The organism is Devosia sp. (assembly GCF_024707125.1).
Taxonomy (GTDB): domain Bacteria; phylum Pseudomonadota; class Alphaproteobacteria; order Rhizobiales; family Devosiaceae; genus Devosia.
This window is the reverse complement of sequence record NZ_JANQAH010000003.1, coordinates 342,151-398,728: the sequence shown is the minus strand read 5'-3', so window position 1 is coordinate 398,728 and position 56,578 is coordinate 342,151. Positions and strand designations below refer to the sequence as shown.

Sequence of the window (56,578 nt, the reverse complement as noted above, 5' to 3'; positions counted from 1 at the left end):
TGCACGCGATTCTGGCTCGAAGCCTTCGACGAACCCGACAGCAGTTGCAGGTAGTCGACAATGAGCAGGTCGAGCCCCTTCTGCCGCTTCAGGCGCCGGGCACGCGCAGCAAGCTGCGCCACACTGAGACCACCCGTATCGTCGATATAGAGCGGCACCTTGCTCATCATGTTCGATACATCGACGAGCTTGGAAAACTGGCTGTCGTGAATACGCCCGCGGCGAATGTCGGAAGACGAGACTTCCGCCTGCTCGGCGAGAATACGGGTCGCCAGCTGTTCCGAACTCATTTCGAGGCTGAAGAAGCCGACGACACCGCCATTGACCGTCTTGTTGTGCCCGTCCGGCGTCACCTCGCCGCGCCAGTTCTTGGCGACATTGTAGGCGATATTGGTCACGAGCGAGGTCTTGCCCATGGCGGGACGACCGGCGAGCACGATCAAGTCCGAGCGCTGCAAGCCGCCCATCTGCCGATCGAGATCATGCAGATCCGTCGCCACGCCCGAAAGGCCGCCGTCACGCTGAAATGCCTCGCCCGCCATGCGGATGGAGGCGCTGAGCGCGGTACCAAAGCTGAGGAAGCCGCCATCGTAGCGACCCTTTTCGGCAAGCTGGAACAGCTCGCCTTCCACCTTTTCGATCTGCCGGTTCGGGGTCATTTCGACCTCCGACTCATAGGCAACCGAAACCATCTCCTCGCCCACGAGAATCAGGCTGCGGCGAATGGCGAGGTCATAGATGGCCTGCCCATAGTCGCCGGCATTGATAACGGTGGTTGCCTCCGCCGCCAGACGCGCCAGATACTGCGCCATGGTCATTTCAGGCAGCAGCTGGTCGGGCAGGTGGGTCTTGATTGTCGTGGGATCAGCCGATTTGCCGGCGCGGATCACCTTGCTGGTGATCTCATAAATGTCCCGGTGCACGGGCTCATAAAAGTGTTCCGGCTCAAGGAAATCCGAGACCCGGTAAAAGGCTTCGTTGTTGATCAGGATAGCGCCCAAAAGGGCTTGTTCGGCCTCCACATTGTGGGGGGCGACGCGAAACGACTTGTCTTCGGCCGGGTGAAGCCGTGCGATCTCAGCCATCGTGATCCTCGGGGGGTGTTAACCTTTCTAACCACGGGGGAGTGGTCGGAGTCCCACCGGCCTATCCCCCAAGGGGTTAAGATTCTTTTCGAGGTGTGAACTCTGTGAACAACGGGGATAGTGACCATCGTGTGTTGCACGGCACGAAGGCATCAGCATGGCGATCATGAGTCGGTCTGGAAGGTCTATTTGAAGCCCCAGGGACGGGCCTCGGGGTCCGCAGTCGCCCAGACCACCCGTTCGACGCGCCAGCTTCCGTCGCTGAGTTTTATCGTCGAAATGATCACGACCGCCGGTTCACCCTTAGCCTCGACCATGTATCTGGCCTGATCGTCATGCTCGAATGTCGCGCTCGAAAAGGCGCCGGGCTCGAGATCGAACGGCAGCAGCCCTTCGGCCTTGGCGTGCACCATGGTGCGATCGAAGAGGAGCGCGCCTTCGAGGTTGACCTCCTTGAGGATGTCGAGACCAATTTCATCGGTGGTCTGTCGCCCCAAGGCGCCGGTGCCGGCTTCCATGCCGGGGAAGAGCTGAGCCTCGTTGAACTCGAAGAGCTTGTTGGAGAAGGCCGTCTTTGCCTCCGGGCTCAGCAATATCCAGGCCCGGTAGTAGTCTTCGGCAGCATAGGCCTCGACAAAACCGCGCAGCACCGCCTCGCTGCTGCTCCTGTCGATGCTCTCGATATAGGTGCGCGGCAGCTGCGGCGCCTTGGTCTTGCCCGCCTCCTGCGCCGTCGCGGGCAGGGCGAGCGCGGCCAGAGCCAGCATCAATGCAAGGAACACACGCATAAGAGCCATCCCCGACATGTTGTGCCGGGCAGCATGGCGCAAAAGAAAGGCCGGACAATCTGTCCGGCCTTTCTGGCATCTTGGCAGTCCGAAGAGACTATTCTTCGAAACGGTCGTCCGCAGCAGCGTCCTTCTGGCCGGCGGCGAAATCGCCGTCGTCATCAGCTTCGAAGGTGTGGACGGTGACGTCTTCACCCTGAGCCTGGCGGGTCGCTTCGTCAGCCGAACGGGCGACGTTGACGGTGATGGTCACGGCGACTTCGGCATGCAGGATCAGCGGCACGGTGTGGACACCGACCGACTTGATCGGGTCTGCAAGGTCGACCTGGTTGCGCTGGACAATGTAACCATCGTTGGCCAGGGCTTCCACGACGTCGCGGGCAGCGACCGAACCATAGAGCTGGCCGGTTTCGCCAGCCTGACGGATGATCACCACGGTGCGGCCATTGAGGCCTTCGGCGATACCGGCAGCGGCGTTACGACGCTCTTCGTTGCGCTGTTCGATGTGAGCGCGTTCGTTTTCGAAACGCTTGCGGTTGGCTTCGGTGGCGCGAAGAGCCTTGCCCTGGGGCAGGAGGAAGTTACGGGCAAAGCCGTCCTTCACATTGACTTCGTCGCCGATGGTGCCGGTGCGACCGATACGCTCGAGCAGAATGACTTTCATGTCTTTATTCCTTTGGCTGTCCCGTTCTTTCGAACGGTTAGGAGCCGCGGACCATCCGCGACCCCAGCGGGTATTTCTTTGGAAGTGAAGCCGAAGCTTACTTCACAGCGTAGGGCATGATGCCGATGAAGCGAGCACGCTTGATCGCACGGGCCAGTTCGCGCTGCTTCTTGGCCGAAACGGCCGTGATGCGGCTCGGGACGATCTTGCCGCGCTCGGAAACGTAGCGCGAGAGCAGGCGGACGTCCTTGTAGTCGATCTTCGGTGCGCCTTCGCCCGAGAACGGGCAGGTCTTGCGACGGCGCTGGAACGGACGACGGGCCTGGGAAGTGGTGAGGTCTTTAATAGCCATGGCTATGCGTTCCTTATCTTAGAAGCGGCGGGGACGACGGTCGCCCGAGGGGGCACCACGTTCGCCACGGCCACCACCATCACGGTCATCGCGATCGCGCTTCTGCATCATCGCGGACGGGCCTTCTTCCAGCTCGTCGACACGCACGGTCATGAAGCGCAGGATGTCTTCATTGATGCGCATCTGGCGTTCCATTTCGGCAACGGCCGGAGCCGATGCTTCGATGTTCAGCAGGGTGTAGTGAGCCTTGCGGTTCTTGCGGATGCGGTAGGAGAGACCCTTGAGGCCCCAGTATTCGTTCTTGGTGACCTTGCCGCCGCCCTGGGACAGCACTTCGGTCAGCGCAGCGGTCAGTTCTTCAACCTGCTGCTGCGAAACGTCCTGGCGAGCCAGGAAGATGTGTTCGTAAAGGGCCATTGAGTGCGCCTTCCTTTCAGTTGTCATACGCATATCGCTGGCGCGGAGCCCCTTCGAAGCCGGAAAGGCGTCAAAGCAGTCTTGCAAAGAGCGGGAACACGGGAGGCCGGACCTAGTATCAGTCCTGTTTCTCCAAAAGGAAAAACCCTCCGTTCAGCCCCCGGCCAAACGAATTGCTGCGGCGGCTATAGAGGAGAAGGGGCCTCAACGCAAGCGCCACGCCTAGAAGCTGGGCATTTGGGCCGCCTTGCCTCCAAAAAATCGCACTGCCGCGGGAGTCTTTCCCAGAATCATCAGGCAGATTGCTTGACTCCTCTATCTACACTCGGCAAACGCCTCGCAATGTCCGCAACCTCGGAGACGTCGTCATGACCAGCAGAGCTTTCACCTTCCCCGGCCAGGGCAGTCAGGCCGTCGGCATGGGCAAGGAACTGGCCGATGCCTTCCCCGAAGCGCGCGCTGTCTTCGACGAAGTCGATGACGCGCTGGGCGAAAAGCTTTCCCAGACCATGTTCGAAGGCCCGGAAGACGTTCTGCGTCTCACCGAGAACGCCCAGCCCGCCCTGATGGCCTCGAGCATTGCCGTGCTCCGCGTCGTCGAAAGCCGCGGCGTCAGCCTTTCCCAGCACGCAAAGTTCGTCGCTGGCCACTCGCTGGGCGAATATTCCGCCCTTTGCGCCGCTGGCACCTTCTCTCTTTCCGATACGGCCCGTCTCCTCCGCACCCGCGGCCAGGCCATGCAGAAGGCCGTGCCTGTCGGTCACGGCGCCATGGCTGCGCTCCTCGGTCTCGACCTCGACACCGCCCGCGCTGTTGCTGAAGAAGCCGCGCAAGGCGAAGTCTGCCAGGTTGCGAATGACAATGCGCCCGGCCAGGTCGTCATCTCCGGTGCTCTCGCCGCCATCGAACGCGCCGTCGAAATCGCCAAGGCCAAGGGCTCCAAGCGCGCCCTGCTGCTACCCGTGAGCGCGCCGTTCCACTGCTCGCTAATGCAGCCCGCCGCTGAAGCCATGGCCGCTGCGCTCGCCGAAGTGCAGATGAACGCGCCCGTCGTGCCGCTCGTCGCCAACGTGCTGGCCGCCCCGATCACCGATCCCGCCGAAATCCGCCAGCGCCTCGTTGAGCAGGTCACCGGCGTCGTCCGCTGGACCGAAAGCGTCACTTGGCTCGCAGGGCAGGGCGGTGTCACCGAACTCGTCGAACTCGGCACCGGCCGCGTCCTCACCGGCCTTGCCAAGCGCATTGCTCCCGATCTCGCCACCCAGGCCGTCGGTGGTCCCGCAGACATCGACGCCTTCGTCGCCTCTGTCACGGCCTGAAACAAAACAATAAAGTCATCTCCAAAGGGAGAGAAAACATGTTCGATTTGACCGGTAAGCGCGCCTTGGTCACCGGCGCCAGCGGCGGCATTGGCCGCGAGATCGCCAAGGCCCTGGCCGCAGCCGGCGCCACCGTTGCCCTCTCGGGCACCCGCGTCGGCGCTCTCGAAGAAACTGCCCAGCAGATCGGCAAGGAATGCCCGATCCTGCCGTGCAACCTCTCCAAGATGGACGATGTCGACACCCTCGTGCCCGACGCCGAAGCCGTCATGGGCGGTGTGGATATCCTCATCAACAATGCCGGCATGACCCGCGACAATCTCTTCATGCGCATGAAGAATGAAGAGTGGGACGAAGTCATCGCGGTCAACCTCACCGCCGCCTTCCACCTCAACCGCGCCGTGCTGCGTGGCATGATGAAGCAGCGCTGGGGCCGGATCATCGGCATCTCTTCCGTTGTTGGCGTCATGGGTAACCCCGGCCAGGGCAACTACGCCGCGTCCAAGGCCGGCCTGATCGGCATGAACAAGGCGCTGGCCTATGAAGTGGCGAGCCGCAACATTACGGTCAATTCCATCGCCCCGGGCTTTATTGCCTCGGCCATGACCGATGAACTCAACGATAAGCAGCGCGAGTCCATCCTCTCGACCATTCCCGCCAATCGCCTCGGCACCCCCAGGAAGTCGCCGCCTGCGCCGTCTTCCTCTCGAGCGATGCCGCTGCCTACGTCACGGGCCACACGCTGAACGTCAACGGCGGCATGGCGATGATCTGAGGCAGGGCTTGCTTCCCCGCTCTGGGGGCATCCCTTTCCGTCCGGCGTCATTCCCGCGAAAGCGGGAATCTCTTCGACAGGCAAGGGATTCCCGCTTTCGCGGGAATGACGCGGTGATGGGCTTGCGCTCCGTACCCCGTTAATAAAGCCTTAAACCCTTGGAAACCACGCCTCTCGCTGCTGGCAAACCTCAGGGAAACATGCTACTCGCGCCCCGTTAACCCTTGCCGGTCCGCCTTGCGAGCGCCGAAAAGGCCGCTTACATTGCCTCTGTGCAAGTCAAAACCGAGCTTGATGAATTGGCTTCGCGCCAATAAGAAGCGAAACGAAACTTCGATTTCTAAAAAGGGAAGTCAAATATGAGCGATGTCGCTGATCGGGTCCGCAAGATCGTTGTGGAACACCTCAATGTGGACGCCGAGAAGGTCGTTGAAAAGGCCAGCTTCATCGACGATCTGGGCGCTGACTCGCTCGATCAGGTCGAGCTGGTTATGGCTTTCGAGGAAGAATTTTCGGTCGAAATCCCCGACGATGCTGCCGAGTCGATCCAGACCTTCGGAGACGCTGTCTCCTTCCTGACCAAGGCCACCAGCTAAGCTGGACGGGCAGTAGACATGGAACTTCGCCGAGTCGTCGTCACCGGAATGGGGCTTGTCACGCCCCTTGGTTGCGGAGTGGAAGCCACTTGGGCCAACATTCTTGCAGGCAAGAGTGGAGCCAAGCGTATCGACGAATTCCAGGTCGACGATATTGCCTGCCAGATCGCCCATCGCATTCCGCTGGGTGATTATGCCGATGGTAAGTACAATCCCGACGAGTGGATGGAATCCAAGGAACAGCGCAAGGTCGACGATTTCATCGTCTACGCCATGGCCGCTGCCACCCAGGCCATCCAGGATGCCGGGGTCGAACCCAAGACGCAGGAAGAGCAGGAACGCACCGGCGTTCTGATCGGCTCGGGTATCGGCGGGATTGGTGGCATCTATGATGCCTCCATTACCCTCCATGAAAAAGGCCCGCGCCGTATCAGCCCCTTCTTTATCCCGGGTCGTCTGATCAACCTGGCCTCCGGCCACGTTTCCATCCGTTTCGGTCTCAAGGGGCCGAACCACTCCGTCGTCACCGCCTGCTCGACCGGTGCGCACGCCATTGGCGATGCGGCCCGCCTGATCGCACTGGGCGATGCCGATGTGATGGTTGCGGGTGGTGCGGAAAGCTGCGTCAACCGCATCTCGCTGGCCGGCTTTGCCGCAGCGCGTGCGCTCTCGACCGGTTTCAACGACAACCCGACCGCCGCTTCCCGTCCTTACGACAAGGACCGTGATGGCTTCGTCATGGGCGAAGGCGCCGGCATTGTCGTGCTCGAAGACTATGAGCGCGCCAAGGCACGCGGCGCCAAGATTTATGGCGAAGTGATCGGTTATGGCCTTTCGGGCGATGCCTATCACATCACCGCACCCGCGCCCGATGGCGATGGTGGCTTCCGTGCCATGAGCGCGGCGGTCAAGCGTGCGGGCATTTCGCCCTCCGATATCGACTACATCAACGCCCACGGGACTTCGACGCCGCTTGGCGACGAAATCGAACTGGGTGCGGTTTCCCGCGTTCTCGGCGCTGCTGCCGAAGGCCGCGTGATGAGCTCGACCAAGTCGGCCATTGGTCACCTCCTCGGTGCCGCTGGTTCCGTCGAAGCGATTTTCTGCCTTCTCGCCATGCGCGATGGCATCGCTCCGCCGACGCTCAACCTCGACAATCCTTCCATCGAGACGCCGATCAATCTGGTGCCCAAGGTGGCACTTAAGAAGGAAATCAACGTGGCTCTGTCCAATAGCTTCGGCTTTGGCGGTACCAATGCCACGCTGGTCATGCGCAAGGTCGCCTGACTTTTTTGCTTTGCAAGAGGGGCACGTCGCTCGACCAAGCGACGTGCCCCTTGTTTTTATTCAAATCCATTGCAAACAATGCCGCCGCCCTGCCGCTTTATAACAACAAGATCGGCATACCCGCTGACTGGCCATGAGGTGATTCCTTAGATGAACGACCGCCGTAAACGCCGCCGCCGCTCGTCCAATGGCCTTGTCGATGTGCTCAACGCCCTGCTTACCCTGCTCGTCATCGGCCTCGTCGTGGTCGGCGGCGGCTTCCTCTTTGTGGCGCAGCAATACTATAGCGATGGTCCATCCACCGAAGAGCGCGTCTTCCGCGTCGAAAGCGGCAATACGCTGAGCACCACGGCGAGCCGTCTCGAAGAGCAGGGTTTTATCACCAATTCGCTGATCTTCCGGCAGTTCGGCGCGCGCGTCGAAGAAAACACCACGGTCAAGGCAGGCGATTTCACCATCCCCGCCCATGCCAGCATGTCCGAAATTCTGCGCGAGCTGACCACCGGCACGCCGATCCGCTACGCCGTCACCATTCCCGAAGGCTGGACCTCCTGGCAGGTCGTGCAGCGCGTCAATGCCGATGATCGCCTGACCGGCACCATCGACAACCTGCCGCCCGAAGGCTCCATCCTGCCGGGTAGCTACGACTATCTGCCGGGCGATACCCGCCAGTCGGTCATCGACCGCATGCAGGCCGCCATGACCACGGCGCTTGCCGAAACCTGGGAAGGCCGCCAGGCCGATCTGCCACTGGCTAGCCCCGCCGAGCTCCTGATCCTCGCCTCCGTCGTCGAGCGCGAAACTGGCGTTGCCGAAGAGCGTCCGCAGGTCGCCGCCGTCTTCGTCAACCGCCTTAAGGAAGGCATGCGCCTTCAGTCCGACCCGACGATCATCTACGGCATCACATTGGGCCAATCGACGCTCGAGCGTGGCCTCCGCCGTTCGGAGATCGAGGAAAAGACCGCCTACAACACCTATCAGATCGACGGTCTGCCCCCGACGCCCATCGCCAATCCCGGCATTGAGTCGCTGCGCGCCGTCGCCAATCCCGACAGCCACAACTACCTCTACTTCGTCGCCAAGGGCGCCTCGCCGCGCGATGGCCACGTCTTCGCCGAGACCTATGCCGAGCATCAGCAGAACGTCGCCCGCTATCGCGAGATCGAGCGCGAAGCGGCCGAACAGGCGGCAACCGATGCCGAAGCTGCGCGCCAGGCGCTCGAAGCCGAAGAAGCCAATGGCACGGAAGGCTCCAGCCAGTGACCTCCCGCCTCGCCAGCATGACCGGCTATGCCCGGGCCGACGCCATGTTCGGCCCGGCGCGTCTCCGCGTCGAACTGAAATCGGTCAATGGTCGTGGCCTCGATATTCGCACGCGCCTCGCCTCCGGCCTCGACGCCTTCGATATCCCGATCCGTCAGGCGCTGAGCCAGGCCCTCTCCCGCGGCTCGGTCAATGCCACCGTGTCGCTCGACCGCCAGGGCGCTACCGGCGCCGTTTCGGTCAATCCCGCAGCGCTTGAAACCATCCTCGCCGCCATCGCGGCGCTCTCGACCGCGTCGATGCCCGTCGCCCCAGCCTTGACGGCATCCTGGCTCTGCCGGGCGTGCTCGTGGTCGAGGAAGGCAGCGACATCGACGAGGAGGGTCTTGAGCCCATCCTGATGGCCGCTGTCCGTCAGGCCATCGCCGCGCTGCAGCAATCGCGACGGGAGGAGGGCGCTCGCATCGCCGAAATCCTCTCCCGCCAGCTCGATGCCATCGCCGAACTCGTCGAGCGCGCCGATGCCCATCCCGGCCGTTCGCGTGAAGCCATTTCCGCACGCCTCGCCCAGCAGGTTCAGTCCCTGCGCCAGGAAGCCGACATTTCGCCCGAGCGCCTTGCCCAGGAAGCTCTGGTGCTGGCCACCAAGGCCGACATCCAGGAAGAGATCGATAGGCTCCGCGCCCACATTGCCGGCGCCCGCGCGCTTCTCTCCGGCTCCGGTGCTGTCGGCCGACGCCTCGATTTCCTCGCCCAGGAATTCAACCGCGAAGCCAATACGCTCTGCTCCAAATCGAACGCCGTGGAACTCACTGCCATCGGTCTTGACCTCAAGGCGGTGATCGATCAACTACGCGAGCAAGTCCAGAACATCGAATAGAGTGCCTCAAAGATGGATTTTCAGCGCCGCGGCGTCATGCTCGTCCTCGCCTCTCCCTCAGGCGCCGGCAAATCCTCCATTTCGCGCGCGCTCTTCGGTGCCGATCCCAATATCAAGCTGTCGGTCTCGGTGACCACGCGCGGCCGCCGCACCGACGAAGTCGACGGCAAGCACTATCACTTCATCGACGTGCCGACCTTCGAGCAGATGCGTAGGGATGGTGGCCTCCTCGAATCCGCCGAGGTCCATGGCAATTTCTACGGCACCCCGCGTGCCCTCGTCGAAGAACAGCTGTCCTCGGGCAACGACATCCTCTTCGACATCGACTACCAGGGCACCCTGCAGCTTTATGAAAAATGCCGTGCCGACATGGTCACGGTCTTCATCCTGCCGCCCTCGATCAAGGAACTGCGCGCCCGCCTCGAACGCCGCGCCCAGGACAGCGTCGGCACCATCGAAAAGCGCCTCAGGAACGCGCGCAACGAGATGGACCACTACGACGAATACGACTACGTCCTCGTCAACGAAGACCTTGAACTCTCGGTCGCCCGCGTCCGCGCCATCCTCGCTTCTGCCCGTCTCGACCGCAAGCGCCAGATCAATCTCGATAACTTCGTGCGCGACCTGCAGAACCAGATCGGTCCGGCCTGACAGATCTCCCCACCCACCGCGTCATTCCCGCGAAAGCGGGAATCTCTGTTTCTGCGCAATCAGATTCCCGCTTTCGCGGGAATGACGCAGTGACTGGAATGATTGCGGCGCCTACCTCAACCCCGGCAGCGCCCGCGCCATGGCCAAAAAGGCCTCAATGGGAAGATCCTCGGCCCGTTCGTCGCCCTTGAGCTCCGCTGCCGCCAGCAGCCCTTCCACCGGCACACCCAGCGACTTCAGCGATTGCCGCACCATCTTGCGCCGCTGCCCAAAGGCCGCCTTGGTCACTTGCTCGACATGCTTGACCGACAAGCCTGCTTCCACCGGTTTTGGCACCAGATGCACCACGGCCGACGTCACATTGGGCGGCGGCACAAAAGCCTGTCGCCCGACATTGAAGGCAATCCGCGCGTCGCTGCGCCATCCGGCCAATACGCCCAGCCGCCCATAGGGGTCTTCGCCGGGCCTGGCGCAGATCCGCTCTGCCACCTCGCGCTGAAACATCAGCGTCATACTCTCGAAAAACGGCGGCCAAGGTTCCTGCGTCAGCCAGCCCGTAAGCAGCGGCGTGCCGATATTGTAGGGCAGGTTGGCGATGATCCGCGTCGGGCCATCGGCAAGCTGCCGATAGTCCATTTCCATCGCGTCGCCCGATATCACCGTGAGGCGTCCCGGATAGGCATCGGCGATTTGCGCCAGCGCCGGCAGAGCCCGCGCATCGCGCTCGATGGCGATCACTTCCCGCGCGCCTTCCGCGAGCAGGGCCCGCGTCAGCCCGCCGGGTCCCGGACCCACCTCGATCACGCGCACGCCTTCGAGCGAACCGCCGACGCGCGCAATGCGCGCTGTAAGGTTCAGGTCGAGCAGAAAATTCTGCCCCAGCTCTTTCTTCGCCTGCAGCCCATGCGTGGCAATAACCTCGCGCAGCGGCGGAAGCGTATCGATCTGGCTCATGAAGGCTCGGTCGTCATCTTGTCTGCCATGGCTATGGCCGCCAAAAAGCTCGATGTCGAGGCTTTTCCGGTGCCTGCCAGGTCAAACGCCGTCCCATGATCGGGCGATGTCCGCACGATCGGTAGCCCCAGTGTCACATTTACCCCAGCGTCAAACGCCACCGTCTTGATCGGGATCAGCGCCTGATCGTGATACATGGCCAATACCGCATCATACTGCCGCCAGTGGCGCGGGAAAAACAGCGTATCGCCGGGCAGGGGGCCGATAGCGGCAATCCCCTCCGCCCGTGCCTTCTCCAGCGCCGGAATGATGATCTCGATCTCTTCTCGCCCGATGGCTCCGCCTTCGCCCGCATGCGGATTGAGCCCCGCCACGGCAATCCGCGGTGCCGCAATTCCGAACCGGCTCTTAAGGTCCCGCGCCATAACCCGCAGCGTCTCGACAATCAGTTCTTCCGAGATAAGTTCCGGAACATCCTTGATCGGCACATGGATAGTCAGCGGCACCGTCCGCAACTCTTCATGCGCCAGCATCATCACCGGCAGCGGCTCTTTCCCGTTCTCGACACAAAGCGCCGCCAAAAACTCCGTATGCCCCGGATGCGCAAACCCCACGTGATAGAGCGCGCCCTTGTGGATCGGCGCCGTCACCAGCGCCCGGCATTCTCCCGCCCGGACGCTTGCCACGGCCTCTTCGATTGCCGCAATCACCACCCGCGCTGACCCTGGATACGCTTGCCCCGGCTGGTCCGGCACCACCCCCGCAATATCGACCACTGGCAGCGCCCGCGAAAACACCTCGCCGGCATCGGCAGGCGATGTCGCTAAAACCTCGATATCGAGCCCCAGCCGCCTGGCTCGCTCAGCCAGAAACCCCGCATGCCCGAACACGACGAATGCCGGCAACCCAAGCGCCTGTCGCTGCGCAAAAAGTGAGAGAAGAATATCCGGGCCGATCCCCGCAGGTTCGCCCATGCTGATCGCCAGCGGCTTCATTTGCGCCCATTTCCACCGAGAGTCATTTCACCCTCGGTGTCATCCCCGCGAAAGCGGGGATCTCTGTTTGGGCGCTGAAACAGGGATTCCCGCTTTCGCGGGAATGACGCCGGGCGGATGGTATCGCCCGGCTCGTTGTCTTAGTTGTAGATGATCTTGGCGTTCTTGCGCAGGTTATCGAGATAGGCCGCGGCTTCCTTTTCCATATTGCCGCTACCAACTTCGGCGCGCACTTCATCCTTCATGAAGGTGAGATCCTGCGCCTGGGTCTTTTCGCAAATGGCAAGCATGGAAACGCCAGCTTCGACCACGCGCGGCTTGGTAATCCCGCCGACATTCATCCCGGCTAGTTCCTTGGCCATGGCCTCGGGCAGCTGGGTGGCATGGCGGCGGCCAATATCGACCGCGGCGGCGTCGGTATAGGCGAGAGAGAGCTGCACGGCGCTGTCGCAGCCGGCAAAGCTCGAACGATACTTGTTGGCCTGCGCCGTGCGCCCGCTGGCGCCGGCACCCACAAAGACGATCTCTTTGAGGATGTAGTCAAAACCCTGGTAGTCGGCGAGACGCGCGGCCGCCTGCTGGTCGAGTTCGAGATCGGAAATCTGCACATTGGGAACCACAGCCTGCTCGGCAATGGCGTTCCAGGCGATGGCAGCGCGCAGGCGATCCTTGAGCGTGTCCGCGCTCACGCCACCCTGACCAAGCATTTCGATCAGCCGGTCCTGGCTCACCTTGAGATTGCGCGCAATCTGCAGCAGCGCTTCATCGACCTGCGCATTGGAAACATTGATGCCAAGCCGCTTGGCTTCGGTCATCTGGATGGCTTCGGTGATGAGCTGATCGGTCGCGCCCTTGCGGCCGGTCTTGTTGCCTTCCATGTTGAACAGGCGCAGCCGCTGGTCGACCTGCACGTCGCTGATGGCGGTGCCGTTCACCGTTACAATGGTTGCCGCGAAGCTGGGCAGGGCCGATGCCGTCGCCAGCACGAGGCCGAGGATCATGGCGCTGGTGGCGCGCCGCATAAATGCAAAGGTCATCGTCAGGTCCGCATTGTAAAGTTTGCCGCATCAATGCGGCTCGAAACATGTGCTGTCAATTGCCCAAACAATACGGCCAAAATCCGAATGCGGCCGATCAGAAGTTCGGGGCCGGCACCGCACCGCTATAGCCAAGGTTCAACCCCGCCGGCGCCTTGATGGCAAAAGTGGCGAGCACACTGGTCGAATTTGGCGAAGTATGGGTGGGCCCGTTCCGCTGCGCATTGGCGCCAAGGGTCAGGTAGCCGTCGTCATAGACCAAGCCGCCGCCAACCTGCAGCCAGCTATTGGCGCTGAGGTCCCATGCTGCGCTACCCTTGAGGCTCCAGTAGTCCGCCACCGGAATGGTCAGGCCACCGACGATCTCGTGCTGGTCGAGCAATTGCCCCAGGCTCGGATTGGCCCCGATAAAGCGATAGTCGAGCGTTGCTCCATAGCCGTCGGCGCTGTAGCTCGCGCCAGCCCCAAACCGCGCCAGTTTCCAGGCCGATGTATCGAGCTGTGTCTTGGCGCCAAAGGTCAGGCCCGGCGTGAACGAACCATAGGCGCCCAGCACCGTATAGGATGCGTCATTGCCCAAACCACCGCCCGCGCCGGTATTGGCGTGGTCCACGGTCGAGAAGGCATTGGCCCCGGCCAGCTGGAACGATTGCCCGCCGATCAGTTCGAGATAGCTGCCATTGTCGAAATTGGCCTGGTAGCGCCCGCCGATATTGGCGCGCAGCCCAGTCTCCTGCCTGTCATAGCCGGAGAAGCGGTTGTAGCTGAAAAGGTTCGTGTCATCGAAAACGAAGCTCTGCGCATCGTCATTGGTTATGCCGAGCATGGTCGTGTTCGAGCCACGATAAACCAGCTGCGCAATCGGCTCGATGATATGCACATCCGCGCCATTGCTCGATATCAGCGGATAGCGCACATCGATCGCGGCAATCGGCGTGGCGCTCAAGAGGCTCGCTTCGCCCGGCAGCAGCACGCTCTTGCCGTCATAATAGGAAAAGTCCGCGCGTGCGCCGACATAGGGCGTGAAGACGAAACCGCCGCCACCAATGATCTGCTTCTGCCAGCTCGCCTGCAGGGTCGCATGCGTCTTGGTGCCCTGATAGCCATAGACGTAGTTCACGCCATTGACTGATGTCTTGCTGTCCGCATTGCGCACCACATTGCGCAGATGCCCCTCAAAGGCCAGCCGGCCCATATCGTCTTCGAGGTCAATGATATGCTCGAAGCGGGTCACCGGCAGGTTGGCGCCCTGCGCGTCCTGGCTCGCCTGGGTCACATTGCCGAGCTGATTGAACTGCTGCAGGCGAATGTCGAAATAGGTCTGCTCGCTGACATGGGTCGCATAGACCTGATTGGTCGAGGATTTTGCCGTCGTCAGCTCATAGTCGCCGAGATAGGCTGCGTCGGTAAAGGCCGTATAGGACCAGCCGACCTCCCAGGTCTCGATCGGGGTGAACGAGCCCGAAGTCTGGATCGCCCCGCGCCAGTCACGGTTGCCAACGCCGGGAGCTTCCGAAAACGCTGAAGGATCCCACTGGTTGAGGCCAGAAGCCTTGACCTGGAACGAACCATTCTCGAACCGCTGCACCCATTCGGCACCCAGCAGAAAACCCTGCCGAGAGAAAAACTTCGGGCTCAGCCAGACATCGGTCCACCTATTGCCATAGACATTGACCGACACGCCGACACCTACGCCGGTCTTCTCGCCATAGCTCAAAGTCGGACGCGGCGCCCGCGACAGCGCGGATTCGCTCAGGTCCGGCAGCCACAGATAGGGCACCCAGGCGACCGGAACGCCGAGCAGGTAAAGCGTCGAATTTTCGAGCGTGACGGAGTTATCTTCCGAATTGTGCACGATCCGGCTGGCATTGACCGACCAGCCGATACGGCGGCCCTTGTTGTCAACGCACTCGCCGCAGGGCGCATAGCTCGCATTGTTGTAGATGCTCTGCAGCACGGAATCGTAGTCGGCGCTATCGGCGGTGATCCGCGATCCGTCATAGGCCGTGATCGTCAGGGCATTGAAGAAGGCCTGTTTCAGCCCGCCGGTGATGTCGAGATCGGTCGTCTCCATCACGTTGCCCGATGGGTCCGTCACCGTCACGGCGCCGCTCATCTTCACCGAATTTGCATTGCGGTCGTAGGTCAGCGTTTCGCCGGTCACGATGTAGCCGCTTGATTTCAGCACCACACCGCCCGAAGCCTGGATCGTATTGGTCCTGGCGTCAAAGGTCAGCACGTTAGCCTCGACCCCGGTAGGGGAGGCCGGATCGATCGGGGCATTGAAGAAGTCAGCGGGAACAAGACCCTGCGCCCCAGCAGGCAAGGCAAAAAGGCACAGAGACGCACCAACGAGCAATGCGCGCAAAAAGCCCTTTCGATGTCCCTGGCTTCGCGTCACGTCCGTCCGTCTTCCTTGTGCAGTAGCACTGTTACACCAATCACAATGGCTACCAATGCCGGTCCGACTGCCGCGAAAGTTGGATCGAGAACGCCAGTCGACCCCGCGCGGTCGGCCATCTCGGTAATCACGAACACGACAAATCCGAGCACGATGCCATAGAGGACCGCGGGACCTAGACTAGTGCCCCTTCGATAACCTGCGGTAAACGCAAAGGCAATGAACAGCGAACCGCTAAGCACAAGTGGAAGCGAGAGAAGTTTGTAGAGCCGCATCGTCGCCGCCGATTTGACCAGCGGGTCGGCCACGCCCTTGCTCAACAGGTCGACAATGTCGAAGAAGGTCATGTCCTCGACGGAGGCCAGTTTCAGGCTGATCTCGGCCGCGGTGGAAGCGGTGGGCACTTCATAGTTGTAGATCGTATAGGGCGGCTTTTCCGGCGTTCGCGCCGTGGCCACCGGCATACGCCACACGCCGTTTTCGAGCAGCGCCTGCGCGGCCTCGATCCGGGGTATGTCGGTCCTTGCCATGTGGAAGAGCGTCACATCGTTGAGCTCGGCGCCACCTGGCGCCATGGAGCGCGCCATAATGACGTATTTGACCCCTTCGCCCTCCTGTTCGAGCCAGATTTCACCCGGCGGCGTCAGCAGTGCGGCCAGGCCCGGCGGGGTAGGGTAGAGCCCGCGATTGATCTGCGTGCTGACCGTCTCCGCCCCGATGGAAATGACGAAACTGACCAGCAGCAGGACCGCGGTGGGAGCGCGCACGGCCCGCCAGATGGAAATGCCGCTGGCCTTGATCACCGTCAGCTCATGCCGCGCCTTGAGGTCCGCAAGCCCCAGAATCGCCCCCATCAGCACCGTCACCGGCAGCGTCTTGATGGTCCAGCGCACCGCGCTCATCGCCACCATCACGATGGCCATCGGCAGGCCGTCCCGTTCAGAAACGACGTTAAAACGCCAGGTGTCGAGAGATTCGACCAGTGCAATGAGGCCGTAGAAGATGAAGACCGTCATCCCGATGCGGCTCGCGAGGCGCTTCAGCACCAGCCAATCGATTCTGGTCATGCGCTCACCAGCGCAACCGGTCGCCGCGGCCAAAGCCGCCAGGCCAATACCAACCCCGAAAAGATGATGAGCACGACCGATCCAGTGCCAATGCCGAGCGGACTATAGGTGCCAATGCCGCGCTCTGCGAAGGCAACCAGCAGCACCATGGCCTCAATGGGCATAGGTACTCTGGCGCGCGCACCGCTTGGAAAGGCCCCGATGGCGAGAGTAAAGAGCCCGATGGCGATCACCCGCAGCGCCTCGGCCGAGCGGTCGAGCAGCCGATTGCCTGCCTCCTGCGACAGGAACCCGGTACTTATCGCCTCGCTGATGAGGTCGACACTGTTCCGCTCAGCCATCGAGTCGCCGCCGGCAATGGCCTGCGAAATGCTGGCGACACTGAGATCGTAGCGGCTGAAGCGCACTTCCGAGTAGCGCCCGTCATCCTGCACATATTGCAGCATGCCATCGCGCAGCTCGAGCACGTAGTTTTCTCCGTCGCTCGAAACCCGCGCACTCTCGGCGATATACGTCCGGCGGGAATCGGGCAGGCGGCGGTCATCGGCAAAGAAGTCGGTGATCTCCCCACCTGCCTCGCGCCCGCCGATAAGAAGGATAACCCCCGGCGTCACCTGGGTGAACCGCCCGGGCCGCAGGGTCGAACTCACAAGGTCCGCCGCCACGCTCGCCGCCAGTTCCGTGTATTTGCGATTGGCCCAGGGTTCGAGCCAGTGCGAAAGCAGCATGACGACGACGATCCCGCCCATGATCACCGTGGCCGCACCGCGCCAGATGCCGCTCGTCGATCCGGTGGCGTGGATGATGTGCAGCTCACGGCTCAGTTGCAGCGCGCTCAGCGCCCGGATCATGCCGATACCGACGCAGATATAGAAAAAGGCCATGGCCAATGGCGGCATCGTATAGAGCGCCTGGATGGCCAGCGTGCCGAATCCCTGACCCTTTACGGAGATGAGTTCGAACTGCCTCAGGCAGTTCACCAGCCACAACAGCACACACAGGATCGCGGTGAGGATCAACGCATCCGTGGCGAAAAGCCGTGCCAGATAGGTAGTCAGGCGTCTCATGCCGTTACGCTAGAATCCTTTTGCGGCGCACATTTGGCCGCGTTTTCTCGGACAATGGGCCAAACCCTGCTTCGATACAATTGCGCGGATTGTGCACATCTCAGTTCGTGCAGGCCTGTTGCCCGCTTGCCGCGCTGGCGCTCCTCGCGGCGCCCGGATAATGTGCCGCCATGGCCGAAGTCCTCTTCTACCACCTCGAAGTCCGTCCCCTGGAATCGGTCCTGCCGCAGCTTCTCGAAAAGACGCTGGAGCGGGGCTGGCGCGCTGTCGTCGAATCCGGATCGCGTGAACGCGCCGAAGTCCTCGATTCGCTCCTCTGGACGTTTCGCGACGATTCTTTCCTGCCCCACGGCCTAGCCGGCGAACCCAGTGATCCGCACCAGCCGATCCTTCTTACAACCGAAACCGACAATCCCAACGGCGCCGTGGTCCGCTTCTTCGTCGATCGCGCCGTGCCCAAGTCCGCCGACGGCTACAAGCGCATCGTCTACATGTTTTCCGGCCACGATCCCGATGCCGTAACCGAAGCCCGCCAGGCCTGGCGAGCCCTGCGCGATGGCAATGAGGTCACCTATTGGCAGCAGGAATCCGATGGCCGCTGGATGAAAAAGGCATGACCTCCGACCTTGCGGCGCCAAGCCGGCACACCTTGCCCGAAGACCTCTTTGCCATGCTCATCGGCACCATGCTGGTCTCGCTCGGCATCGCTTTCTATTCGGAAGTACAACTCGCGACCGGCAGCACCGCGGGCCTCGCGCTGCTCCTCCAATACGCCACCGGCATTCCCTTCGGCTGGCTGTTCTTTTGCATCAACCTGCCGTTCTACGCCCTGGCATTCCTGCGCATGGGCTGGCCCTTCGCGGTAAAAACCATGATCTGCGTCGGGCTCGTATCCTATTTTTCGAGCCAGATCCCCGGCTGGATCGGCATCAGCGATATCCACCCGCTCTTTGCCTCGCTGGTCGGTGGCGGTCTCATTGGCCTGGGTATTCTCTCGCTCTTCCGTCACAAGGCGAGCGTTGGCGGCATCAATATCCTGGCGCTTTACCTCCAGGAAAATTTCGGCCTTCGCGCCGGCTATTTCCAGCTCGCCGTTGACGCCGCCATTCTGTTCGCTGCCTTCTTCATCCTGCCGCTCGACAGGGTGCTCTATTCCATCCTCGGCGCGCTGGTCCTCAATTTCATCGTCGCTTTGAACCACAAGCCCGGCCGCTACGTCGGATTTAGCTGATCCCGACTACTCCGCCGTGTCGCTCCAGCCCACGATGTCATAGAGGTGGAGATAGAACATGTGCTCGGCCAGCTCGTAGCAATAGGTGATCTCGCGCTCGGCCGGATAGAAATAGGCATTGGCCTCGCCACACTGCGTCGCCCGGAACGTCACGGTTTCGGGTAGCACATACCAGTCCATCACCAGCTTGGCCGCGTGTTCGAGAATGCCGCGGGCCTTCATCTCCTCGGCAAAGACCTCGTAGTCGCCCGCGTCCTCATAGACGATCTCGATTTCTGCGCCCTGTTCCCCATCGACCAGATGCGGTTCGAGCAGGGCATCCCATGACGTCACCGCCTGCTCATAGGTGTAGGCGCAGGCCTCCTGCTGCTCCGCGTCGATCTCGTAATTGTCCGCCGTCTCGCCGAACACGTCGGGCTCCGCGCCCACCATCATGCAGACCATGGCATAGGCGCGCTGGATATCGAGGCTATGGTCGTCATAATAGGAGAAGTCTTCGACGCCCGAGCCGGTCGATTGCACCGCGTTGAAATACCAGCCATCGGCAGCGTCGATCAGCGCGTTCCAGCTATCGTCATCGGTCTCGTCGGTCAGCAGCCAGATCGTCGCCAGCGCGTCCGCCGCGTCCTCTTCCTTGCCCAGCACCGGCAGTTCAAGCTCGCCCACCAGCATGTGGCCGACCTCGTGATACATGGTGTAGAGCGCGTCATGCATGGCAAAGTCCATGGACTCGGCAAGCACCTGGTCCTCGTCCTGCGCCATTGCCGGCGCGGCGAGGAGAGCAAGGCACACGGAAACGGCCGCCGTCTTGCGCAGCGAAATCATGGGAGAGAACTCCGAAAGGGGTTTGACGCTTCGGTCCGCTTCCGGACCGGCAAGGCGGATAACACGCTTCCGGTTAAGAACGCGACAAAATGGTAGGACCGATCGACAGCTCAGGCTGAGGCGAAAATGGCGGTTTTTAAGAACCGGAGCGGAGCGTACGTTTGGGTACGTGAGCACCGGAAGCGCAGAAAACTGCCATTTGCAGATCAGCATCAGCTGAATGGCGATAGGTCTTAGTTCGAGCCGCCCTTGTCCTTGCCGGCGCCCGAAGGCCTCGGGGCAGGGTCGACAGTATCGGGCAGCTCCGCCGCATAGAGCTCCATGAAATCCTTCATCAGCTCGTAGCAGAAGATGATTTCGATCGTGTCCGGATCATAATAGGCATTCGCCTCGCCGCAGCGCCGCGCATTGAATTTCACCGGCCGGCGCAGGTGATATTTCTCGCGCACCTCTTCGGCGACCTCGTCGAAAACCCCGCTCGAACGGAAGGCATCGGCGGCAAATTTCAGCCGCCCGCCGGCGTCGTGATAGGTCACGTTGACCTTGGCGTTCCCGGCACCGGCCGTGTGCTCTTCAAGCACGCCCTTGAGGCTCCGGTCCACCAGCTCATATTCCCAATAGCAGGAATCCTGCCGGTCCCGGCCGATGGCATATTGATTGGCAATGGGCCGGAACGCCGTATCGTCGCTCCCCACCATCAGGCACACGATCTGATAGGCCCGCTGCTTGTCGAGGCTATGCGCGGCCGCAAAATCCTCTTCATACTTGCCGCTGCCATAGGCAACGCCCGTAAGAAGCCAGCCCTCGGCGGCATCCGCCAGCGCCTTGTCCGATTCCGGCGAGCGCTTGTTGAGCAGCGTCCATGTGGCCATGTTGTCGGCCGCATCTTCCTCGCGCCCGAGCACGGGCAGCCGGAGCTGGTCCACCAACAGGTGCGCCATCTCGTGGTAGAGCACAAACAGGCTGTTATTGGCGGCGAAACGGATGATTTCGGCGCGCTGCTGCTTGGAAAAGCCCGCCATATCCTGTGCCTGGGCTCCACCCGTCAGCAGGGCGGCAAGGGCCAGCAGGATCGGAACGAACAAGCGACGCATGAACTGCCTTTCGGCTCACTGATACCAGTCACAAGATGCCAATGCCGCGTCACTGTCAACGCGGCAGCGCCGAAGTCCTTAACGCCCCGGCGCCCAGTCTTTGGCGGCCATTTCAAAGCCGGAGAACTGGAAACCCGGCGCCACGGTGCAGCCGACCAGCGTCCAATCTCCCAGCGATTTCGCCGATTGCCAGACGTCGCGCGGCACCACCACCTGCGGCCTCTGCCCCGCCGCAAGATCTGATCCCAGCACCTTGCGATCGACCGAAATCCCCTCCGACAGGTTCAATTCTATCGGCGCCCCGGCGTAATAGTGCCACACCTCGACCGCATCGACCCGGTGCCAGTGCGACAGCTCGCCCGCTTCGAGCAGATAGTAGATCGCGGTGGAATGCGCCCGCCCGGTCTCGCTGTCGATGTCGACAAACGTCTCGGCATACCAGCCCCCTTCAGGGTGGCGTTCCATGCCGAGCGTATAGATGACGTCCCTGGCGGCGAGCCTGTTCATGCGCGCTCCGCTTCCTCCAGCTCGGCGCTCAGCGCCAGCCATGTTTCTTCGGTAGTTTCGAGGTCGGCGCCAAACCGCGCCTTGTCCTTGCCGAGTGCGATGAGCTTGTCGGCGGGCCCGTTGTAGACCTTGGGGTCGGCCAGTTGCGCCTCGATCTTCTCGATTTCCACCTTCAAACGGGAAATCTTGGTTTCCGCATCCTTAATGGAGTTCTTGAGGGGCGCCAGTTCGGCTCGACGCGCCGCGGCCTCTTGCTTGGAAAGCTTGCGCGCGCCGGTGCTGCCACCGCCGCCGTTCTTGCCTTCCTTGGTGGAGGTAATGCTGCGCTGGTAGCTGTCGAGATCCTCGTCCAGTTCCTTGATCGTGCCGCCTTCGGCGATCCACAGCGTGTCGCAGGTCGCCTCGATCAGATGGCGATCGTGGCTGATGATCAGCACCGCGCCCTCATATTCGTTGAGCGCATGCACCAGCGCATCGCGGCTATCGATATCGAGGTGGTTGGTCGGCTCGTCGAGGATCATCATCCCCGGCCCGCCAAAGGTGATGAGACCCATAAGAAGGCGCGCGCGCTCGCCACCCGAAAGGTTCTTCGCCTTGGTGTCCATGCGCGATTTGGTCAGCCCCATCTGGCTCAACCGGCTGCGACGCTTGGCTTCGCTGTCGGTCGGCATCATGTCGACCACATGCTCGAATGGCGTCCATTCGGGCTTGAGCTTGTCCATCTGGTGCTGCGCAAAGTGCGCAATCTCCAGCTTCTTGCCTTTTCGCAATTGCCCGCCCATCGGCTGGATGTCGCCGGCCAGGAGCTTTGCGAAAGTCGACTTGCCGTTGCCGTTGACGCCAATCAGCGCAATCCGGTCATCGGGGTCGATCCGCATATTGATATTGCGCAGAATGGTCTTGTCGCCATAGCCGGCCGAAACCCCGTCCAGCGTCAGCATCGGCGTGGCGGCTTCCGCCTTGGGCTGCTGGAAGGTGAATGGTGCCGAGAATTCATCGAACAGCGCCGCCGGTGGCCGCAGCTTTTCGATCATCTTCATGCGCGATTGCGCCTGCTTGGCCTTGGTCGCCTTGGCCTTGAAGCGATCGACAAACTTCTGCAGGTGCGCCACCTGATCAAGCGCCTTGTCGCGGCTCTTGTTGTGCAGCTCCATCTGCATGCGGCGCGTATTTTCGAACGTGTCGTAATTGCCCTTGTAGAAGGTCAGTTTCCGATGCTCGAGATGCACGATCGAATTGACCGACTTATTGAGCAGGTCACGGTCGTGGCTGATCATGAAGACGGTATAGGGATAGGTGGCGAGATACTTTTCCAGCCACAGCGTGCCTTCAAGATCGAGATAGTTGGTCGGTTCGTCGAGCAGCAGCAGGTCGGGCTGCGAAAACAGCACCGCCGCCAGCGCCACGCGCATGCGCCAACCACCCGAGAGTTCGCGCGTCGGCCCATTCTGCCGATCCTGCTCAAACCCCAGACCCTTCAGGATCGACGAAGCCCGCGCCTCAGCCGAATAGGCATCGATATCGGCCAGCCGCGTGTAAACCTCGGCAATCCGATGCGCGTCCGTCGCGGTCTCGGCTTCAGCAAGCAGCGCGGTGCGCTCCTTGTCGGCGGCCAACACCACATCGAGCACGCTTTCCTCGCCGGCCGGCGCTTCCTGCGCCACGCCGCCAATGCGTGCCTTCTTGTTCAGCTCGATCGTTCCTGAATCGAGGTGGATATGGCCCTGGATCAGGTGAAACAGCGTCGTCTTGCCCGTGCCGTTCTTGCCGACAAAGCCGGTCTTCGAACCCGTCGGAATGACCACGGAGGCCTCTTCGAACAGCTCGCGGCCTTCGATGCGATAGGTGAGATTGGAAATGGTCAACATGGCGGGAAAATCATTCGCAAGGAAAAGTGCGCCGACAATGGCGTCCCGCAAAGGGCAGGGGGCGGCGACAAAGTGTTGGCTGCTGGATAAAGCCAATAGCCCATCAAAGCAACTCCAAGCCCCCATCGCGCCCCTTGCCAATCACCCAATTGGGTGACGTGCGCTCGGTGCTTTCTCCTTAGGCAATGTGACGGGACGAGAGGATGGAGCCTTCCTTCGCTCTTGCGGCCCACCTCGGACAACGCTCCGTGGCCGATCTAAACTTGGGGATTTGAATGACCAAACTGCTGACTCTGTCCGCTGCAGTCCTGCTCGCTGCCGCCATCAGCCTGACACCCGCCATCGCGGCCGAATCGCCGCAAGGCCTGACGTGCCCCACCAAGACGATGGACGGCAAATGGGTGAAGGGAACCAATGTTAACAAGGATTGCGTCGCACAGTCGATTTATGGCTGATCGGCTGCGTCTACAATAATACTGCGATGTAGTGGTTTCCCCTATGTCGCAGTATAACCTTGTTTATATATACATTTCTGTTTCTTTAATTCTGGTGTTATTGCGCCGGGGGGATTCTTGAACAGGAGCGTACGGCATGGGCTTGTCGAGCGCGGTCTGGATGCGCTTTTCGACGCCGCCGTGGGCATGGAAAGCTGGGAGAAAGGTCTTTCCAGCATCGCGGCTGGCTTTGGTGCCACCGCTGCAGCAATGGTTCCCGAATCCAAGCTGGTCATTCCAATGGGCATTCCTACGTCAGGGAACGCATCCGCCGCTTTTTCGGAGTTTGTCTCGGGTGGCTGGTATGTCAATGACATACGAGCGAGGCGCACATGGTCGCCTGCCAAATCCGGCAAGTTCATTTTCTACGAACAGCAATTGACGACACCGCAGGAGCGGTCGAGCGAACCCTACTATCAGGAGTTTTTCTGCACGTTCGATATGGAGTGGCTCGTTGCCACGACATTTTCCGTCCGGGGGAGGGATGGTCTTTTTGCCTCTTTCGGGGAGGTGCGCAGGAGGCTTTCGAGTCTGCGGAAGGGCAGGCGCTTACCAAGCTGCGAGCCAACCTCTCGCGCGTCGTGCGCATGGCTTATGCATTTCGCGCGCCCGAAAATTCGGCCCTTACGGCAATACTGGATCGCGCGCACATCCCGATGGTGGGATTCGATACATCGGGACAGATATCAGTTTTGAGCCAAAGGGCCATTGATGCCTTGGCGCCTTACTACCGTTTCAAGGGCAATAGGCTCCATGCGGTGGATCCGGCCGTAGACAGGCGCCTGCAGACGGCGGTTCGAGAAGCCACAACTTCTGCGTCCTCCGCGGCGCAGCGTGAGCCCAGTGCCGTCGTCACCTACGAGGCCGGCCGTCCGGTCCATGTGCTCGAACTGATGACGATGCCGCGTAATTTCATGAGCGCTTTCAGCGGCTTCGTCGTGGTTGGACTCATACGGAACGTCAAAAGCACTCGGCAATCCCAGGCGCCAAAGAGTGTCGATGCTCTCCAGCAGGCCTTTGGATTGACCGTCGCAGAGGCGAGGGTTGCCTCTGTGGTTGGCACTGGTCTCGGGCTGCCTGAAACAGCCCGAAATCTATCCATAGGCTACGAGACAGCACGGACACATCTGGCAAAAGTATTCGGAAAGCTTGGCATTTCCCGACAAGCGGAACTTGTTGAGATCATCGCTTTGATCGATGCCACTAGCCGATAAGGCGCCTCGCGCAAAAGGAGGGATTTTCGGATCCACGGTATAAGGTCAATCTGTCGCCCGATTTTACGCATCCAATGTCAGAAGCAGACATTTCTGCATCAGTCATCGAGCCAAAAGGACGCCCACATGTTTGACGCCCGCCTCGCTTTTGCCCTCATCGCCACTATCGGTCTCGCCGCTCCTGCGCTGGCACAGGACAATGGGCAACCGCTCGACGACCTCGACGCCACCCGCATCAACCCCTACCAAATTCTGATCGACTTCGAACTAGACGGCGGCGCCTGCGACGCTATTGGCCGCGCCGAACTCGGTGACCTCGTCGATGGCACCCTCACGGTGAATTTCCCCGTCAGCTCCACGGCCGAAGTCTGCACCATGCAGATCGTCGAGCATGACGTAAAATACGCCATCGACACCGAAGACGAAGCGATCACCCGCATCGACGTCACCGTAACCGCCGCCGATGGCCGCGTTGTTGGCACGGGCTCGACGGATGTCGAGCGCGATTAGTCGGTTAGGCCGCACCCGCACCCCCACCGACCGTCATCCTCGGGCTTGACCCGAGGACACTGCACTTGAATGCCGCGAGAGAATACAACCCCCTCGGGTCAAGCCCGAGGGTGACGCAGTGGAGTTACGTCGGGACCTCAAACCCCATCCGGCACCCGCACCACCATCTCAACCTCGATCAGCAGCCCCGGCGCCGCCAGCGCAGCGACGCCGATCCCCGTCAAACTCGGCTGTGCGCCGTTGAGAAACTTCCCGATCGCCGCCATCCCGATCCCCATGCTTTCGGGGCCGAGTTCCACGGCATAAATCCGCATCTGCGCGATGTCCTCTGTCGTTGCTTTCAGCGCGGTGAGGGCCGCCGACAGGTTCTCCGTCACGATCACCATCTGCTCGGCCAGCGTCCCCGGCACCGCACCCCCATCTCGCCGCCAGGGCACTTGCCCCGAAACGAAAGCCAGCCGCCCCGGCTCGACAATCGAAATCTGCGAATACCCCGCTTGCCCCGCATTGGGCAGGGTTTCAGGATTGAGGCGCGTGATCGATTGGGTCATGGCAGTTCTCCTGTTGATGGAAGCACCATCCCCAACCGTAACGTCTGATCGTGTCAGTATGGCCAAACCCAGCCGCCACCACCCGCTTCGCCTCCTCCACCACATGGTGGTAGAAGCCGAGAGAATAAACCCGAGAAAACACCCCGTCTTGCCTCCGTCAAACTCTCCCGCTAAAAGGCGCCACCTTTCCAAACCCAATCAGGATTTTCTCGCCATGGCGATTGAACGCACCTTCTCCATCATCAAGCCCGATGCCGTCCGTCGTAACCTCATCGGCAAGATCCTGACCAAGTTCGAAGAAGCCGGTCTGCGTCCGATCGCCCTCAAGAAGATCCACATGACCCGCGCACAGGCCGAAGGCTTTTACGCTGTTCACAAGGAACGCCCCTTCTTCGGCGAACTCGTCGAGCAGATGATCGCTTCCCCGGTTGTCGTCCAGGTCCTCGAAGGCGAAGGCGCAATCCTCAAGAACCGCGAAATCATGGGCGCCACCAACCCGGCCAACGCTGCTGACGGCACCATCCGCAAGGAATTCGCCCTCTCCGTCGGCGAAAACTCGGTCCACGGTTCGGATGCTCCCGAAACCGCAGCCCAGGAAATCAAGTACTTCTTCAGCGACGAAGAACTGGTCGGCTAACATGCCCTACGTCAATGTCCGCATCCTCGACGACGGTGTCACTGCCGAACAAAAGGCCGAAGTGATCGCGGGCATTACGGAGATTATGGTCCGCGTGCTCAACAAGAAACCCGAGAGCACTTTCGTCGTCATCGACGAAGTGCCGCTTGAAAACTGGGGTTTCAAGGGCAAGCCGGTCTCCGAGCTGCGCAAGCAGCCGAAGGAATAGTCAGCCTCGGGCTTAGCCCGATCGCGCTGCTACGGCCGAGCCATGCTTAGGGGCCTTGCCCCTCATGCAGTCCCGAGCATTGCGCGGGAAGGGCCCGGACGATAGACAGCACCAAAATCAGGCCGCCCAGCCGGGCGGCCTTTTTGCTTGTTTGTGCTAGAATGCACAGACAAGACCGACGACGCTCCCCGAAATGGTGGGGAACCCGGCGCCACAAAAGCCCTTCTGCCAGCGAAGATGCCCCGCCTCTTGGGAATGGACATCGCGCTCACCGGGGCTATTCCGCTTTACGAAAGCCCCTTTATGTCCCTGCCTGAAAACATCTTTGCCCCGATCGCCGCGACCCTCGCAGCCAAGGGCTATGAAAACCTCACCCCGGTTCAGTCCGCCGTCATCGAAGACGAAGCCGACGGCCGCGATCTGCTGGTCTCCGCCCAGACCGGCTCGGGCAAGACCGTCGCCTTCGGCATGGCCATCGCGCCAACCATTCTCGGCGGCGCTGAAATTCTCCCCCGCGCCGAAGTGCCGCTGGCCCTCGTCATCGCCCCGACCCGCGAACTCGCCATGCAGGTGCAGCGCGAACTCGAATGGCTCTATGCCCAGATGGGCGCCCGCATCGTCTCCTGCGTCGGCGGCATGGACGCGCGCACCGAGCGCCGCGCCCTCCAGCACGGCGCCCACATCGTCGTCGGCACCCCAGGTCGCCTCCGCGATCACATCACCCGCGGCGCCCTCGACATGTCCTCGCTCCGCGCCGTCGTCCTCGACGAAGCCGACGAAATGCTCGATCTCGGCTTCCGCGAAGATCTCGAATTCATCCTCGAAACCGCCCCCGAGGAACGCCGCACCCTGCTGTTCTCGGCAACCGTTGCCAAGCCCATCGCGAAGCTCGCCGAGACCTTCCAGCGCAATGCCCTGCGCATCACCGCCACCTCTTCGGGCGAGCAGCACGCCGACATCGAATACAAGTTGATGACCGTGCCGGCCGACGAGCGTGAAAACGCCGTCATCAATACGCTCCTCTGGTACGAAAGCACCAATACCATTGTTTTCGCCTCGACCCGCGAAGCGGTAAAGCATCTCTCTGCCCGCCTCCAAAACCGCGGCTTCGACGTCGTCACCCTCTCGGGCGAACTCAGCCAGGCCGAGCGCACCAATGCCCTCCAGGCCATGCGCGATGGCCGCGCCCGCATCTGCGTCGCCACCGACGTCGCCGCCCGCGGCATCGATCTGCCCAATCTCGACCTCGTCATCCATGCCGAACTGCCGATGAATGCCGAGACCCTTCTCCACCGTTCCGGCCGTACCGGTCGCGCCGGTCGCAAGGGCACCTGCGTCGTCATCTCCCCGACCCATCGCCGTCGTGTCGCCCAGTCGATCCTGCGCACCGCGAAAATCGAAGCCGAAAACATCGCGCCGCCGACCGCCGAGGCCATCGACGCGCGCTACCGCGAGTCGATTCTCACCAATTCGCTTTTGAGTGACGTAATCACCGATGATGAGCGTCCAAGTGTGGACAGTCTGCTAGCCAAATGGGAACCGGAAGCCCTGGCTGCGGCCTACCTCCGCCTGCAGCTCACCGCCCGTCCGATCCCCGAGGATATCTCGGCAACGCTCGTCACCGATTTCGACAAGCGCGAACCGCGCACCCGCGAAGCCTTTGCCGGCGGCACCTGGTTCAAGGTCACGGTCGGCCGCAAGCAAAGAGCCGAGCCACGCTGGCTTTTGCCCATGATCTGCAAGGCCGGCGGCGTCACCAAGGGCGCCATCGGTTCCATCCGCATTTTCGACACCGAAACCATCTTCGAAGTCGCCGCGGATAAGGTGGATAGTTTCCTCAAGAGCGTCGGCAAGAACGGCACCGGCGAAAAGGGCGTCTACATCTCCGCCATCGACAGTCCGACCGAGCAAAAGCCGCAGTCCAAGCGCCGTCCGCCCGGCCCGCCGGTTGCCTATGATCCCAGCGCGCCCCGCCCGGAACGCGCCGATCGCAAGCAGCGCTATGGCTCCGGAAATCTCCGCCCGGATGATTTTACCGTCTCGGCAGACGTGTCTGTTCGCCCTGCTAAGTCCTTCAAACCAAAGGAAGGCAAGCCCTTCGACAAGAACAAGGGTAAGCCAAAATGGTCCAAGGCGGCCGGTGAGGGTGCACCCAAGCCCAAGTCCAAGGATCACAAGAAGCCGCGCGCTCACGACTGACAGCGCAAAAATCTATCCCCGCCTTCGGGCGGGGATCTACACTCTGGTCAAAAACGCTATCCGGCCTGCTCGACCTGCCGCAGTTCGCCCAAGCGCGACATATTCCCAAATGCCATGATCGCGGCGCCGGCAACGGAAACCCCTGCCGCCACCATCAGCGCAAAGCGATAGTTCCCGCCCGATGTCAGCAAGCCAAAGGCCGTCGCACCCAAAAGGTTGGCGGCAATCGCCACGACATCCATGAGCGAGGTGGAAAGCCCCACCCGTCCTTTGATGGCATCCTGCAGATAGGGGATGTTGACGCTCATCAGCGCCGCCGTACCGAGCCCGTTGAGAATGAGCAACCAGTAAAGTGCTGTCATGCTTGTTAAAATACTGGCGAGCCCGATGAAGATAGCCATGACGATCCCCGCCGCAGCCAGCAGCGTTTCCTTGCTCAATTTGGTCGTGAGATAGGCCAGCAGCAGCATGCAAGGCGCTTCGACGGCCGCGGTGATCCCGGCATAAAAGCCCACATCGGTAACAGTCCCGCCAAGATCGGTGACGATGAACAGCGACACCGTAAAGGTGAGGATGCGCATCGCGGCTGTCATCACGATGAGGCCCAGTAATCCCGCCAGCGTGCCGAGGGGCAGGGCGAAAGTCGAGAGCAGTGACGCACCTTCCGCTCGCACCGGCGTCGGCATCTGCACGGCCGTCGCCTTGTCCGAAATCAGCAGCGCAAAAATACCGCCCATTACGGCATAGCTCAGCGACGACATCAGGAAGACGTTGAAAATGCTGAACTTTGCCGCCACCCAACCGGCAACGGGCGGCACGATGATCCAGGCCAGCGTGAACACGGTGCGCAATGCCGTCACCATGAAATCGGCCCGCGCCGGCATGTGCCGCACATAGTAGACGCGGACATAGGCAAAGCACTGCCCGTAGCAGGCGCCGGCCAAAGGCATCACCACGGCCATGGCCAGCATGAAGCTCAACTGCGTCGGCCAGAGATAGATCATCCCATGGCCGATAACGCCCGCAAGAGCCGTGATCAGCACCAGCAAACGCCGGTCGGGCAGCTTGTCCGAAATATAGCCCAGCCCCAGCGAGACAAAAGTGCCCAGCACCGCGCCCACGCTCATCACCGAGGCAAACCAGCCCGGCGACATGCCCAGCGTGTCGACGCCCACCAGCGAGGCATAGGGCATGGTGGCGGCATAGGTGACGCCCGAAAAGAACATGTTCGTTCCGAGCAGTGCCGTCACCGGCAGGCGTGGTCTCGCAGTCATAGTCCCCTCCCAGAGAGCGGCAAGACCTAACGCCAGCGCCGCAATCCGTCCATCGAAATCGATTTCGATAGCCTGAAATCCGCTGTGATAGGCCCTTTCAGAGGAGTAGAATGAAAACTCCGCGTCAGGTCCCGTGGGCTTGGGCGGCCAACATGGGAGGCCCTCGATGACGGCCTATAATATCGTGCGTGTCCGGGTAAAACCCGGTTCCGAAGACGCCCTGATTGCCCATCATGACGCCTTGCTGCAATCGGTCGGAGAAGAGTTCAAGGCCGCCGGCATGCGCCGCTTCAGTCTCATCAAGACCGGGGACCGCGCCTTCTGCATCGTCGGCGAGTGGGATGCCTTTGACAGCATCGTCAAGGCGCGCCCCGCGATGATCAAGTCGCTCGACGGCATGCGATCCATGCTCGAGGATCTTGGCGGCGATCTCGGCGTCACCGACCCGGTTTCCGGCGAGGCCGTGGCCGAATACAACGTGCAGACGCACTAGCTGGTCCTGACAACCTAGTTCCTCAGGCCGGCTCCGTCTGCGTTCCCGCCCGCGCGATCCCCTCGGCCAGCGCCGCGATTTCGGCTGCGTGCTTTTCCGAGGCCGGATCGATGCCGTCCATCCAGGTGCCAAAACGCTTGAGCAGCGGTACGAAGGCAGCCAGGTCCGCTGCGCTCCATTCGGAGAGAAAATCGCCCATGATCAGGAATTTGTAGGCGCGCACGGCCTCGATCACCGCCCGGCCACGCTCGGTCAGTTCGAGAATGGTGCGCCGCGCATCCGCCTGGCTCACGGCACGGCGGGCATAGCCCTGGTCCACCAGGTCGCCCACCACTCGGCTGGCCCGGGAAGGGTCGATATTGAGCCGCTCGGCGACGGTGGCGACCATGGTCTCGCCCTTGCTTTCGCCGGGCTCCGTCGGGCCCTCGATGGCAATGAGCACGTCGAACTGCGCCAGATCGAGCGCGATCTTGAGATGCGCCAGAGCCCTTGTGCCCAGCTCGCGCTTCTGCGCCCGCCGGCGCCATTTCTGCATCAGCATGTCGATTTCCAGCATGGCCTCGGCCGTGTCGGGGTCGAGTCCGGCTCGCAAAATCACGGCATTCATCTCGCTCTTGTCGCTCAGTGGCATGGCAGCCCCCGCAGTTTTGCATGCTTCAGGCAATTACATGCTATTGACATGTAATTGCGTCCAGCACATTTATGCCTTCAGAATTCATTTCGCAAGGGCCGACGCCGGGCGCCGGTCCTCTCTATTTTGAGGATTGCCCCAATGTCACAACCCATTCAACCGGCCGAAGCGCCGCAGGATCAGTCCGTCAAGCTGATCATCGGTGCCGTCGCCGTCACGCTTCTCCTGGCCTCCCTTGGCCAAACCATCGTTTCTGCAGCCCTTCCCACCATTGTCGGCCAGCTCGGCGGCCTCGACCACCTGACCTGGGTGGTCATCGCCTATCTCCTCAGTTCTACCGTCGTCGCGCCCATTTATGGGAAGCTGGGCGATCTTTTCGGCCGCAAGATCGTGCTGCAGGCTGCCATCATCATCTTTGTCTGCGGCTCCATCCTGTCGGCCATGGCCAATTCCATGACCATGCTCATCGTCGCGCGCGCCGTGCAGGGGCTTGGCGGTGGCGGTCTCATGGTCGTCGCCATGACCGTGGTGGCCGACGTCATTCCGCCGCGCCAGCGCGGCAAGATTCAGGGCATTTTCAGCGCCGTGTTTGGTGTGTCCACCATTGCCGGCCCGCTTCTCGGCGGCGTCATCGTCGAGCACTTTTCCTGGCAGTGGATTTTCCTCATCAACCTGCCCGTCGGCCTCGTCGCGCTCGCTGTCATCACCTTCGTGCTGAAGCCGCGTGCCGAACGTGTCGCCCACAGCATCGACTATCTCGGCTTCGTGTTGCTCTCGGCTAGCCTCACCTCGATCGTGCTGGCCACCTCGCTCGGCGGCAACACCTGGGCCTGGATGTCCGTGGAGATCATCGGCCTCGCCGTTCTCGCCATCGCGGCACTCGGCGCCTTCCTCTATGTCGAAAGCCGCGCCGCCGAGCCCGTGCTGCCGCTGACCCTGTTCCGCAACAACACCTTTGCCGTGTTCAATTCTATCGGCTTCCTGGTTGGCATCGCCATGTTCGGGTCGATCACCTTCATCCCGATGTATCTGCAGCTCGCCAAGGGCGTTTCGCCCACTGATTCCGCCATGCAGCTCGTCCCCATGATGATCGGCATGATCGGCGCTTCCATGCTCTCGGGCTTTGCCATGACGCGCATGGGCAAGTACCGCATCCTGCCGCGCCTCTCGACCTTCGTGCTGACCATCGGTCTCCTGCTGCTCGCCTTCATGCAACTCGATACGCCGTCCTGGCAGATCGCGATCTATATGTTCCTCGTCGGCGTCGGCATCGGCCCGGTCAATAGCGTCAGCGTCACCGCCACGCAGAATGCCGTGCCGCGCAATCTGGTCGGCGTCGCCACGGCGGGCACGACCTTGTTCCGGCAGATCGGCGGCTCCATCGGCATTTCGGTGTTTGGCGCGATCTTCTCCTCGGGCCTCGCGTCGCGCCTCGGCAGCCTCCTTCCAGAAGGTCAGGCCGCCCACGGTGTGTCGCCGACAATGGCGGCGAGCCTTCCCGAAAATCTGCGTGGCCCGGTGCTCGAAGCCTTCGCGTCCTCATTGCACCCGATCTTCTTTGCCGCCGCTGCCGCCGCCTTCGTTGCTTTCGCCCTGACCTTCATCGTCGAAGAACTGCCCCTGGCAAATTCGTTGCGTCAGGAACCCAAGGCCGAAATCGACGCGGAGGAGGCCGCTCTGGCAGCCGTCGCTGCCGCCCCGGCCAGCGTTACGCGCTAAGCAAGCCGGAGTGGCCCTCGCAGTGGTGCTCGTTCAGGATGCGAGGCCGATCATTCTGGCGGCACTCCTGTAGGCGGCCTGCGCGTCGCCATCGAAGCGGAAGGTGTCGAGAAAATGCTCGACGTCATATCCGGGGCTCTGTTGCCGGATCCGCGCAGCATGTGCACGCGCGTCTTCCAGCCGCCCGGCCAGCGCCAGACAATGGGCAGCGATGGCGAGGATATGCACATGCGCATTGGGGCGGGCCGCGGCCTTGAGGCTCCAGTCCGATGCTTCCTCGTACCGGCCGAGCCGCACTAGAGCCAGCGCGCGGGAGCCGAGCATCCCGAAGAGCAGCGGGTCGCATGGACTGAGCAGACGCGAATGGTCGGATGCGGCGATGGCCATTTCAGGGTCACCCGACTGCGATTGGACAAATGCCATGGCGTAGTGCCCCAGCGCGAAATTGGGGCTGAGATGTATCGATTCCTGCAAAGCCCGCGTCGCCTCGTCGGCATCGCCGGAGAGCCACAGGGCGCGGCCCATGGCCCAATGGGCGGCGGGGTTCTGGCTGTCCCCCAAAAGGCTGCGTCCTGCCGCCTCCAGCGCATGCCGGGTCTCGACGTCGCGATCCTCCCAGCGCTGAAAGGCGCTCTGCCAGTGCGTGAACGAAAGGCCGGCCCAGGATCGTGAGAAGGTCGGGTCGAGGCGGATCGACTGCTGGAAAAAGTCTGCCGCCCGAGCGTTCTCCTCCGCCGTGAAATTGTACATATGCCAGAGGCCGCGATGATAGCATTCCCAGGCGTCGAGCGAGTCAGCCGGCTTCAGCATCGCGCGGTTGCGCTCCGCGTTCTCGATCTCCGCGGCGATGGAGGAAACGATCCCGTCGCAGACATCGTCGAGCAACGGCATGCGGGCAATGGCGGCCGCCTCCAGCGTATCGGTCCAGAGAATATGTGAGGTCGCCGCTTCAGCGACCTCCACGGCCACCGACAGCGTGTCGCCATGGCGTTCCAGGTGCCCGGTCGCCACATAGTCGACGGCTAGCCGCGCGCCGATTTCGCGCAGGCCGAGTTCCTCTTGCGCAATGGCGAACACCGAGCCCCGGGCAATCACGAACAGGCTGCGCAATCGGGCGAGTTGGCTGATGATATCATGCGTCAATGCGTTGCCCAGCTCGCCACGACCGGTCTGGCCGCGGCGGCCTTCGGTAAAAGGCATGACGGCGACCGAGGCTCGTCGCGTCGGCGCCTGTTGCGCCAGGCCCGACGATGGGCCGTGCGGTCCGGCTTCCACGACTGCCGCGAAGGCTGGCGCTGCGTTCCCCCGCATGGCCGCCCATGCGGCTCGAACCGGGGCAAAATCCACATTCTCCGCCGCAAAGGTGCGCGCTGCCGCGTCAATGTGGCGATTGCCCTCCTCGATCATCTGCCGGTGGAGCAGCTCCACGAGGAAGCGTTGGTGGGCGCTGACATCGTGCGGGGCATTTTCCAGCCAGTCCCGCGCGGCCACGAGGCCTTCCGGCGTGCCGGGCAGGGAGCGTCGCCCGATCTCGGCGATGATCGTGGTCCTCAACGAGCGGAACTCGCTGCGCCGCCCAGCGAGCCAGTGCTGCAGGTCCGGACTACCCTCTGCCGCGATCCCATCCAGAAAGTCGCCACCAAAGAGAGCCAACAAAGCTTGCAGGTCGTCGCTAGAAATCGCCCCCATACTCGTCTCGGCCGCTGCGAGAACCCGCAGCGCGTCGACCTCATATCCTTCGAGGTCGAGAGCGACCCGGCCCTGATCGGTAAGCACGCGGAGCCGCCCGGGCTCGTCCAGCAGCCCCCGCAGCTTGCTCAGGCACCACCGCAATTCGCTCCGCGGGTCGTTCGGCACATCCCAGAAGAGCTCGCAAAGGCGCTCGCGCGATAGCGGGTGGGCGGAGAGCGAAAGGTAGGCGATCAGGAGGCGCACCTTGCGCGAGGGAGGCAATGGCACAACGGCACCATCGCGCAGAAGCGTCAGCGGCCCGAAAAGCCGCAGCTGCGTGCCCGTTGCCGTCCCGTCAGCTTTGGAACCATGCGATTCCATGCGCACTCCAATGCCGCTTCCCACGGCATTTCCTGCGGGCTCACCTTAGCATCGGCTTCGTTCTGGCGAAATCTAATAGGAGACCGCGCTGCGCGCGGCCTGCCGCATTGAAGGAAGCACGACATGACCACTGCACAACCGATAAGGACCACTGCCGGCCGAGGCCGTCTATTCGACAGCGTCGTGGACACCGTGGGCGATACGCCGGTGATCCGTATCAACAATCTTGGCGTCGAAGGCCGGACGATCTACGTCAAGGCCGAATTCTTCAATCCTGCCTCCTCGGTCAAGGACCGGCTCGCCATCGCCATAATTGAGGAGGCCGAGCGCAACGGCACATTGCGGCCCGGCCAGACGATTGTAGAGGCGACCAGCGGCAATACCGGCATCGGTCTCGCCATGGTCTGCGCCCAGAAGGGGTACCCGCTGGTCGTCACCATGGCCGACAGCTTCTCGGTCGAGCGCCGAAAACTGATTCGCATGCTGGGCGCGAAGGTCGTCCTGACGCCTCGTGCGCAGAAAGGTTTTGGCATGTATCTCAAGGCGGTCGAGCTTGCCGAAAAGAACGGCTGGTTCCTGGCCCGTCAGTTCGAGACCAAAGCCAATGCGGCAATTCATGAGGCGACGACTGGCCGCGAGATCATCAACGACTTTGCCGGCTCGCGCCTGGACTGGTTCGTGACGGGCTACGGTACTGGCGGCACCGTTGCAGGCGTGTCGCGCGTATTGCGCCGCGAGCGACCGGAAACAAAAATCGCGCTTGCCGAACCGGCCAATGCGCAACTCGTCGGTAGCGGCCATGTGCAGCAGCGTGGCCCCGGTGGTGCGCCCGCAGCGAGCCACCCCGCGTTCGAGCCGCACCCGATCCAGGGCTGGACGCCGGACTTCATTCCGGACGTGCTCCAGGAGGCGATCGACGGCCGGTATTGCGACCAGGTGCTGCCCATTACCGGGCCCAAAGCGATCGAGTGGGCCAAGGCGCTCGCGCAGAAGGAAGGCATCTTTGCCGGCATTTCCGGCGGCGCAAGTTTTGGCGTCGCCCGGCAAGTGGCCGAGAGCGCGCCCGTCGGGTCCGTCATCCTGTGCATGTTGCCCGACACCGGCGAGCGGTATCTGTCGACCCCGATGTTCGAGACCATTCCCGCCGACATGGACGAGGAAGAAATGGCCCTGTCGCTCTCCACCCCCGGCTTCCAGCTCGTCGCGGCCTGACGGAGGACGCCATGCCCGGATATGCAACACGCGCGGCCGAGCCTTCGACCGCGAGCACCACCGAAACGCTGGATCCCCAGGATTGGTCTGCCGTTGCGGACCTGGCTCACCGCATGGTCGACGATGCCGTCGACCATGTCAGCGGCGTTCGCGACCGGCCGGTCTGGCAACCCATGCCGGAGGAAGTCGAGGCGGCCTTTGCCGGGTCGGCGCCCGAGGGTTCGACGTCGCTCGAAGACGTCTATGCCGAGTTCCGGCGCAACGTGCTCGCCTATCCGATGGGCAATATCCACCCCCGCTTCTGGTCGTGGTATATGGGCGCGGGCAATTTTACCGGCGCATTGGGTGATTTGCTGGCCGCCGTGCAGGGTTCCAATCTCGGTGGTGGCAGCCACGCCGCCGCGCTTCTCGACCAGCAGGTGATCGGCTGGCTGCGCGATATGGTTGGCCTGCCCGAGACGGGCAGCGGCACGCTGACCAGCGGCGGTTCGATGGCCAATCTGCTCGGCCTGACCGTTGCCCGCAATGCCGCGGCGGGCATCGACCTGCGGGAGGAGGGGGTCGCCGCACTGCCGCGGCCGCTGCGCTTCTACGCTTCCGACCAGGTGCATTCGTGTCACCGCAAGGCGGTCGAAACGCTTGGCCTCGGCAACAAGGCGCTTCGTCGCATCGAAACCGATAGGGGCTTCCACATCAACGTGCCAGCCCTGAAGAGGGCGATCCGCGAGGATCGGGGTGCCGGCCTCAATCCGGCCTGCATTATCGGCACCGCGGGCACCGTCAACACGGGCGCGGTCGACGATCTCCGCGCGCTCGCCGATCTGGCGGCCGAGGAAGGGCTGTGGTTCCACGTCGATGGCTGCATCGGTGCGCTGGTGGCGATCTCGCATGAATATGCCGGGCTTGTCGAAGGCATCGAGCGGGCCGATTCCATAGCGCTCGATCCGCACAAATGGCTGCACGCGCCGTTCGAGGTCGGGTGTGCGCTATTTCGTGACCGCGCCCTGCACCGCCAGACCTTCGCCGTGTCGCCCGAGTATCTCAAGGGCACGGCGCGGGGATTGGCTTCGGGCGAGTTTCTGCACGAATACGGCCTTCAGACGAGCCGCGGTTTCGCCGCGCTGAAGGTGTGGATGGCCATCAAGGAGCACGGCATCGCAAAATTCGGGCGGCTCATCGACCAGAACATGGCCCAGGCCCGTCGCCTCGCCGGTCTTGTCCGCGACAACCCGCCCCTCGAACTCATGGTGGAGCCCGAGCTCAACATTGTCTGCTTCCGCCATGCTCCAGCCGGATGGGCCGAGGCGCAGCTCAGGGCGCTGAATACCGAGATCATGGTCCGTCTTCAGGAAACAGGAGTTGCAGCCGTGTCCGACACGGTCATCGACGGACGCCACTGCCTGCGCGCCGCCATCTGCAACCACCGCACCCGCGACGAAGACCTTGACCTGTTCATCACTGAGACCTTGCGCCTGGGCTCAATGCTCTCACGCTCGATGCAGTAGATCAGTGACGTGAAAAGGCCTTGAACGGATTGCGGTGGAACAGTTGAAGGATGGTGTCTTCCGGCACACCCCGCGCCCTCAGCAGCGGGATCAGCTCGGTGCTGACCACGGTATAGGGTTTGGGCACACCGCCATTGGGTAGGGCGGGGTCATACCAGCCGCGGTCGTGGCTTATCAGCAGCTGTTCACCCAGGCCGGCATCCAGCGCGCGCAGGATAAGATCGGCGCTCTCCGCGACGGGAACCGCGCCGACATTGTCGTATTCAATCCAGGCACCTCGGGCGGCGATAGCGCGATGCAGCGCAAAGTCGGGCTCGGCCTGGGTATGGATAGAAAGGAAGCGCTCGGGCGAGCCGCCTTGCGCCTCGACGATATCGAGCTGGTCCATGACCACCGAACCCCGAATGGTGTGGCTTCCGATCAATGCGTCGGTTTCTACGGCCGCCCGCGTTGCGGAGCGAAGAATGCGGGCTTCCAGAGGCGTTATGCCATCGTCGCCAGCGCTCAGCTTGATCCAACCGGCCCGAAAGCCGGTCTGCTCAATTTCGGTCGTGAGTTCGGCGAGCATCCAATTGAACAGCTCATCCTCGTCAGCGCTGTACACCCAGGCCGGTATCCAGGGCTCGCGATAGTTTCCCGTCGGCACGACGATGGGAAAGTTGGTGGCAAGGCTCACGGCCAGGTCCAGATCGGCTCGCCGCCCAACCCCGCCCGTCGAGCATTCGACCAGAGCCGTGACGCCCAGCGCCTGGATCGCTTCGATTTGCGGCACCATAAGGGCCAGCACGCTGGCGGTGTCGGCCTGACCGTAGCCGGGCTTATCCGGCGTCCTGAGATCGACAAAGACGTGCTCGTGCGGGAGGATCATTCCCAGCTGTTCTGAACTCAGCTTGCCCAGCGTCGAATAGATGTACCGCATAGCTTCTCCCTCCTTCTCTTGGGTTTTCCGCCAGCGAGTGTCCTCGCTGGCGTCCCGCGAAAGGCCCAAAAGATACCATCACAACGGTATCTTCGGAGGCTACACAATTGCCCGCCTGTCGCAAATGCAATGCGAGTGGCCGATTTAGGCCATGGTGGGCATCTGGAATTCCGCGCCGTCCTTGATGCCGCTCGGCCAACGCGCCGTGACGGTCTTGGTCCGCGTCCAGAACTTGATCGAATCCATGCCATGCTGGTTGAGATCGCCGAAGGCGCTGGCCTTCCAGCCGCCAAAGCTGTGATAGGCGAGGGGTACCGGTACCGGCACATTGACGCCCACCATGCCCACATTGACCCGCGCCGCAAAATCCCGCGCAGCATCGCCATCGCGGGTAAAGATGGCCGTCCCATTGCCATAGGGATTGTCCATCACCAGTTGCAGGGCCTGCTCATAGGTATTGCTGCGCACCACGCTCAGCACCGGGCCAAAAATCTCTTCCTTGTAGATGTCCATGTCCGGCGTCACGCGATCGAACAGCGTCGGTCCGACGAAATAGCCATTCTCATAGCCCTGCAGGGAAAAGTCGCGCCCATCGAGCACCAGCTCGGCGCCCTGGTCCACCCCGCTCGAAATCAGGCTTCTTATGCGCTCCTGGCTCGCCTTGGTGATCACCGGCCCCATTTCCGAAGCCTTGTCGCTCGCCGGCCCCACCTTGAGCTTTTCGACGCGGGGCTTTAGCGCCGCAACGATCCGATCAGCCGTTTCCGCGCCCACCGGCACCGCCACCGAAATCGCCATGCAGCGCTCGCCGGCCGAACCATAGCCGGCGCCGATCAGCGCATCGGCCGCCTTTTCCATATCGGCATCAGGCATGATGACCATATGGTTCTTGGCCCCGCCAAAGGCCTGCACGCGCTTGCCCTGCGCGGCTGCCGTGCCGTAGACATAGCGGGCAATCGGGGTCGACCCGACAAAGCTGATCGCCTCGATTTTCTCATGGGCGAGAATGCCGTCAACGACCTCCTTGCCCCCGTGGACCACATTGAGAATGCCCTTGGGTAGCCCCGCCTCCACGGCCAATTGTGCCAGCCGCACCGGCACCGATGGATCGCGCTCCGACGGCTTCAGGATAAAGGCATTGCCCGCGGCGATGGCCGGCGACAGCATCCACAGCGGAATCATCGCCGGAAAGTTGAACGGGGTAATCCCCGCGCCAATACCCACCGGCTGGCGCATCGAATACATGTCGATCCCCGGCCCAGCGCCATCGGTGAACTCGCCCTTGAGCAGATGCGGCGCCCCGGCCACGAACTCGGCCACTTCCAGCCCGCGCAGAATATCGCCCTTGGCGTCGTCCACGGTCTTGCCGTGCTCACTCGAGAGCAGCGCGGCAAGCTCGTCCATGTGCTTGTTGATCAGGCCGACAAAGTTGAAAAACACCCGCGCCCGGCGCTGCGGATTGGTCGCTGCCCATTTCGGCTGCGCCGCTGCCGCCGAGGCCACCGCGGCCTCAAGGTCTGCAGCACTCGCCAGCGCCACTTGTGCCTGCACTTCGCCGGTCGCCGGGTTGAAAACATCCTGGAAACCTGCGGCTTTGCCCTCTGTTTCGACGCCGTCGATGAAATGACCAATCCTGCGCATGCATACCTCCTTGGTTGGCGGCAGCTTTCGCAATATGATCAACGCACATCAACGCCAGAAAAGTCGCATCCGTTGTGCAGAAAGTGTAGTCAATGAACTGGGACGACGTGCGCATCTTTCTCTCCGTCGTCCGCCACGGCCAGATTCTGGCCGCCTCAAAAGCCCTCGGCCTCAATCACGCGACAGTCGCCCGGCGCCTCACGGCCCTTGAGACCGACCTCGGTAGCATCCTCCTTCGCCGCCATACGCAGGGCGCCGAGCTGACCCCCTATGGCGAGAAATTCCTGGTCCATGCCGAGGCCATGGAGAGCGCGGGCCTCGCCGCGCGCGGCCTCACTGGCGCGGATAGCGCCGCCGAAGGCACGGTGCGTATCGGTGCCCCCGATGGTTTTGGCGTCGCCTTCCTCGCCCCCCGCCTCCACGAACTGTCCGAGCGCCATCCCAGTCTGCGCGTGGAACTCGTCCCCGTACCCCGCGCCTTCTCGCTCTCCCGCCGCGAGGCCGATATCGCCGTGACCATGGAACGCCCGAGGGAAGGGCGCCTGATTGCCCGAAAACTCACCGACTACGCCCTCGGCCTTTACGCGAGCGCCGCCTATCTGGAAAAGCACGGTCACCCCCAAACCCTCGACGACCTGAAACAGCACCGCCTTGTCGGCTATGTCGAAGACCTGCTCTTTTCCGCCTCGCTCGACTACACCGCCGAATTCCACAAGGAATGGCGCACCACCATTGCCGTCTCCTCGGCCATGGGCCAGACTGAAGCGGTGCGCTCCGGTGCCGGCATCGGCATCCTCCACACCTTCATGGCCCACCGTGCCCCCGACCTCGTAGCCGTCCTGCCGCAACACACCCTCAAGCGCTCCTATTGGACAGTCTGGCACGAAGACCTGCGCGGTTCCCGCCGTGTCGCCATCGTCTCGGAATTCCTGGCCGAACTCGTCGCCCGCGACCGAGCGATTTTCGCGCCCTGAACCAGCGCGCGCAGTCGGCGGCCAAAAGTGCCCAAGCTCGCCGTTGCCCACCACTCCTCTCGCCGCGTTCGCATGCCCTTGCGTGAAATAAATTTCACATAAAGAAAAATAGTGCAAAGCGCTTGACGGCGGCCGAAAGCCTCCGCTATCGATAGGGTGTTGGAACAAATATCAACGCATGGGAAAAATTGCTGACGGGAGGTCGGCGATGATCCTGAGGAGGAGATCGAATGCGTATGAACAAGAGCGCGCTGAGCGCGGCTTTGTTGGTCGGCGTGAGCCTTGGCGGGGCAGGGACGGGCTATGCCCAGGCTGGTTTCCAGTGTGAACCGGGCGAAACCTACGTCATGAACGTGATGGTTTCGGCCCACCCCTATTGGGTGCCGGTCTACCAGGGTTTTAAGCAGGCCGCCGAGGCCATGGGCTGCGAAACGGTGTTTTCCGGCACGCCCGATTATGACATCGCCAAGCAGATCGCTTCCTTCGAGCAGGACCTGATCAAGAAGCCGGCGGGCATTCTGCTGCATCCCATGCAGTCGGATCCGTTCATCGAGCCGATCAACCGTGCCATTGATGGCGGCGTCGAAGTTGCGACCTTTGCGGCTGACTCGCCCAATTCAAACCGCACCGCCTATGTCACCTCGGACAATGTCGCCGAAGCCAAGTTCGCCGCCGACGAAATCGTCAAGCAGGTGGGCGATGCCGGCCAATATGCCGTGCTCGAAAACCCCGGCCAGAGCAATCACGACCTGCGCGTGACCGCCCTCATTTCCTACATGGAAGAGAACTATCCGAACATGGAACTGGTCGGCCGCCAGGCCACCAACCAGGATAGCAACGCGGCCTACCGCGCCACCGCTTCCATCCTCCAGGCCAATCCCGAACTCGACGCCATGTGGATCCCCGAAGCGGGCTCCGCAGAAGGCGCCGTCGCCGCGGTTCTCGAAGCCAAGGCCGACGTGCTCATCATGCATGCCGACGTCACTCCGACGACGCTCGAACACATCAAGGCCGGCAACATTCACATGGCCCTCAATCCCAACCAGGGCATCCAGGGTTTCATGGGCTTCGTTGCCACCTTCATGGCGGCCCATTCGGACATGTTCGACCCGTTCAACGACTACAAGGTCTCCGGCTACAACCCCATGCAGATCCCCTTCGTCGACAACGGCTTCGCCGTGATCACCAAGGAAAACGCCGACTCCTTCGACCTCGGCGTCTACATGGAAGGCCGCGATCCCAACTGATCCCCCGACGAACTGCTTGCGCCGGACCATCTCGGTTCGGCGCGGGCACCAGGTGCAACGCGAGTGACGACCATGTCCGATGTCATTCTCCAGGTGAGCCATCTCAGCAAGGCCTTTGGTGCAATCCAGGCCCTGCGCGATGTGCAGTTCGAGCTGCGGCGCGGAGAAATCCATGCGCTGGCCGGCGAGAACGGCGCCGGCAAGTCGACACTGATGAACATCATCGATGGCATTCTGCAGCCTGATAGCGGTGAGATCAGCCTCGATGGCCGCCCTGTGCGCATATCCTCGCCCGCCGCGGCCCAGCGCCTCGGCATCGGCCTCGTGCATCAGGAAATCGCGCTCTGTCCTGACATTACCGTCGCCGAAAACATCTTTATGGCTGCGACCAATGCGAGCCGATCGCTTCTGGTCGACTATGCCGGGCTCCATCGCCGCGCCGCCGACATCCTGTCCGGTCTTGGCGACATCGACCCCTCGTCGCTCGTGCGCAGCCTGTCGATTTCCCAGCAGCAACTGGTGGAGATCGCCAAGGCACTGACGCTCGATTGCCGTGTGCTGATCCTCGACGAACCCACGGCGGCCCTGACCGAAAAGGAAGCCACAGTCCTCTCCGCCATCATGCATCGCTTGGCAGAGCAGGGCATCGCCATCATCTATATCTCCCACCGCATGGCCGAAATCTTTGGTCATTGCGACCGGGTCTCGGTGTTCCGCGACGGGCAATATGTGGTCACCCATAACGTAGCCGAAACAACGCCCACCGACATCGTCAATGCCATGGTCGGCCGCGTGGTCGACAACCGCTACCCCGCAAAATTCCAGGGTGACAGCACTGCCGCGCCCGCCATTCTCGAAGTCGAAAATCTGTCGAGCCCCGGCCTCTTTTCCGAAGTGAGTTTCACCCTCCGCCGCGGCGAAATTCTCGGTCTCGGCGGCCTGATCGGCGCCTGCCGCAGCGAAATCGTCAAAGGCATCTGCCGCATCGACGAAACCGCCACCGGCACAGTGCGCTTGCAAGGTGAGACGCTCACCGCAAAGCGCTACCAGCAGAGCATCAGGGAAGGGCTGGTCTATCTCTCTGAAGACCGCAAGGGCGATGGCCTTTTCCTCGATATGTCCATTGCCGCCAATGTCTCGGCCCTGCGCCTTGGCCTTGTCAGCAAGGGCGGCATCATCGATCAGCGCCGCGAAAACCTTCAGGCCAGCGATCTCGGCCGGCGCCTCAATCTCAAATGCGGCCATGTCGGCCAGCCGGTATCCGCCCTGTCCGGCGGCAATCAGCAGAAGGTGGCCATCGCCAAGATGCTCTCGGTCAATCCGAAAGTGATCTTCCTTGATGAGCCGACGCGCGGCGTCGATGTCGGCGCCAAGCTCGAAATTCACCGCATCCTGCGTGACCTCGCCAATGCCGGGGTCGGCATCGTGGTCATCTCGTCCGAACTGCCCGAATTGATCGGCGTCTGCGATCGCGTCCTCGTGGTGCGCGAAGGCCGCATCAATGGCGTGGTCTCGGGCGACGCCATGACCGAACAGAACATTATGTATCTGGCCTCAATAGACGCCGAACAGGCGCGGGCCGGGGGAGCAAGACCATGACCACTCAGATTGTCGAAGCACAGGCGGGCAAGGCGCCGGGCAGTACCGGGTCCGGCTGGAAACGCCTCGCCGGCATGCGCGAAATCGGACTGATCCTGATCATTCTGGCGCTTTTCGCCGCCATGTCGTTTGCCTCGCCCTATTTCCTGACCTGGGAAAACATGCGGGCCATGGCCATGGCCTTCGCGGTAGAGGGCATCGTGGTGGTCGGCATGACCATCCTGCTGATTTCCGGCGGCATTGACCTCTCTGTCGGCTCGGTCACAGCGTTGGCCATGGTCATTGCGGGCCTGCTGTTCCTCAACGGCGTCGACCCCTGGACTGCCTCGTTGATCGCCATTTTGGCCTGCACGGCTATCGGCGCGCTGATGGGCTTCTTCGTCACCAAGGTCGGTTTGCACCATTTCATCGTGTCGCTCGCCGCCATGGTGATCGCCCGTGGCGCTTGCCTGCTTGGCACCGGTGGACGCCCGCTCGGCCTCTTCACGCTACCACCCGAGTTCAAGTTCATCGGCCAGGGTTCGATCGGCGTCATTCCCGTCGTCATCGTGATCTTCGTGGTTGTTGTCCTTGCCTTCGACTTCATGCTGCGCCGCACCACCATGTTCCGGAAGGTTTTTTACACCGGCAGCAACGAGAAGGCGGCCGCCTATTCCGGCATCCGCACCAAGAAGGTGATCTTCCTCACAACGACGCTCTGCTCGGCCCTCTGCGGCTTTGCCGGGGTCATCTATATGGCCCGCTTCGGTTCGGCCCAGCCCACCTTCGGCGTCGGCATGGAACTCAATGTCATCGCCGCTGCGGTGATCGGCGGGGCGAGCCTCTCGGGTGGTTCGGGCACCATTTTCGGCGCCATCCTTGGAACGATCCTCCTTTCAGTAGTTTCGAGCTCGCTCGCCTTGCTCGACGTATCGGTCTACTGGCAGGACATTATTCGAGGATCGATCCTGCTGGCTGCCGTGACCATCGACCACTATCTCAGCAAGCGGCGCAGGTGATCCATGTTCAGGCGACTGGGTGACGAGATGACCGAAAACAGCGACTTCGAAGCAACGCGCCAGATCTACACCGTGCTCGTGATGCACTTCCTCGAGGGTCATAAGCAGTCCGACATTGCCGAGGCGCTGAACCTGTCGACCTCCAAGGTCAACCGGTTGATCGCCCAGGGGCGCAAGCAAGGCATGGTCCGGATCGAGATCGAGATCCCCGTTCCAGCGGCTCGTCGAAATCGAACGCCTGCTGGTCCAGGCTGCCGGCCTCGCCAATGCTGTGGTCACGCCCACGGTCTCGGGTAATCTCGATACGACGCTCAAGCAGGTCGGCCGTGCCGCCGCCAATCAATTGCTGGAATCGCTGCGCGATGGCGACGTCATCGCCATCACCGGCGGCAAGGCGGTCAGCGCCGTGGTCGACAATCTCGATCCCGAACGGACCTTCGATATCACCGTCGTGCCGCTCACCGGCGGCGTGCAGGGCAAATACTATACCGACGTCAACCACCTCGCCTCGCGCCTGGCTGAACGGCTGGGTGGCAGCACCCATCTCGTCCACGCCCCGCTCTTTGCCGAAAGCATCGAGCAGCGCGACATGCTGATGGAACTGGGCTCGGTCAAGGAAGCCTTCCACCTCGCCCGCAAGGCCGCCATTGCCCTCGTCGGCATCGGCTCCATCCAGACGCCGGGTTCGAGCTACTACGACCTTCATCCCGACTCCACCGCTGATCGTGAGCGCCTGACCAAGAGCGGCGTCGTCGCCGAATTCCTAGCCCATCTCATCGGCGAGAACGGCGAAGTCGCCGACTACGCCCTCAATTCACGCCTCGTGGCCCTGTCGCCTGCCGATCTCGCCGGATGCCCGAAAGTCATCGGCGTCGCGGCCGGCGCTGAAAAGGTGCTGCCGATCCGCGCGGCCCTCCGCGGTCACTATCTCAATTCGCTCGTGCTCGACGAAGAAACCGCGGCCGGCGTGCTCGACAAGATGGAAAGTAAGCAGAATGTCGCCTGATGCGAATGCCCGCCAGATCGGCGCCTCCGGCATAAGAGCTTCGGCCATCGGCCTCGGTACCTGGGCCATTGGCGGCTGGATGTGGGGCGGCACGGAAGAATCCGAATCCATCGCCGCCATCCAGGCCTCCATCGATGCCGGCATAACCCTGATCGACACCGCCCCCGCCTATGGCCAGGGTCTTGCCGAAGAGCTGGTCGGCCGCGCCATCAAGGGCCGCCGCGACAAGGTCGTGCTCGCCACCAAATGCGGCCTCGTCTGGCACACCACCAAGGGCCATCATTTCTTCGATTATGACGGCAAGCCCGTGCACCGCTATCTCGGCCGCGACGCCATTTTTTACGAGGTCGAGCAGAGCCTCCGCCGTCTCGGCACCGATCACATCGATCACTACATCACCCATTGGCAGGACCCGACGACCCCAATCGCCGAAACCATGGACGCCCTTGTCGAGCTCAAGCAGCAGGGCAAGATCGGCTCCATCGGTGCCAGCAACGTCTCGGAAGCCGACCTCAAGGCCTATATCGCCACAGACGCGCTCGATGCGATCCAGGAGGAATATTCCATGGCCCGCCGCGGCATCGAGAGTACGCTGCTCCCGCTCTGTCGCGAGAACAACGTTTCGGTCCTCAGCTATTCCTCGCTCTCGCGCGGTCTTCTCACCGGCAAGGTCGGTGCCGATCGCGAGTTTTCGGGCGACGACCAGCGCCGCACCGACCCGCATTTTTCCCTCGGCAATCGCGAGAAGGTCGGCCGGCTAATGGCCGATATCGCCCCTATCGCTGCGGCTCATGGCGCCACGCCGTCGCAAGTCGTCATCGCCTGGACCATAAGGCAGCCGGGCATCACCTTTGCCCTTTGCGGCGCGCGAAATGTCAGCCAGGCCCGCGAAAATGCCGGGGCCGCCGAAATTGACCTGAGCCCGGACGAAATCACCACCATCAGCGAGGCCGTCACTAGGCAACTCGTCCAGCTCGCCGCCTGATCGAACCCGCAGAACCGAACTTTTCAACGCTGTCGCAAGACAGCGAGGGGTACTCTATTGTCTCAACAACGACGCGACAGTTTCGAACAGATCGGTGCCGACGGCGCCTTCGACGTCATCGTCGTTGGTGGCGGTATCAACGGCATCGGCGTTTTTCGCGAGCTGGCCCTGCAGGGACTCCGTGTGCTCCTCGTCGAGCGCAACGACTTTGCATCCGGCTGCAGCGCCGCCCCTTCGCGCATGATCCATGGCGGCCTGCGCTATCTCGAAAACGGCGAATTTTCTCTCGTCCGCGAATCCCTCCGCGAGCGCGATGCCCTGCTCGCCAACGCTCCCCACATGGTGCGGCCATTGCCGACCACTGTGCCCATCACCTCGCTCTTTTCCGGCCTTCTCAACGGCGCGGCGAGTTTCCTCGGCTTTTCCGGCCGGCCGGCTCCGCGAGGCGCCGTGCCGATCAAGATCGGCCTCTGGCTCTATGATTGGACCACGCGCAACCGCCGCGTCCTGCCGCCGCATAGTTTCCGCACCGCTTCCGAAACATTCAAGACCTGGCCCAAGCTCACGCCGCGCCTCACCTATTCCGCCACCTATTATGACGCCTGGATCAGTTATCCAGAGCGCCTGGCCCTCGAACTCGTGCTCGACACCAAGCGCCTCGCGCCGGAAAGCCTCGCGCTCAATTATGCTGAACTAGTCCCCGAAAACGGCGGCTATGTCCTTCTCGACAAGCTGACCAACCGCCGCTTTCCCGTCTCCGCCCGCGCCATGGTCAACGCCACCGGCGCCTGGCTCGACAAGTCCCTCGTCGCTCTTGGCGCTGTCGATAAGAACCACGAAAACTTCGTCTCCGGCACTAAGGGCTCGCATATTGTCCTCGACAATCCCGCACTCTTCGAAGCGCTGGGCGGCCACATGATCTTCTTCGAGAACGACGATGGCCGCGTCTGCATCGTCTTTCCCTATCTCGGCCGCGTGCTTGCCGGTGCCACCGATATCCGCGTCGACAGCGCTGAGCGCGTCGCCTGCTCGGATGAAGAGCGCGACTACATCATCGGCGCTCTGCGCGGCGTTTTCCCTGCGCTGACCATCACCTCCGAGCAGGTCGTCTTCAGCTTCAGCGGTATACGCCCGCTGCCGCGCAGCGACCAGCAATTCACCGGCCGCATCTCGCGCGGCCACTTCGTGCACCGCATTGACGGCGACGTGCCGCAGTTCTGCATGGTCGGCGGCAAGTGGACCACGTTCCGTGCCTTCGCCGAACAGACCGCCGACGCGGTTCTGGAAGCCCTCGGCCAGCAGCGCCTCGCGGACACGCTGGCCCTTCCCATCGGCGGCGGCGAAAACTTCCCCAAGGACGCGAAAAATCTCGTCCAGCGCCTGACCTCGCGCCACGGCATCACCACAGATCGCGCAACCCGCCTCGTCGATCTCTACGGCTCCCGCGCCGAAGACGTCCTCGCCTTCTGCCGGGCCCGCACCGACGACGAACCTCTCGACCCCGGCACAACGTTGACCTCAGCCGAGATCGTCTTCCTAACCCGGTACGAACACGTCGCCGATCTCGCCGATCTTGTGCTCCGCCGCCTGCCACTCGCCATCACCGGCGCCATCTCGTCCGGCCGCATCGCCGCCATCGCCGCCGTCGCCGCCGCCGAACTCGGCTGGAGCGCCACCGAAGCCGCCGCGCAGATCGCCCGGCTCACCAACGAACTCGCAACCTATCACGGCGTCACCGCAGAAATGCTGGCGCTGCGGACCGACGAAAGGAACCAGCCATGCGCGTGAGCAGCAAGGCCCGAATGAACCGACTCTTCGCCAATGGCGGCTGCCTCGACGTCGCCATCGACCACGGCGTCTGCAACGAACCAAGCTTCCTATCCGGCCTCGAAGACATGGCCGGCGTCGTCGATGCCCTCGTTAATGCGAAGCCCGACGCCATCCAGATGGCCTATGGCCAGGCCGACCTGCTGCAGTCCCGCCCGGGCAAGGACAAGCCGGCCCTCGTCATGCGCATCGACATGGGCAATCCCTATAATGCCCAGCGCCACAAGGTCATGTGGTCCATGCTGCAGAACCACGACGAGCCCATCATCGGCGCGCTGGAAATGGATGCCGCCTGCGTGGTGGTCAATCTTTTCATGCTGCCCGACGAGCCCGAGCTTTTCCGCCAATGCGTCGCCAATATCAGTCGCGTGCGGGCCGATTGCCTCAAATACGGCATGCCGCTGATGATCGAGCCGCTGGTCATGCTCCCCAATGACATCAGGGGCGGCTATCAGGTCGATGGCGATGCCGAAAAGATCGTCACGCTGGTGCGTCTCGCCGCCGAAATGGGCGCCGATATCATCAAGGCCGACCCCACCGACAATCCCGACGACTTTCATCGCGTAGTCGAAGCCGCCCGCGTGCCGGTTCTGGTGCGCGGCGGAGGCAAAGAAGACCTCAAGGCCGTGCTCGTCAAATCAGCCCGCTTGATGGGGCAGGGCGCCAAGGGCATGGTCTATGGGCGCAATATCTATCAGCATGCCAATCCGCGCGCGGTCGTATCCGCCCTGATGGCGATCATTCATCAGGGCGCCAGCGGCGAGCAAGCCTGGGACGTGTACAATGGCTAATCCGCAACGCTACCTCCTCGGCCTCGACGCCGGAAATACCGTCATCAAGGCGGTGCTCTTCGATCTCGCCGGCCGCCAGATCGCCGCCCATGGGCTCGACGGCGCTACCCACAAGCCCGCCGCTGGCATGGTCGAACGCTCCGTCGGCGAACTCTGGGCCAATGCCCAGATCGCCATCGCCCGTTGCATCGAAACCGCTGGGATCGACCCCACCGAGATCGTCGCCATCGGCACGGCCGGCCATGGCAATGGCCTCTATCTCCTCGACCGCGCCAACCAGCCGCTTCTGGGCATCCAGTCCCTCGATAGCCGCGCCGCCGCGCTTGCCGCAGCCACAGACGAGGCCGTCGGCGCCGCGCTCCACGCCATTTGCCTGCAGCGCCCCTGGCCCTCGCAAACCCCGATGCTTCTCGCCTGGCTCAAGCAGAACCGCCCCGAAATCTACGCTCAGGCCGGTACCTTGCTCTATGCCAAGGATGTTCTGACGTGGCACCTGACTGGCACCCTCGCCACCGACATTTCCGACATGTCCGGCGCCGGTCTCCTGCGTCTGCCCGAGGCCGAATATGACGACGAACTTCTCCGTCTCTACGGCCTCGAAGACGCCCGCCATCTGCTCCCCGCGCTGCACCAGCCCAGCGCCATCGTCGGCGCGGTGACTGCTGAAGCCGCCGCCGCGACCGGCCTCGCCGCCGGAACGCCTGTTGTCGCCGGTCTCTTCGACGTCGTCGCCTCCGCCATGGGCTCGGGCGCCGCTCTTCCTGGCTCCGCCTCGGTCGTCGCCGGCAGCTGGTCAATCAACCAGGTCTTTTCCGAAACCCCGGTGCAAGACGACCGCGTCTTCATGGTCGCCGCATATGGTACCTCGCGCTACGCCAATATGGAAAACAGCGCCACTTCGGCCGCCAATCTCGAATGGTATGTCCGCACCCTCATCGAGCGCGGCCACCATCACGACGACCCCTTTGGCGTCGTCAACGCGCTCGTCGGCGAGACGACGCCTTCGCCCGATGACCCGCTGTTCCAGCCCTTCATCTATGGCGGCCGGCTTGGCGCGCACTATCGCGGCGGCTTTTTCGGCCTTGCCGGTTGGCATGGCGAGGGCCATATGCTGCGCGCGCTTTTCGAGGGGGTCATGTTCGAACACCGCCGCCATATCGGTGTCCTCGCCGATGCCGGGGTCGGCCTGTCGCAGGCCGTGCTCTCGGGCGGCGGCGCGCGCTCGCCCCATTGGCCGCAAATGTTCGCCGATGGCCTCGGCGTTCCTGTCACTGTGGCCGAAGCCCGCGAAACCGGCGCCCTCGGCGCCGCCATGGTGGCCGCCATCGGCGTCGGCATCTATCCCGACGAAATCGCCGCCGCCGCCGAAATGACCCGGCCGGTAAAAACCTATCAGCCGCAGCCCCAAATGCGCCGCCACTACAACAGGCGCTACGAGGCGTGGACTGCGCTCAATGCAGCCAGCCAGATTGCCTGGCGCGCCCTCGCGGCTGCGGAGCCCCCGCATGCAGATTGACGGCCAATATGACTACATCATCGTCGGCGCGGGCACGGCGGGCTGCGTGCTCGCCAACCGCCTGACGGAAGATCCGCGCAACCGCGTGCTCCTTCTGGAAGCCGGCGGCAGCGACAACTACCACTGGGTCAATATCCCCGTGGGCTACCTCTATTGCATCGGCAATCCCCGCACGGACTGGATGATGAAAACCGCCTCCGAGCCCGGCCTCAATGGCCGCTCGCTGGTCTATCCCCGCGGCAAGGTTTTAGGCGGCTGCACCTCGGTCAATGGCATGATCTACATGCGTGGCCAGGCGGCCGACTATGACCGCTGGCGCCAGGCCGGCAATGTCGGCTGGGGCTGGGACGATGTCTTGCCCTATTTCCGCAAGTCCGAAGACCATCACGGCGGCGAAAGCGACCTCCATGGCTCCGGCGGCGAATGGAAAGTGTCGCGCCAGCGCCTCCGCTGGGACATTCTCGAAGCCGTGCAAAAGGGGGCCGAGGAATTCGGCATCCTGCCGCGCGCCGATTTCAACGACGGCAACAATGAAGGCTCCGGCCTCTTCGAGGTCAACCAGGTGGGCGGCCGCCGCTGGAACACTGCGCGCGGCTTTCTGCGCCCGGCCTTGAAGCGCCCCAATCTCCGCCTCATCACCAAGGCCGAAACTCAATCGCTGATCCTCGAAGGCCGCCGCATCGTTGGCGTCCGGTTCCGCCACGGCGGGCAGATCCGCGAGGCAAGGGCAGGGCGCGAAGTCCTCCTCGCCGCCGGCGCCATCAATTCCCCAAAGCTCCTTGAGCTTTCCGGCATCGGCCGCCCGGACATCCTGCAGGCCCACGGCATTCCTGTGCAACACGCCATGAACGGCGTCGGCGAAAACCTGCAAGACCATCTGCAGATCCGCACCGTCTATCGCGTCACCGGCGCCCGCACGCTCAATACGCTCTTCCATAGCCCCCTGGGCAAAGCGCAGATCGGCCTCCAATACGCCCTGATGCGCAGCGGTCCCATGTCTATGGCACCGAGCCAGTTCGGCATGTTCACCAAGTCCGACGCGTCGCTCGAAACGCCCGATCTCGAATATCACGTCCAACCGCTCTCAACGAACCGCCTGGGCGAACCGCTGCATGACTTTCCAGCCATCACGGTCTCGGTCTGCAACCTGCGTCCGCACAGCACTGGCAGCGTGCACATCACGAGCACGGACCCACAGATTCAGCCAGACATCCGCCCGAACTATCTCTCGGCCGATCACGACCGCCAGGTCGCCGTTCGCTCGGTGCAACAGGCCCGCCGCATCATGACCGCCAAGGCGCTCCAGCGTTATCGCCCGGAGGAAATCCTGCCCGGACCAAAGGTCGACAGCGAAGCCGACTTGCTCCACAGCATCGGCGACATTGCCACCACCATCTTCCACCCCGTCGGCACCTGCCGCATGGGCGTCGACGCCGAAGCCGTGGTCACCCCCGACCTGCGCCTCAATGGCTGCGAGGGCCTACGCATCATCGACGCCTCCATCATGCCCCACATCGTCTCCGGCAATACCGCCAGCCCCGTCATCATGATCGCCGAGAAAGCTGCGGACTTGTTGAGAGCCGGTCGGTAGGTCCCGCCGCAGCGGCCTATAGCTGATCGTTGTCCTTGCCCTTGGTCTCCCCAACCATGCGGGCCAATTCTGCAAAAGACGCCGTGCCGGCCCCGTCGCCCATATTATTGGCCAGCCGCAACAGCCGAATGGGGAAGGCGATAGCGTCGCGATTGGCCGGCGAGAGATCTTCAACCACGCGGTCATCGCCGAGAACACCCTGTTCTGACCGGGCGAGGGACTTGTCGATCTCCTCGACGCTGGCGATCCCCTTGGCGACCAGCAGCCGGTTCAATCCGGCAATGGCCATGAGCAGGCCCTCGATTTGAAGGTTGGCAGTATTCATGACGGTCCTCCTATTTGCCGGGAAGAACGAGTGACGATCGATACCGTTGCCGTGCGAGACCGGACGACCTCACCAGCTAGGACCTGCTACTCGGCACACAGGCCGCGATTGTGATGGGGCGACGCCCGCGGAGTGCTTGCGAACAAAAGGAGAATGACTTCCCTTAGGAGCCAAATACCGGGGAACGATTCGTGCCTGCCGACACAACCTATCTCGATGCGCTCAACACCAATCAGCGTGCGGCCGTCGTGCACGGTGTCGGTGAACCGACACCAAAGCCGCTTCTCGTCATCGCCGGTGCCGGTTCGGGCAAAACCAATACGCTTGCCCATCGCGTTGCCCATCTCATCGCCAATGGCGCCGATCCCCTGCGCATACTGCTCCTGACCTTCTCGCGCCGCGCCGCCAGCGAAATGGCGCGACGGGTCGAGAGGATTGCCGGCAAAATTCTCGGTATCAGTTCTGGGGCAGTGTCCGATGCGCTGACCTGGTCCGGCACCTTCCACGGTATCGGCGCGAGGCTCTTGCGCGAGCATGCCCACCAGATCGGTCTCGACCCTGCTTTCACGATCCATGACCGCGAAGACTCGGCTGACCTGATGAATCTGGTTCGCCACGAGCTGAAATTCAGTGAAGCGGCAACGCGCTTTCCCACCAAGGGCACCTGCCTTGCGATCTATTCACGCGTGGTCAACGCGCAGGCCGATCTCGACGAGGTGCTGAAGACGGTATTTCCATGGTGCGCCATGTGGTCGAAGGAATTGCGCACTTTGTTCGGCGCCTATGTCGAGGCCAAGCAGCAGCAGAATGTGCTCGATTACGACGACCTGCTGCTCTATTGGGCCGGCATGATGGCCGAGCCCGCGATCGCCCGGCAGGTGTCAGATCTGTTTGACCATATCCTCGTTGACGAGTATCAGGACACCAATCGGCTGCAGGCAGCGATCCTGCTTGCCATGCGGCCGGATGGGCGAGGGATGACGGTTGTGGGCGATGATGCCCAGTCGATCTATTCCTTCCGCGCCGCTACCGTGCGCAATATCCTCGACTTTCCGGGCGCCTTCACGCCGGCCGCCGATATTGTCACGCTTGATCGAAACTATCGCTCCACCCAGCCGATCCTTGCCGCTGCCAATGCCGTGATCGAACAGGCTTCGGAACGCTTCACCAAGAACCTGTGGTCCGAACGGGTTTCCGATGCAAAGCCACTCCTCGTCACCGTCAAGGATGAGGCCGACCAGGTCGGCTATGTAGCCAAGTCCATTCTTGAGGCGCGGGAAGCCGGCACGCCGCTGAAACAGCAGGCTGTGCTGTTCCGCACATCGAGCCATTCGGGGCCGCTTGAGATCGAGCTGACGCGCAGGAACATTCCATTCGTGAAGTTCGGGGGCCTGAAATTCCTGGATGCAGCGCATATCAAGGATCTGCTGGCCATTCTGCGCTGGGTGGAAAATCCGCGCGATCGCGTCGCGGGGTTTCGTGTGCTGCAACTGATGCCGGGTGTCGGGCCGGGCACGGCGGGTCGCGCTCTCGACTCTTTAGGCGCCAGCGCCGACCCGGTCTGGGCCTTTTCCGAAATTCCAGTTCCAGCCAAGTCCGGATCACATTGGACCGACCTTGTCACGCTGGTTGGCCGCCTCTCGGCCAGGGAAACCACCTGGCCGCTCGAGCTTGCCTATGTCAGGCAATGGTACGAACCTCTGCTTGAAATGGCTCATGAGGACGCAGCAGTTCGCGTTGCCGATATCGTCCAGCTCGAACAGATCGCCGCCGGCTATGCCAGCCGAGAGCGGTTCCTTACGGAACTGACACTCGATCCCCCGGATGCCACCAGTGATCAGCCGGGCGTACCTCTTCGCGACGAAGACTATCTCATTTTATCCACCATCCATTCGGCCAAGGGGCAGGAATGGAAGTCCGTGCATGTCCTCAACGTCGTGGACGGTTGCATACCCTCCGACCTGGGCACGGGCTCCACCCACGAACTCGAAGAGGAGCGGCGTCTCCTCTATGTAGCGATGACCCGCGCCAAGGACGAGCTGCATCTGATGGTGCCGCAGCGCTTCTATGTCACCCAGCAGACCAGAAGCGGTGATCGCCACCTCTATGCGCAGCGCACGCGATTCATTCCGAGGTCGATGACGGCATTTTTTGAAGACATTCTCTGGCCACCGGTAACACCGATCCGTGACGATATTCGCCCGGCCCAGCCGGCCGTGGTCGATATCGCCGCCAAGATGAGAGGCATGTGGTAGCTAGCCCCACTACGATGGCTCGCGCACAACGTCCGTCGCAAATATTGGCTGGCCAGCACACCCGGGCAGCCGAGACGCAGTTCGCGTCAAAATAGTGGCGCTATTTCAATATGTTGCCTTCGCCAGCGGAATCTCGATGCCAAGCGCTTGAATCACTATTTGAGGCATTTGACTCAAAGGACAAGGTTGCGCTTTCGCAACATCACGCGCCCCGCGACGCCGCCACGGGGCTCATGGCGGAAATGTGAATAGTCAAATCACGTTGGCTCTGTACTCTTCACGATATTCACTCGCCGAAATTGCGTCACCGGCTTGCACCTTACGGAGATACAAGCGTGCCCTTGCGTTGGCAGGAAGTGGCTTTGCCGCTTTTCGTGATTACCCTTCTCATTGCCCTCAAATATTTGCCCATGACGGCCCATCTGCCGCTCTCTCGCGCCGCCGGCGTGGTGGCCTTTGGCTATGCGGCATTCCTCGCCCTGCGCCTCGTCCAGCCTGAAGAGGGCATCACGGTCGAAGGCGGCTGGTCCGAGCTGCGCCCGTCGCTCGTCGAATATTTCGCCTGCTACGGCTCGGCCGCCCTGGCCGCCGTGCTGCTCTTTGCCGTGATCTTCATGGGCGAAGCGGCGGACACCACCCAGCTCGTCGCCACCTATCTCGCCGTGCTTCTCCTCGCTGCCGGCTCCATCGGCATCGGCATGGCCGGGCTTTTCACCAATACCCGCTGGGACAACCGCCAGGTGACCCAGCGTACCGCTCGTGGCACTGAGACGACCCTCGATTGGGCCGATGTCCGCTCCGTCAATCCCAACTGGCGCGGCATCACCATCACCGGCACATCGGGTCGCATCACCTTCTCCCAGTTCCACGGTGGCGCCTCCCAGCTCGCCAAGCACGCCGCCACACGCGCCATGCGCAATGCCGAAACGGCCACCAAGGCCTTCGCAACGCTGTAACGAAAAGGGGCGCATCAGCGCCCCTTATTCCACTCATAAGCACAATGCGATTGTCGCGGGCGGCGGGCTCCTTTAATTTCCGCTCATGAACGCCCCCACGCCCCGCCACACCATCCGCTCCGTCTG

The 56,578-nt window shown here is 62.4% G+C and carries 52 protein-coding genes and 3 pseudogenes (2 of these 55 running past the window's edge); 33 read left to right on the top strand and 22 right to left on the bottom strand.

What is annotated here, in order from left to right:
* From NVV77_RS02900 to rpsF, 5 genes are all read right to left on the bottom strand, one after another.
* A protein-coding gene (locus NVV77_RS02900) for a replicative DNA helicase (protein WP_295410543.1) crosses the window boundary here: on the bottom strand, positions 1-1,085 show its 5' portion. Its footprint begins 400 nt before the window's first position; only the first 1,085 of its 1,485 coding nucleotides appear in the window; the start codon lies at positions 1,083-1,085; the stop codon falls past the left edge of the window.
* A gap of 185 nt (positions 1,086-1,270) precedes the next feature.
* Positions 1,271-1,873, bottom strand: a complete 603-nt coding sequence (locus NVV77_RS02895) for a hypothetical protein (RefSeq protein WP_295410541.1) — start codon at positions 1,871-1,873, stop codon at positions 1,271-1,273.
* 97 nt (positions 1,874-1,970) lie between these two features.
* On the bottom strand, positions 1,971-2,537 hold the full coding sequence (gene rplI / locus NVV77_RS02890) for a 50S ribosomal protein L9 (RefSeq protein WP_367178578.1): 567 nt from the start codon (positions 2,535-2,537) through the stop codon (positions 1,971-1,973).
* A 97-nt stretch (positions 2,538-2,634) separates the two neighbouring features.
* Positions 2,635-2,883, bottom strand: coding sequence for a 30S ribosomal protein S18 (gene rpsR, locus NVV77_RS02885; RefSeq protein WP_152565849.1), 249 nt, complete (start codon positions 2,881-2,883; stop codon positions 2,635-2,637).
* Between the two features lie 24 nt (positions 2,884-2,907).
* Positions 2,908-3,306, bottom strand: a complete 399-nt coding sequence (rpsF, locus tag NVV77_RS02880) for a 30S ribosomal protein S6 (protein WP_295410539.1) — start codon at positions 3,304-3,306, stop codon at positions 2,908-2,910.
* A gap of 368 nt (positions 3,307-3,674) precedes the next feature.
* On the opposite strand from rpsF, the gene fabD reads away from it, so the two are divergent.
* The 8 genes and pseudogenes from fabD to gmk all read left to right on the top strand — a co-directional run bounded on the left by fabD (position 3,675) and on the right by gmk (position 10,077).
* Complete coding sequence (gene fabD / locus NVV77_RS02875; protein ID WP_295410537.1) at positions 3,675-4,625, top strand: ACP S-malonyltransferase; 951 nt, start codon at positions 3,675-3,677, stop codon at positions 4,623-4,625.
* A 38-nt stretch (positions 4,626-4,663) separates the two neighbouring features.
* Positions 4,664-5,400, top strand: a pseudogene (gene fabG, locus NVV77_RS02870) (3-oxoacyl-[acyl-carrier-protein] reductase).
* 359 nt (positions 5,401-5,759) lie between these two features.
* On the top strand, positions 5,760-5,996 hold the full coding sequence (locus tag NVV77_RS02865) for an acyl carrier protein (protein WP_035083768.1): 237 nt from the start codon (positions 5,760-5,762) through the stop codon (positions 5,994-5,996).
* Positions 5,997-6,014: 18 nt separating this feature from the next.
* The gene (gene fabF / locus NVV77_RS02860) at positions 6,015-7,283 is read left to right on the top strand and encodes a beta-ketoacyl-ACP synthase II (protein WP_295410533.1); all 1,269 of its coding nucleotides are present in this window, start codon (positions 6,015-6,017) and stop codon (positions 7,281-7,283) included.
* A gap of 150 nt (positions 7,284-7,433) precedes the next feature.
* Complete coding sequence (mltG, locus tag NVV77_RS02855; protein ID WP_295410531.1) at positions 7,434-8,546, top strand: endolytic transglycosylase MltG; 1,113 nt, start codon at positions 7,434-7,436, stop codon at positions 8,544-8,546.
* A 17-nt stretch (positions 8,547-8,563) separates the two neighbouring features.
* Positions 8,564-8,955: pseudogene (locus NVV77_RS21855) on the top strand (YicC/YloC family endoribonuclease); the annotation flags it as partial.
* Positions 8,947-9,426 carry a YicC family protein gene (locus NVV77_RS21850; protein ID WP_367178584.1) on the top strand — a complete coding sequence of 160 codons (480 nt, stop codon included), beginning with the start codon at positions 8,947-8,949 and terminating at the stop codon, positions 9,424-9,426. The pseudogene NVV77_RS21855 and the gene NVV77_RS21850, both read left to right, overlap by 9 nt.
* Positions 9,427-9,438: 12 nt before the next feature.
* Positions 9,439-10,077 carry a guanylate kinase gene (gmk, locus tag NVV77_RS02845; protein ID WP_295410529.1) on the top strand — a complete coding sequence of 213 codons (639 nt, stop codon included), beginning with the start codon at positions 9,439-9,441 and terminating at the stop codon, positions 10,075-10,077.
* Between the two features lie 111 nt (positions 10,078-10,188).
* Here gmk and rsmA read toward each other — a convergent pair whose 3' ends face one another.
* From rsmA to NVV77_RS02815, 6 genes are all read right to left on the bottom strand, one after another.
* The gene (gene rsmA / locus NVV77_RS02840; RefSeq protein WP_295410527.1) at positions 10,189-11,031 is read right to left on the bottom strand and encodes a 16S rRNA (adenine(1518)-N(6)/adenine(1519)-N(6))-dimethyltransferase RsmA; all 843 of its coding nucleotides are present in this window, start codon (positions 11,029-11,031) and stop codon (positions 10,189-10,191) included.
* Complete coding sequence (gene pdxA / locus NVV77_RS02835) at positions 11,028-12,026, bottom strand: 4-hydroxythreonine-4-phosphate dehydrogenase PdxA (RefSeq protein ID WP_295410526.1); 999 nt, start codon at positions 12,024-12,026, stop codon at positions 11,028-11,030. The genes rsmA and pdxA overlap by 4 nt, the downstream gene beginning before the upstream one ends.
* 140 nt (positions 12,027-12,166) lie before the next feature.
* Entirely contained in the window at positions 12,167-13,063 is an 897-nt protein-coding gene (locus NVV77_RS02830) for a SurA N-terminal domain-containing protein (RefSeq protein ID WP_295410524.1), read from the bottom strand.
* 97 nt (positions 13,064-13,160) lie between these two features.
* Complete coding sequence (locus tag NVV77_RS02825) at positions 13,161-15,431, bottom strand: LPS assembly protein LptD (RefSeq protein WP_295410522.1); 2,271 nt, start codon at positions 15,429-15,431, stop codon at positions 13,161-13,163.
* A gap of 29 nt (positions 15,432-15,460) precedes the next feature.
* Positions 15,461-16,531, bottom strand: a complete 1,071-nt coding sequence (locus NVV77_RS02820; protein ID WP_295410520.1) for an LptF/LptG family permease — start codon at positions 16,529-16,531, stop codon at positions 15,461-15,463.
* On the bottom strand, positions 16,528-17,598 hold the full coding sequence (locus tag NVV77_RS02815; protein ID WP_295410518.1) for an LptF/LptG family permease: 1,071 nt from the start codon (positions 17,596-17,598) through the stop codon (positions 16,528-16,530). The genes NVV77_RS02820 and NVV77_RS02815 overlap by 4 nt, the downstream gene beginning before the upstream one ends.
* A 170-nt stretch (positions 17,599-17,768) precedes the next feature.
* On the opposite strand from NVV77_RS02815, the gene NVV77_RS02810 reads away from it, so the two are divergent.
* Both NVV77_RS02810 and NVV77_RS02805 read left to right on the top strand, forming a co-directional pair.
* A complete protein-coding gene (locus NVV77_RS02810) occupies positions 17,769-18,215 on the top strand; it encodes a DNA polymerase III subunit chi (protein ID WP_295410516.1) in 447 nt (148 codons plus the stop codon).
* Complete coding sequence (locus tag NVV77_RS02805) at positions 18,212-18,829, top strand: YitT family protein (protein ID WP_295410514.1); 618 nt, start codon at positions 18,212-18,214, stop codon at positions 18,827-18,829. The genes NVV77_RS02810 and NVV77_RS02805 overlap by 4 nt, the downstream gene beginning before the upstream one ends.
* A gap of 6 nt (positions 18,830-18,835) precedes the next feature.
* Here the strand turns inward: NVV77_RS02805 and NVV77_RS02800 are convergent, their stop codons facing one another.
* The 4 genes from NVV77_RS02800 to NVV77_RS02785 all read right to left on the bottom strand — a co-directional run bounded on the left by NVV77_RS02800 (position 18,836) and on the right by NVV77_RS02785 (position 23,123).
* Positions 18,836-19,654 carry a DUF4344 domain-containing metallopeptidase gene (locus NVV77_RS02800; RefSeq protein WP_295410511.1) on the bottom strand — a complete coding sequence of 273 codons (819 nt, stop codon included), beginning with the start codon at positions 19,652-19,654 and terminating at the stop codon, positions 18,836-18,838.
* Between the two features lie 233 nt (positions 19,655-19,887).
* A complete protein-coding gene (locus NVV77_RS02795) occupies positions 19,888-20,748 on the bottom strand; it encodes a DUF4344 domain-containing metallopeptidase (protein ID WP_295410509.1) in 861 nt (286 codons plus the stop codon).
* 78 nt (positions 20,749-20,826) lie between these two features.
* Positions 20,827-21,255 carry a cupin domain-containing protein gene (locus NVV77_RS02790; RefSeq protein ID WP_295410507.1) on the bottom strand — a complete coding sequence of 143 codons (429 nt, stop codon included), beginning with the start codon at positions 21,253-21,255 and terminating at the stop codon, positions 20,827-20,829.
* Positions 21,252-23,123 (bottom strand): ABC-F family ATP-binding cassette domain-containing protein, encoded by a 1,872-nt coding sequence (locus NVV77_RS02785; protein ID WP_295410505.1) that lies wholly within the window; start codon positions 23,121-23,123, stop codon positions 21,252-21,254. The genes NVV77_RS02790 and NVV77_RS02785 overlap by 4 nt, the downstream gene beginning before the upstream one ends.
* Before the next feature lie 275 nt (positions 23,124-23,398).
* Here NVV77_RS02785 and NVV77_RS02780 point away from each other — a divergent pair, with 275 nt between their 5' ends.
* The 3 genes from NVV77_RS02780 to NVV77_RS02770 all read left to right on the top strand — a co-directional run bounded on the left by NVV77_RS02780 (position 23,399) and on the right by NVV77_RS02770 (position 25,341).
* Entirely contained in the window at positions 23,399-23,578 is a 180-nt protein-coding gene (locus NVV77_RS02780; RefSeq protein ID WP_295410502.1) for a hypothetical protein, read from the top strand.
* 371 nt (positions 23,579-23,949) lie between these two features.
* Positions 23,950-24,831 (top strand): hypothetical protein, encoded by an 882-nt coding sequence (locus tag NVV77_RS02775; RefSeq protein ID WP_295410500.1) that lies wholly within the window; start codon positions 23,950-23,952, stop codon positions 24,829-24,831.
* 126 nt (positions 24,832-24,957) lie between these two features.
* The gene (locus tag NVV77_RS02770; protein ID WP_295410498.1) at positions 24,958-25,341 is read left to right on the top strand and encodes a hypothetical protein; all 384 of its coding nucleotides are present in this window, start codon (positions 24,958-24,960) and stop codon (positions 25,339-25,341) included.
* 137 nt (positions 25,342-25,478) lie between these two features.
* Here the strand turns inward: NVV77_RS02770 and NVV77_RS02765 are convergent, their stop codons facing one another.
* On the bottom strand, positions 25,479-25,892 hold the full coding sequence (locus NVV77_RS02765; protein ID WP_295410496.1) for a RidA family protein: 414 nt from the start codon (positions 25,890-25,892) through the stop codon (positions 25,479-25,481).
* 214 nt (positions 25,893-26,106) lie between these two features.
* On the opposite strand from NVV77_RS02765, the gene ndk reads away from it, so the two are divergent.
* From ndk to NVV77_RS02750, 3 genes are all read left to right on the top strand, one after another.
* On the top strand, positions 26,107-26,529 hold the full coding sequence (ndk, locus tag NVV77_RS02760) for a nucleoside-diphosphate kinase (protein ID WP_295410494.1): 423 nt from the start codon (positions 26,107-26,109) through the stop codon (positions 26,527-26,529).
* A gap of 1 nt (position 26,530) precedes the next feature.
* The gene (locus NVV77_RS02755; protein ID WP_295410492.1) at positions 26,531-26,737 is read left to right on the top strand and encodes a 4-oxalocrotonate tautomerase family protein; all 207 of its coding nucleotides are present in this window, start codon (positions 26,531-26,533) and stop codon (positions 26,735-26,737) included.
* 303 nt (positions 26,738-27,040) lie between these two features.
* Positions 27,041-28,936: a DEAD/DEAH box helicase gene (locus NVV77_RS02750; RefSeq protein ID WP_295410491.1), complete on the top strand. Its 1,896-nt coding sequence runs from the start codon at positions 27,041-27,043 to the stop codon at positions 28,934-28,936.
* Positions 28,937-28,992: 56 nt separating this feature from the next.
* Here the strand turns inward: NVV77_RS02750 and NVV77_RS02745 are convergent, their stop codons facing one another.
* Positions 28,993-30,210 carry an MFS transporter gene (locus NVV77_RS02745; RefSeq protein ID WP_295410489.1) on the bottom strand — a complete coding sequence of 406 codons (1,218 nt, stop codon included), beginning with the start codon at positions 30,208-30,210 and terminating at the stop codon, positions 28,993-28,995.
* A 166-nt stretch (positions 30,211-30,376) separates the two neighbouring features.
* Between NVV77_RS02745 and NVV77_RS02740 the strand changes: the two genes are divergently transcribed.
* The gene (locus tag NVV77_RS02740; protein ID WP_295410487.1) at positions 30,377-30,703 is read left to right on the top strand and encodes a DUF718 domain-containing protein; all 327 of its coding nucleotides are present in this window, start codon (positions 30,377-30,379) and stop codon (positions 30,701-30,703) included.
* 22 nt (positions 30,704-30,725) lie between these two features.
* On the opposite strand, the gene NVV77_RS02735 is transcribed toward NVV77_RS02740, so the two are convergent.
* The gene (locus tag NVV77_RS02735) at positions 30,726-31,334 is read right to left on the bottom strand and encodes a MarR family transcriptional regulator (protein ID WP_295410485.1); all 609 of its coding nucleotides are present in this window, start codon (positions 31,332-31,334) and stop codon (positions 30,726-30,728) included.
* 141 nt (positions 31,335-31,475) lie between these two features.
* Here NVV77_RS02735 and NVV77_RS02730 point away from each other — a divergent pair, with 141 nt between their 5' ends.
* A complete protein-coding gene (locus NVV77_RS02730; protein ID WP_295410483.1) occupies positions 31,476-33,053 on the top strand; it encodes an MDR family MFS transporter in 1,578 nt (525 codons plus the stop codon).
* A 33-nt stretch (positions 33,054-33,086) separates the two neighbouring features.
* Here the strand turns inward: NVV77_RS02730 and NVV77_RS02725 are convergent, their stop codons facing one another.
* A complete protein-coding gene (locus NVV77_RS02725) occupies positions 33,087-35,105 on the bottom strand; it encodes a transcriptional regulator (protein ID WP_295410481.1) in 2,019 nt (672 codons plus the stop codon).
* Between the two features lie 123 nt (positions 35,106-35,228).
* On the opposite strand from NVV77_RS02725, the gene NVV77_RS02720 reads away from it, so the two are divergent.
* Both NVV77_RS02720 and NVV77_RS02715 read left to right on the top strand, forming a co-directional pair.
* Positions 35,229-36,317 carry a PLP-dependent cysteine synthase family protein gene (locus tag NVV77_RS02720; RefSeq protein ID WP_295410479.1) on the top strand — a complete coding sequence of 363 codons (1,089 nt, stop codon included), beginning with the start codon at positions 35,229-35,231 and terminating at the stop codon, positions 36,315-36,317.
* An 11-nt stretch (positions 36,318-36,328) separates the two neighbouring features.
* On the top strand, positions 36,329-37,822 hold the full coding sequence (locus tag NVV77_RS02715; RefSeq protein WP_295410478.1) for an aspartate aminotransferase family protein: 1,494 nt from the start codon (positions 36,329-36,331) through the stop codon (positions 37,820-37,822).
* Position 37,823: 1 nt separating this feature from the next.
* Here NVV77_RS02715 and NVV77_RS02710 read toward each other — a convergent pair whose 3' ends face one another.
* A complete protein-coding gene (locus tag NVV77_RS02710; protein WP_295410476.1) occupies positions 37,824-38,741 on the bottom strand; it encodes an esterase in 918 nt (305 codons plus the stop codon).
* Positions 38,742-38,885: 144 nt separating this feature from the next.
* Positions 38,886-40,382, bottom strand: a complete 1,497-nt coding sequence (locus NVV77_RS02705) for a CoA-acylating methylmalonate-semialdehyde dehydrogenase (protein ID WP_295410474.1) — start codon at positions 40,380-40,382, stop codon at positions 38,886-38,888.
* Positions 40,383-40,474: 92 nt separating this feature from the next.
* On the opposite strand from NVV77_RS02705, the gene NVV77_RS02700 reads away from it, so the two are divergent.
* From NVV77_RS02700 to NVV77_RS02655, 10 genes and pseudogenes are all read left to right on the top strand, one after another.
* The gene (locus NVV77_RS02700; RefSeq protein ID WP_295410472.1) at positions 40,475-41,356 is read left to right on the top strand and encodes a LysR family transcriptional regulator; all 882 of its coding nucleotides are present in this window, start codon (positions 40,475-40,477) and stop codon (positions 41,354-41,356) included.
* Between the two features lie 230 nt (positions 41,357-41,586).
* Positions 41,587-42,603, top strand: a complete 1,017-nt coding sequence (locus NVV77_RS02695; RefSeq protein WP_295410469.1) for a substrate-binding domain-containing protein — start codon at positions 41,587-41,589, stop codon at positions 42,601-42,603.
* A 72-nt stretch (positions 42,604-42,675) separates the two neighbouring features.
* A complete protein-coding gene (locus NVV77_RS02690; RefSeq protein ID WP_295410467.1) occupies positions 42,676-44,202 on the top strand; it encodes a sugar ABC transporter ATP-binding protein in 1,527 nt (508 codons plus the stop codon).
* A gap of 74 nt (positions 44,203-44,276) precedes the next feature.
* Positions 44,277-45,200: an ABC transporter permease gene (locus tag NVV77_RS02685; protein WP_295410600.1), complete on the top strand. Its 924-nt coding sequence runs from the start codon at positions 44,277-44,279 to the stop codon at positions 45,198-45,200.
* A gap of 27 nt (positions 45,201-45,227) precedes the next feature.
* A pseudogene (locus NVV77_RS02680) lies at positions 45,228-46,206 on the top strand (sugar-binding transcriptional regulator).
* Entirely contained in the window at positions 46,196-47,191 is a 996-nt protein-coding gene (locus NVV77_RS02675; protein ID WP_295410465.1) for an aldo/keto reductase, read from the top strand. Before NVV77_RS02680 ends, NVV77_RS02675 begins: the two are co-directional and overlap by 11 nt.
* A 57-nt stretch (positions 47,192-47,248) precedes the next feature.
* Entirely contained in the window at positions 47,249-48,979 is a 1,731-nt protein-coding gene (locus tag NVV77_RS02670; RefSeq protein ID WP_295410463.1) for a glycerol-3-phosphate dehydrogenase/oxidase, read from the top strand.
* Entirely contained in the window at positions 48,970-49,809 is an 840-nt protein-coding gene (locus NVV77_RS02665) for an aldolase (protein WP_295410461.1), read from the top strand. Before NVV77_RS02670 ends, NVV77_RS02665 begins: the two co-directional genes overlap by 10 nt.
* Positions 49,802-51,325, top strand: coding sequence for an FGGY-family carbohydrate kinase (locus NVV77_RS02660; protein ID WP_295410458.1), 1,524 nt, complete (start codon positions 49,802-49,804; stop codon positions 51,323-51,325). The genes NVV77_RS02665 and NVV77_RS02660 overlap by 8 nt, the downstream gene beginning before the upstream one ends.
* Positions 51,315-52,916: a GMC family oxidoreductase gene (locus tag NVV77_RS02655; RefSeq protein ID WP_295410456.1), complete on the top strand. Its 1,602-nt coding sequence runs from the start codon at positions 51,315-51,317 to the stop codon at positions 52,914-52,916. Before NVV77_RS02660 ends, NVV77_RS02655 begins: the two co-directional genes overlap by 11 nt.
* Positions 52,917-52,932: 16 nt before the next feature.
* Here NVV77_RS02655 and NVV77_RS02650 read toward each other — a convergent pair whose 3' ends face one another.
* Positions 52,933-53,241, bottom strand: coding sequence for a hypothetical protein (locus NVV77_RS02650; RefSeq protein ID WP_295410455.1), 309 nt, complete (start codon positions 53,239-53,241; stop codon positions 52,933-52,935).
* A 191-nt stretch (positions 53,242-53,432) separates the two neighbouring features.
* On the opposite strand from NVV77_RS02650, the gene NVV77_RS02645 reads away from it, so the two are divergent.
* The 3 genes from NVV77_RS02645 to NVV77_RS02635 all read left to right on the top strand — a co-directional run.
* On the top strand, positions 53,433-55,496 hold the full coding sequence (locus tag NVV77_RS02645) for an ATP-dependent helicase (RefSeq protein WP_295410453.1): 2,064 nt from the start codon (positions 53,433-53,435) through the stop codon (positions 55,494-55,496).
* Between the two features lie 335 nt (positions 55,497-55,831).
* Complete coding sequence (locus tag NVV77_RS02640; RefSeq protein WP_295410452.1) at positions 55,832-56,452, top strand: hypothetical protein; 621 nt, start codon at positions 55,832-55,834, stop codon at positions 56,450-56,452.
* Positions 56,453-56,537: 85 nt separating this feature from the next.
* On the top strand, positions 56,538-56,578 hold the 5' portion of the coding sequence (locus NVV77_RS02635; protein ID WP_295410450.1) for a molybdopterin-dependent oxidoreductase. Its footprint extends 2,053 nt past the window's final position; the window shows 41 of its 2,094 coding nt (coding positions 1-41); it begins with the start codon at positions 56,538-56,540; the stop codon falls past the right edge of the window.

What these genes read in the sequence shown, in the direction of transcription:
- NVV77_RS02830 (WP_295410524.1), bottom strand. Translation starts at nt 13,063, where the DNA reads ATGACCTTTGCATTTATGCGGCGCGCCACCAGCGCCATGATCCTCGGC.
- NVV77_RS02710 (WP_295410476.1), bottom strand. Translation starts at nt 38,741, where the DNA reads ATGCGGTACATCTATTCGACGCTGGGCAAGCTGAGTTCAGAACAGCTG.
- rpsF (WP_295410539.1), bottom strand. Translation starts at nt 3,306, where the DNA reads ATGGCCCTTTACGAACACATCTTCCTGGCTCGCCAGGACGTTTCGCAG.
- NVV77_RS02785 (WP_295410505.1), bottom strand. Translation starts at nt 23,123, where the DNA reads ATGTTGACCATTTCCAATCTCACCTATCGCATCGAAGGCCGCGAGCTG.
- NVV77_RS02715 (WP_295410478.1), top strand. Translation starts at nt 36,329, where the DNA reads ATGCCCGGATATGCAACACGCGCGGCCGAGCCTTCGACCGCGAGCACC.
- NVV77_RS02690 (WP_295410467.1), top strand. Translation starts at nt 42,676, where the DNA reads ATGTCCGATGTCATTCTCCAGGTGAGCCATCTCAGCAAGGCCTTTGGT.
- NVV77_RS02865 (WP_035083768.1), top strand. Translation starts at nt 5,760, where the DNA reads ATGAGCGATGTCGCTGATCGGGTCCGCAAGATCGTTGTGGAACACCTC.
- rsmA (WP_295410527.1), bottom strand. Translation starts at nt 11,031, where the DNA reads ATGAGCCAGATCGATACGCTTCCGCCGCTGCGCGAGGTTATTGCCACG.
- NVV77_RS02675 (WP_295410465.1), top strand. Translation starts at nt 46,196, where the DNA reads ATGTCGCCTGATGCGAATGCCCGCCAGATCGGCGCCTCCGGCATAAGA.
- NVV77_RS02740 (WP_295410487.1), top strand. Translation starts at nt 30,377, where the DNA reads ATGACGGCCTATAATATCGTGCGTGTCCGGGTAAAACCCGGTTCCGAA.
- NVV77_RS02780 (WP_295410502.1), top strand. Translation starts at nt 23,399, where the DNA reads ATGACCAAACTGCTGACTCTGTCCGCTGCAGTCCTGCTCGCTGCCGCC.
- NVV77_RS02730 (WP_295410483.1), top strand. Translation starts at nt 31,476, where the DNA reads ATGTCACAACCCATTCAACCGGCCGAAGCGCCGCAGGATCAGTCCGTC.
- fabF (WP_295410533.1), top strand. Translation starts at nt 6,015, where the DNA reads ATGGAACTTCGCCGAGTCGTCGTCACCGGAATGGGGCTTGTCACGCCC.
- NVV77_RS02895 (WP_295410541.1), bottom strand. Translation starts at nt 1,873, where the DNA reads ATGCGTGTGTTCCTTGCATTGATGCTGGCTCTGGCCGCGCTCGCCCTG.
- NVV77_RS02700 (WP_295410472.1), top strand. Translation starts at nt 40,475, where the DNA reads ATGAACTGGGACGACGTGCGCATCTTTCTCTCCGTCGTCCGCCACGGC.
- NVV77_RS02705 (WP_295410474.1), bottom strand. Translation starts at nt 40,382, where the DNA reads ATGCGCAGGATTGGTCATTTCATCGACGGCGTCGAAACAGAGGGCAAA.
- NVV77_RS02750 (WP_295410491.1), top strand. Translation starts at nt 27,041, where the DNA reads ATGTCCCTGCCTGAAAACATCTTTGCCCCGATCGCCGCGACCCTCGCA.
- NVV77_RS02735 (WP_295410485.1), bottom strand. Translation starts at nt 31,334, where the DNA reads ATGCCACTGAGCGACAAGAGCGAGATGAATGCCGTGATTTTGCGAGCC.
- NVV77_RS02800 (WP_295410511.1), bottom strand. Translation starts at nt 19,654, where the DNA reads ATGATTTCGCTGCGCAAGACGGCGGCCGTTTCCGTGTGCCTTGCTCTC.
- NVV77_RS21850 (WP_367178584.1), top strand. Translation starts at nt 8,947, where the DNA reads ATGGCCGCTGTCCGTCAGGCCATCGCCGCGCTGCAGCAATCGCGACGG.
- mltG (WP_295410531.1), top strand. Translation starts at nt 7,434, where the DNA reads ATGAACGACCGCCGTAAACGCCGCCGCCGCTCGTCCAATGGCCTTGTC.
- NVV77_RS02685 (WP_295410600.1), top strand. Translation starts at nt 44,277, where the DNA reads ATGCGCGAAATCGGACTGATCCTGATCATTCTGGCGCTTTTCGCCGCC.
- fabD (WP_295410537.1), top strand. Translation starts at nt 3,675, where the DNA reads ATGACCAGCAGAGCTTTCACCTTCCCCGGCCAGGGCAGTCAGGCCGTC.
- NVV77_RS02660 (WP_295410458.1), top strand. Translation starts at nt 49,802, where the DNA reads ATGGCTAATCCGCAACGCTACCTCCTCGGCCTCGACGCCGGAAATACC.
- pdxA (WP_295410526.1), bottom strand. Translation starts at nt 12,026, where the DNA reads ATGAAGCCGCTGGCGATCAGCATGGGCGAACCTGCGGGGATCGGCCCG.
- NVV77_RS02775 (WP_295410500.1), top strand. Translation starts at nt 23,950, where the DNA reads ATGGTCGCCTGCCAAATCCGGCAAGTTCATTTTCTACGAACAGCAATT.
- NVV77_RS02805 (WP_295410514.1), top strand. Translation starts at nt 18,212, where the DNA reads ATGACCTCCGACCTTGCGGCGCCAAGCCGGCACACCTTGCCCGAAGAC.
- rplI (WP_367178578.1), bottom strand. Translation starts at nt 2,537, where the DNA reads ATGAAAGTCATTCTGCTCGAGCGTATCGGTCGCACCGGCACCATCGGC.
- NVV77_RS02650 (WP_295410455.1), bottom strand. Translation starts at nt 53,241, where the DNA reads ATGAATACTGCCAACCTTCAAATCGAGGGCCTGCTCATGGCCATTGCC.
- NVV77_RS02720 (WP_295410479.1), top strand. Translation starts at nt 35,229, where the DNA reads ATGACCACTGCACAACCGATAAGGACCACTGCCGGCCGAGGCCGTCTA.
- NVV77_RS02755 (WP_295410492.1), top strand. Translation starts at nt 26,531, where the DNA reads ATGCCCTACGTCAATGTCCGCATCCTCGACGACGGTGTCACTGCCGAA.
- NVV77_RS02695 (WP_295410469.1), top strand. Translation starts at nt 41,587, where the DNA reads ATGCGTATGAACAAGAGCGCGCTGAGCGCGGCTTTGTTGGTCGGCGTG.
- NVV77_RS02810 (WP_295410516.1), top strand. Translation starts at nt 17,769, where the DNA reads ATGGCCGAAGTCCTCTTCTACCACCTCGAAGTCCGTCCCCTGGAATCG.
- NVV77_RS02745 (WP_295410489.1), bottom strand. Translation starts at nt 30,210, where the DNA reads ATGACTGCGAGACCACGCCTGCCGGTGACGGCACTGCTCGGAACGAAC.
- gmk (WP_295410529.1), top strand. Translation starts at nt 9,439, where the DNA reads ATGGATTTTCAGCGCCGCGGCGTCATGCTCGTCCTCGCCTCTCCCTCA.
- NVV77_RS02655 (WP_295410456.1), top strand. Translation starts at nt 51,315, where the DNA reads ATGCAGATTGACGGCCAATATGACTACATCATCGTCGGCGCGGGCACG.
- NVV77_RS02725 (WP_295410481.1), bottom strand. Translation starts at nt 35,105, where the DNA reads ATGGAATCGCATGGTTCCAAAGCTGACGGGACGGCAACGGGCACGCAG.
- NVV77_RS02795 (WP_295410509.1), bottom strand. Translation starts at nt 20,748, where the DNA reads ATGCGTCGCTTGTTCGTTCCGATCCTGCTGGCCCTTGCCGCCCTGCTG.
- NVV77_RS02665 (WP_295410461.1), top strand. Translation starts at nt 48,970, where the DNA reads ATGCGCGTGAGCAGCAAGGCCCGAATGAACCGACTCTTCGCCAATGGC.
- NVV77_RS02765 (WP_295410496.1), bottom strand. Translation starts at nt 25,892, where the DNA reads ATGACCCAATCGATCACGCGCCTCAATCCTGAAACCCTGCCCAATGCG.
- NVV77_RS02790 (WP_295410507.1), bottom strand. Translation starts at nt 21,255, where the DNA reads ATGAACAGGCTCGCCGCCAGGGACGTCATCTATACGCTCGGCATGGAA.
- NVV77_RS02770 (WP_295410498.1), top strand. Translation starts at nt 24,958, where the DNA reads ATGTTTGACGCCCGCCTCGCTTTTGCCCTCATCGCCACTATCGGTCTC.
- NVV77_RS02815 (WP_295410518.1), bottom strand. Translation starts at nt 17,598, where the DNA reads ATGAGACGCCTGACTACCTATCTGGCACGGCTTTTCGCCACGGATGCG.
- ndk (WP_295410494.1), top strand. Translation starts at nt 26,107, where the DNA reads ATGGCGATTGAACGCACCTTCTCCATCATCAAGCCCGATGCCGTCCGT.
- NVV77_RS02820 (WP_295410520.1), bottom strand. Translation starts at nt 16,531, where the DNA reads ATGACCAGAATCGATTGGCTGGTGCTGAAGCGCCTCGCGAGCCGCATC.